This is a genomic window from Streptomyces sp. SID486 (genome assembly GCF_009865385.1).
Classification (GTDB): Bacteria; Actinomycetota; Actinomycetes; order Streptomycetales; family Streptomycetaceae; genus Streptomyces.
The window spans coordinates 1-51627 of the sequence record NZ_WWJT01000765.1 but is presented as its reverse complement, the minus strand read 5'-3'; the positions used below and the strand labels follow the sequence as shown (position 1 = coordinate 51627).

At 70.8% G+C, this 51627-nt stretch carries 37 protein-coding genes, 1 rRNA gene and 1 pseudogene; 15 read left to right on the top strand and 24 right to left on the bottom strand.

Annotated features, from left to right (window positions below):
* The 4 genes from GT045_RS35815 to thyX form a co-directional block, all read right to left on the bottom strand.
* Nucleotides 1–165: ribosomal RNA gene (locus GT045_RS35815) — 16S ribosomal RNA — on the bottom strand; the annotation flags it as partial.
* A 488-nt stretch (nucleotides 166–653) separates the two neighbouring features.
* Nucleotides 654–2339, bottom strand: a complete 1686-nt coding sequence (locus GT045_RS35810) for a ribonuclease J (protein ID WP_161296817.1) — start codon at nucleotides 2337–2339, stop codon at nucleotides 654–656.
* Nucleotides 2340–2495: 156 nt separating this feature from the next.
* The gene (dapA, locus tag GT045_RS35805; protein ID WP_161336759.1) at nucleotides 2496–3395 is read right to left on the bottom strand and encodes a 4-hydroxy-tetrahydrodipicolinate synthase; all 900 of its coding nucleotides are present in this window, start codon (nucleotides 3393–3395) and stop codon (nucleotides 2496–2498) included.
* Between the two features lie 211 nt (nucleotides 3396–3606).
* Nucleotides 3607–4335 carry an FAD-dependent thymidylate synthase gene (gene thyX / locus GT045_RS35800; protein ID WP_161296813.1) on the bottom strand — a complete coding sequence of 243 codons (729 nt, stop codon included), beginning with the start codon at nucleotides 4333–4335 and terminating at the stop codon, nucleotides 3607–3609.
* 206 nt (nucleotides 4336–4541) lie between these two features.
* Here thyX and GT045_RS35795 point away from each other — a divergent pair, with 206 nt between their 5' ends.
* Both GT045_RS35795 and GT045_RS35790 read left to right on the top strand, forming a co-directional pair.
* Nucleotides 4542–4778, top strand: a complete 237-nt coding sequence (locus GT045_RS35795; RefSeq protein ID WP_161296811.1) for a hypothetical protein — start codon at nucleotides 4542–4544, stop codon at nucleotides 4776–4778.
* 104 nt (nucleotides 4779–4882) lie between these two features.
* The gene (locus tag GT045_RS35790) at nucleotides 4883–5437 is read left to right on the top strand and encodes a hypothetical protein (protein WP_161296809.1); all 555 of its coding nucleotides are present in this window, start codon (nucleotides 4883–4885) and stop codon (nucleotides 5435–5437) included.
* Between the two features lie 77 nt (nucleotides 5438–5514).
* Here GT045_RS35790 and GT045_RS35785 read toward each other — a convergent pair whose 3' ends face one another.
* The 5 genes from GT045_RS35785 to rpsO all read right to left on the bottom strand — a co-directional run bounded on the left by GT045_RS35785 (nucleotide 5515) and on the right by rpsO (nucleotide 10996).
* Nucleotides 5515–5967 (bottom strand): hypothetical protein, encoded by a 453-nt coding sequence (locus tag GT045_RS35785; RefSeq protein ID WP_161296807.1) that lies wholly within the window; start codon nucleotides 5965–5967, stop codon nucleotides 5515–5517.
* Between the two features lie 14 nt (nucleotides 5968–5981).
* Nucleotides 5982–6734 (bottom strand): 4-hydroxy-tetrahydrodipicolinate reductase, encoded by a 753-nt coding sequence (gene dapB / locus GT045_RS35780; RefSeq protein WP_161336758.1) that lies wholly within the window; start codon nucleotides 6732–6734, stop codon nucleotides 5982–5984.
* A 27-nt stretch (nucleotides 6735–6761) separates the two neighbouring features.
* Nucleotides 6762–8141 (bottom strand): pitrilysin family protein, encoded by a 1380-nt coding sequence (locus tag GT045_RS35775; RefSeq protein ID WP_161336757.1) that lies wholly within the window; start codon nucleotides 8139–8141, stop codon nucleotides 6762–6764.
* Nucleotides 8138–10357, bottom strand: a complete 2220-nt coding sequence (locus GT045_RS35770) for a polyribonucleotide nucleotidyltransferase (protein ID WP_161296801.1) — start codon at nucleotides 10355–10357, stop codon at nucleotides 8138–8140. The genes GT045_RS35775 and GT045_RS35770 overlap by 4 nt, the downstream gene beginning before the upstream one ends.
* Nucleotides 10358–10708: 351 nt before the next feature.
* Nucleotides 10709–10996 (bottom strand): 30S ribosomal protein S15, encoded by a 288-nt coding sequence (rpsO, locus tag GT045_RS35765; protein WP_004982702.1) that lies wholly within the window; start codon nucleotides 10994–10996, stop codon nucleotides 10709–10711.
* A 278-nt stretch (nucleotides 10997–11274) separates the two neighbouring features.
* On the opposite strand from rpsO, the gene GT045_RS35760 reads away from it, so the two are divergent.
* The gene (locus GT045_RS35760) at nucleotides 11275–11568 is read left to right on the top strand and encodes a DUF397 domain-containing protein (protein ID WP_161296799.1); all 294 of its coding nucleotides are present in this window, start codon (nucleotides 11275–11277) and stop codon (nucleotides 11566–11568) included.
* Between the two features lie 133 nt (nucleotides 11569–11701).
* On the opposite strand, the gene eccD is transcribed toward GT045_RS35760, so the two are convergent.
* On the bottom strand, nucleotides 11702–13201 hold the full coding sequence (gene eccD, locus GT045_RS35755; protein ID WP_161336763.1) for a type VII secretion integral membrane protein EccD: 1500 nt from the start codon (nucleotides 13199–13201) through the stop codon (nucleotides 11702–11704).
* A gap of 300 nt (nucleotides 13202–13501) precedes the next feature.
* On the opposite strand from eccD, the gene eccCa reads away from it, so the two are divergent.
* The 5 genes from eccCa to GT045_RS35725 all read left to right on the top strand — a co-directional run bounded on the left by eccCa (nucleotide 13502) and on the right by GT045_RS35725 (nucleotide 21992).
* Nucleotides 13502–17467 (top strand): type VII secretion protein EccCa, encoded by a 3966-nt coding sequence (gene eccCa, locus GT045_RS35745; protein ID WP_161296797.1) that lies wholly within the window; start codon nucleotides 13502–13504, stop codon nucleotides 17465–17467.
* A 203-nt stretch (nucleotides 17468–17670) separates the two neighbouring features.
* The gene (locus GT045_RS35740; protein ID WP_161296795.1) at nucleotides 17671–18147 is read left to right on the top strand and encodes a hypothetical protein; all 477 of its coding nucleotides are present in this window, start codon (nucleotides 17671–17673) and stop codon (nucleotides 18145–18147) included.
* An 8-nt stretch (nucleotides 18148–18155) separates the two neighbouring features.
* Nucleotides 18156–20453 carry a DUF6571 family protein gene (locus GT045_RS35735; protein ID WP_161336756.1) on the top strand — a complete coding sequence of 766 codons (2298 nt, stop codon included), beginning with the start codon at nucleotides 18156–18158 and terminating at the stop codon, nucleotides 20451–20453.
* Nucleotides 20454–20469: 16 nt separating this feature from the next.
* Entirely contained in the window at nucleotides 20470–21105 is a 636-nt protein-coding gene (locus GT045_RS35730) for a hypothetical protein (RefSeq protein WP_161336755.1), read from the top strand.
* Between the two features lie 458 nt (nucleotides 21106–21563).
* Entirely contained in the window at nucleotides 21564–21992 is a 429-nt protein-coding gene (locus GT045_RS35725) for a hypothetical protein (RefSeq protein WP_161336754.1), read from the top strand.
* 452 nt (nucleotides 21993–22444) lie between these two features.
* Here GT045_RS35725 and GT045_RS35720 read toward each other — a convergent pair whose 3' ends face one another.
* The 5 genes from GT045_RS35720 to GT045_RS35700 all read right to left on the bottom strand — a co-directional run bounded on the left by GT045_RS35720 (nucleotide 22445) and on the right by GT045_RS35700 (nucleotide 26830).
* Nucleotides 22445–22747 carry a WXG100 family type VII secretion target gene (locus GT045_RS35720; protein ID WP_161296786.1) on the bottom strand — a complete coding sequence of 101 codons (303 nt, stop codon included), beginning with the start codon at nucleotides 22745–22747 and terminating at the stop codon, nucleotides 22445–22447.
* Nucleotides 22748–22785: 38 nt separating this feature from the next.
* Nucleotides 22786–23184 (bottom strand): WXG100 family type VII secretion target, encoded by a 399-nt coding sequence (locus tag GT045_RS35715; RefSeq protein ID WP_345942859.1) that lies wholly within the window; start codon nucleotides 23182–23184, stop codon nucleotides 22786–22788.
* A gap of 56 nt (nucleotides 23185–23240) precedes the next feature.
* On the bottom strand, nucleotides 23241–24338 hold the full coding sequence (locus GT045_RS35710) for a S8 family serine peptidase (RefSeq protein WP_237539143.1): 1098 nt from the start codon (nucleotides 24336–24338) through the stop codon (nucleotides 23241–23243).
* 198 nt (nucleotides 24339–24536) lie between these two features.
* Nucleotides 24537–26357, bottom strand: a complete 1821-nt coding sequence (locus GT045_RS35705) for a hypothetical protein (RefSeq protein WP_161336752.1) — start codon at nucleotides 26355–26357, stop codon at nucleotides 24537–24539.
* Complete coding sequence (locus GT045_RS35700; protein ID WP_345942858.1) at nucleotides 26354–26830, bottom strand: hypothetical protein; 477 nt, start codon at nucleotides 26828–26830, stop codon at nucleotides 26354–26356. Before GT045_RS35700 ends, GT045_RS35705 begins: the two co-directional genes overlap by 4 nt.
* Before the next feature lie 504 nt (nucleotides 26831–27334).
* Between GT045_RS35700 and GT045_RS35695 the strand changes: the two genes are divergently transcribed.
* The 3 genes from GT045_RS35695 to GT045_RS35685 all read left to right on the top strand — a co-directional run bounded on the left by GT045_RS35695 (nucleotide 27335) and on the right by GT045_RS35685 (nucleotide 30883).
* On the top strand, nucleotides 27335–27853 hold the full coding sequence (locus GT045_RS35695) for a hypothetical protein (protein WP_161336751.1): 519 nt from the start codon (nucleotides 27335–27337) through the stop codon (nucleotides 27851–27853).
* A 74-nt stretch (nucleotides 27854–27927) separates the two neighbouring features.
* Nucleotides 27928–30255: a hypothetical protein gene (locus GT045_RS35690; RefSeq protein WP_161336750.1), complete on the top strand. Its 2328-nt coding sequence runs from the start codon at nucleotides 27928–27930 to the stop codon at nucleotides 30253–30255.
* Nucleotides 30256–30259: 4 nt separating this feature from the next.
* On the top strand, nucleotides 30260–30883 hold the full coding sequence (locus GT045_RS35685; protein ID WP_237539140.1) for a hypothetical protein: 624 nt from the start codon (nucleotides 30260–30262) through the stop codon (nucleotides 30881–30883).
* Nucleotides 30884–31277: 394 nt separating this feature from the next.
* Here GT045_RS35685 and GT045_RS35680 read toward each other — a convergent pair whose 3' ends face one another.
* The 3 genes from GT045_RS35680 to eccB are packed head-to-tail and all read right to left on the bottom strand — an operon-like array spanning nucleotide 31278 to nucleotide 34674.
* The gene (locus tag GT045_RS35680) at nucleotides 31278–31880 is read right to left on the bottom strand and encodes a hypothetical protein (RefSeq protein WP_161336749.1); all 603 of its coding nucleotides are present in this window, start codon (nucleotides 31878–31880) and stop codon (nucleotides 31278–31280) included.
* Nucleotides 31877–33112: a type VII secretion-associated serine protease mycosin gene (mycP, locus tag GT045_RS35675; protein ID WP_161336760.1), complete on the bottom strand. Its 1236-nt coding sequence runs from the start codon at nucleotides 33110–33112 to the stop codon at nucleotides 31877–31879. Before mycP ends, GT045_RS35680 begins: the two co-directional genes overlap by 4 nt.
* A gap of 32 nt (nucleotides 33113–33144) precedes the next feature.
* A complete protein-coding gene (gene eccB / locus GT045_RS35670; RefSeq protein ID WP_161336748.1) occupies nucleotides 33145–34674 on the bottom strand; it encodes a type VII secretion protein EccB in 1530 nt (509 codons plus the stop codon).
* 197 nt (nucleotides 34675–34871) lie between these two features.
* Here eccB and eccE point away from each other — a divergent pair, with 197 nt between their 5' ends.
* The 4 genes and pseudogenes from eccE (at nucleotide 34872) to GT045_RS35655 (ending at nucleotide 41385) form a co-directional block, all read left to right on the top strand.
* Nucleotides 34872–36209, top strand: coding sequence for a type VII secretion protein EccE (eccE, locus tag GT045_RS35665; protein WP_202529337.1), 1338 nt, complete (start codon nucleotides 34872–34874; stop codon nucleotides 36207–36209).
* Nucleotides 36210–36304: 95 nt separating this feature from the next.
* Nucleotides 36305–37024 carry a hypothetical protein gene (locus GT045_RS35660; RefSeq protein WP_161297870.1) on the top strand — a complete coding sequence of 240 codons (720 nt, stop codon included), beginning with the start codon at nucleotides 36305–36307 and terminating at the stop codon, nucleotides 37022–37024.
* 302 nt (nucleotides 37025–37326) lie between these two features.
* Nucleotides 37327–37404, top strand: a pseudogene (locus GT045_RS40835) (hypothetical protein); the annotation flags it as partial.
* A gap of 456 nt (nucleotides 37405–37860) precedes the next feature.
* Complete coding sequence (locus tag GT045_RS35655; RefSeq protein ID WP_345942860.1) at nucleotides 37861–41385, top strand: AAA family ATPase; 3525 nt, start codon at nucleotides 37861–37863, stop codon at nucleotides 41383–41385.
* A gap of 328 nt (nucleotides 41386–41713) precedes the next feature.
* Here the strand turns inward: GT045_RS35655 and GT045_RS35650 are convergent, their stop codons facing one another.
* The 6 genes from GT045_RS35650 to infB form a co-directional block, all read right to left on the bottom strand.
* Complete coding sequence (locus GT045_RS35650) at nucleotides 41714–42661, bottom strand: bifunctional riboflavin kinase/FAD synthetase (protein ID WP_161298105.1); 948 nt, start codon at nucleotides 42659–42661, stop codon at nucleotides 41714–41716.
* Between the two features lie 131 nt (nucleotides 42662–42792).
* Nucleotides 42793–46803: a hypothetical protein gene (locus tag GT045_RS40315; protein WP_237539141.1), complete on the bottom strand. Its 4011-nt coding sequence runs from the start codon at nucleotides 46801–46803 to the stop codon at nucleotides 42793–42795.
* A 562-nt stretch (nucleotides 46804–47365) separates the two neighbouring features.
* The gene (gene truB, locus GT045_RS35640) at nucleotides 47366–48271 is read right to left on the bottom strand and encodes a tRNA pseudouridine(55) synthase TruB (protein ID WP_161294263.1); all 906 of its coding nucleotides are present in this window, start codon (nucleotides 48269–48271) and stop codon (nucleotides 47366–47368) included.
* Entirely contained in the window at nucleotides 48268–48723 is a 456-nt protein-coding gene (rbfA, locus tag GT045_RS35635) for a 30S ribosome-binding factor RbfA (protein WP_161294265.1), read from the bottom strand. The genes truB and rbfA overlap by 4 nt, the downstream gene beginning before the upstream one ends.
* A gap of 40 nt (nucleotides 48724–48763) precedes the next feature.
* On the bottom strand, nucleotides 48764–49057 hold the full coding sequence (locus tag GT045_RS35630) for a DUF503 domain-containing protein (RefSeq protein WP_161294267.1): 294 nt from the start codon (nucleotides 49055–49057) through the stop codon (nucleotides 48764–48766).
* 194 nt (nucleotides 49058–49251) lie between these two features.
* A partial coding sequence (infB, locus tag GT045_RS35625) for a translation initiation factor IF-2 (protein ID WP_202529336.1) occupies nucleotides 49252–51627 on the bottom strand: 2376 nt, incomplete at its 5' end.

Here is a 51627-nt window from a genome sequence, read left to right as displayed (position 1 = left end):
TATTAGACCCCGTTTCCAGGGCTTGTCCCAGAGTGAAGGGCAGATTGCCCACGTGTTACTCACCCGTTCGCCACTAATCCCCACCGAAGTGGTTCATCGTTCGACTTGCATGTGTTAAGCACGCCGCCAGCGTTCGTCCTGAGCCAGGATCAAACTCTCCGTGAATGTTTTCCCGTAATCGGGACGACACCACGATGAGCGGAACAGTCAGGCGGAATAGGCCCGACCGTTCTCAGCGTCCTCGCTGTGTTTTTTCAAAGGAACCTCGTCCCGATCGTGATGACCGGAGACGGGGTATCAACATATCTGGCGTTGATTTTTGGCACGCTGTTGAGTTCTCAAGGAACGGTCGCTTCCTTTGTACTCACCCTCTCGGGCTTTCCTCCGGGCTTCCCTTCGGTGTTTCCGACTCTATCAGATCTTTTCTCGATCCGATTTCCTCGGCGCTTTCCAGGTTCCCGCTTCCGCGTTTCCCTTTCCGGCGGTTCCGACTTTATCAGAAGTTCTGAGCCGGATTTCCCACCCGCTCCAGGCATCCATGTCCAGCGCGTGAAGCGCTGGGGTTCCCGGTTGGGCGGAGCCGTAAACGTACTGGAGCGGGGCGCCCCGATGCAAATCGAGACGCCCCGCTCCTGGCCGGCACCGACGGTGCGTCAGACCTCCACGACCACAGGCAGGATCATCGGCCTGCGGCGATACGTGTCGGAGACCCACTTGCCGAGGGTCCGGCGGATGAGCTGCTGGAGCTGGTGGGGCTCCACCACGCCGTCCTGGGCGGACCGCTCCAGGACCTCCGTGATCTTCGGAAGGACGGCGGTGAAGGCCGAGTCCTCGATGCCGGAGCCGCGGGCCTGGACATGCGGACCACCGGTGATCTTGCCGGTGGAGGCGTCCACGACCACGAAGACCGAGATGATGCCCTCGTCGCCGAGGATCTTGCGGTCCTTCAGCGCCGGCTCGCCCACGTCACCGACCGAGAGGCCGTCGACGTAGACGTATCCGGCCTGGACCTTGCCGGAGATCTTGGCCTTCCCCTCGATCAGGTCGACCACGACGCCGTCCTCGGCGATGACGATCCGGTCGTGCGGCACGCCCGTGAGCGCGCCCAGCTCGGCGTTGGCGCGCAGGTGGCGCCACTCGCCGTGGACCGGCATCAGGTTCCTCGGGCGGCAGATGTTGTAGAAGTACAGCAGCTCGCCCGCGGACGCGTGGCCGGAGACGTGGACCTTGGCGTTGCCCTTGTGGACCACGTCGGCGCCCCAGCGGGTCAGGCCGTTGATCACGCGGTAGACCGCGTTCTCGTTCCCGGGGATCAGCGAGGACGCCAGGATGACCGTGTCGCCGTCGACGATGCGGATCTGGTGGTCGCGGTTGGCCATGCGGGACAGGGCCGCCATCGGCTCGCCCTGGGAGCCCGTGCAGACCAGGACCACCTCGTGGTCGGGCAGGTCGTCGAGCGTGCGGACGTCGACCACGAGGCCCGGCGGGACCTTCAGGTAGCCGAGGTCCCGGGCGATGCCCATGTTGCGGACCATGGAGCGGCCGACGAAGGCGACCCGGCGGCCGTACTCGTGGGCCGCGTCCAGGATCTGCTGGATGCGGTGGACGTGGCTGGCGAAGCTGGCCACGATGATCCGCTTGCGGGCGTTGGCGAAGACCGTGCGCAGGACGCCCGAGATGTCCCGCTCGGGCGGGACGAAGCCCGGGACCTCGGCGTTCGTGGAGTCGGCGAGGAGCAGGTCGATGCCCTCCTCGCTCAGCCGCGCGAAGGCGTGCAGGTCGGTGAGGCGGTTGTCCAGCGGCAGCTGGTCCATCTTGAAGTCGCCGGTGTGGACGACCATGCCGGCCGGGGTGCGGATCGCGACCGCGAGGGCGTCCGGGATGGAGTGGTTGACCGCGACGAACTCGCAGTCGAAGGGGCCGACGCGCTCGCGGTTCCCCTCCGCCACCTCCAGGGTGTACGGGCGGATCCGGTGCTCCTGGAGCTTTGCCTCGATCAGGGCCAGCGTGAGCTTGGAGCCGATCAGCGGGATGTCCGGCTTCTCGCGGAGCAGGTAGGGGACACCGCCGATGTGGTCCTCGTGGCCGTGCGTGAGGACGATGCCCTCGATGTCGTCGAGGCGGTCCCGGATGGACGAGAAGTCCGGCAGGATCAGGTCGATTCCGGGCTGCTCCTCCTCGGGGAAGAGCACTCCGCAGTCGACGATCAGCAGACGGCCGCCGTACTCGAAGACCGTCATGTTCCGGCCGATCTCGCCGAGACCGCCGAGCGGGGTCACCCGCAGGCCGCCCTCGGGGAGTGGCGGCGGCGGGCCGAGTTCAGGGTGCGGATGACTCAAAAGACTCTCCTCAACCACACGCGCCACGTACCGGTAGGGCACGTGGCGCGCATGACGTTCGTGCGGAAGCAGTTGTCGTTGTGGAAACAGGCACCGGGGGCCTGCGTATGCGGTTGTCGATTCAGTTGTGAGGCTCAGGTGGTGCGAAGTCTGTTGTCAGATCTGTACCCCGCCGGCAGCAAGATCGATCTTGAGCTGGGCGATCTCCTCGGGCGAGCACTCGACCATGGGCGAGCGCAGCGGTCCCGCGGGCAGGCCGAGGAGGGCGAGGGCGGCCTTGGTGGTCATGACGCCCTGGGTGCGGAACATGCCGGTGTAGACCGGGAGCAGCTTCTGGTGGATCTCCGTGGCCTTGACGACGTCACCGGAGGTGTACGCGTCGACCAGGGCCCGCAGGTCGGGGGTGACGAGGTGGCCGACGACCGAGACGAAGCCGATCGCGCCCACCGAGAGCAGGGGCAGGTTCAGCATGTCGTCGCCGGAGTACCAGGCGAGACCGGACTGGGCGATGGCCCAGCCGGCTCGGCCGAGGTCGCCCTTGGCGTCCTTGTTGGCGACGATCCGGGGGTGCTCGGCGAGCCGGACCAGCGTCTCCGTGCTGATCGGGACGCCGCTGCGGCCGGGGATGTCGTAGAGCATGACCGGCAGGCCGGTGGCGTCGGCGACGGTGGTGAAGTGCCGGTACAGGCCCTCCTGCGGGGGCTTGTTGTAGTACGGCGTGACGACCAGGAGGCCGTGGGCGCCGATGCGCTCGGCCTCGCGGGCCAGCTCGACGCTGTGGTGGGTGTCGTTGGTTCCGACGCCGGCGACGACGTGGGCGCGGTCGCCGACGGCCTCCAGGACGGCTCGTACGAGGTCCGCTTTCTCCGCGTCACTGGTGGTGGGGGACTCGCCGGTGGTGCCGTTGATGATCAGGCCGTCGTTGCCTGCGTCCACCAGGTGGGCGGCGAGCCGCTGCGCGCCGTCGAGGTCGAGTGCGCCGTCCGCCGTGAAGGGCGTGACCATGGCGGTGAGGACCCGCCCGAAGGGGGTCTGCGGAGTCGAGGTCGGAGCCATGGGTAACACGCTACTCGGTGCTCGAAGGGGGGTGTGCCCGTGGGGTGCCGGGAAAGTCACGACAAAGAAGGAGCCCGGCACTGCCTGCTCGGGGGTTCAAGCAGTGCCGGGTCCGTTTGATCAGGCTAGATGAACTTCTACAAATGCCGCAAACCGGACACTGCGCGAGGTTGACCCACACATCCGTTCCCCGAAGGGGAACAGATCTTCGTCACGGTGCCACACGTCCGTTCGCATTGAAGGCCGCGTAGGTGAGCGGCATGAGCTCCGCCCACTCCGCCTCCATCTTCTCGGCGACCATCTCGATCTCCCGCTGCGGGAAGCTCGGCACCTTGGCCAGCTCGTGCTGGGTACGCAGGCCGAGGAAGTGCATCAGGGAGCGCGCGTTGCAGGTGGCGTACATCGAGGAGTAGAGGCCGACAGGGAGGGCCGCGCGGGCCACCTCCCGGGCCACGCCCTCGGCGAGGAGCTTCCGGTAGGCCGTGTACGCCTGCTCGTAGGACTCCCGCAGGGTGCTGCCGACCGTCTCGTGCTGGGCCGGGGTGCCCTCGGTGAAGACGTACTTGCCGGGCCGGCCCTCCTGCACGAGCCTGCGCGAGGCGTCGGGGACGTAGAAGACGGGTTCCAGCTCGCGGTAGCGCCCGGACTCCTCGTTGTAGGACCAGCCGACGCGGTGCCGCATGAACTCGCGGAAGACGAAGATCGGGGCACTGATGAAGAACGTCATCGAGTTGTGCTCGAACGGGCTCCCGTGCCGGTCCCGCATCAGGTAGTTGATCAGGCCCCTGGAGCGCCCGGGGTCCTTGTCCAGCTCGTCGAGGGACTGCTCGCCGGCGGTGGAGACACGGGCGGCGAAGAGCACGTCGGCGTCCGAAGCGCTGGACTTCACCAGCTCGACGGTGACGTCGCTGCGGAACGTGAGCGACTCGGCGGAGGTCACGGGGGTGGGGGTCCTTCCATCACTTCTGGGGTTGGCGACCACCTTACGGGGCACCCGCCCAGGCCCCGGCCGGTACCTCGGCACGGCGGCCCGGAAAACGCGGCAGCGAATCTTTCGGACATGGGCACCATTTGTGTCCGCCGACCGTCTGTACCGGTGAGGCGTACACATTCGAACCACAACCCCCGAAAGGAGCGGCAGCCGCGATGTTCCGTCGGCGCGAGCCCGTCCCCTTCGCCTTCCTGGCCGAGGCACAGAGGTTCCGCAGCAATGTCACTCCCCCGCCCCGCCAGCGGGCGTCCTTCGGCGAGATGGCCGGACGCTGGCTGCTGGGTCTCACCCTCGTCGCGGGGCTCGTCGGAGCCCTGGTCGTCGGCACCCCGGCGCTCTCCCCGCCGTCCGGTACGCCGGCTCAGCAGTCCCAGGCGTCCCAGGGGCACTGAGCCGGGGGGCCTGACCCTCTTGGACGCTCCAGGCTGGTGAGCGGCATCACGGCCGGATAGCCTCACCGGGCACAGCCCACGCGAGGACCGAGTGAGGACCAGCCGTGCCCCTGCCCTTCCTTACGGCCGACCGCAGCTTCGAGACGGCAGCCGAGAGTGCGCTGCCCTACGACGACCCGGACCACTGGCGTCGCCCCTACCGGCCCGGCCCCTGGCGGGTGGCCATGGCCGCGCTGGGGCTGCTGCTGGCCTCGTTCGTCCTGTTCGCCGCGGTGCTCATCACCCTGACCGGTTCCGTGCCCTCCGGCGGGGCGGTCCTCGTCGCGGGCCTGGCGATCGTCGCGGGCTCGTTGCGGCTGCTGCGCATGGGTGTGTGGGTGAGCAGGCGTGGGCTGCGCCGGACCGGCCTGCTGCTGACGCGGACGCTGCCGTGGGCGCGGGTCGCCTCGGTGCGGACGGTGCAGCAGCCGGTGCGCTGGCTGGGGCTGCCGCGCACGGTGCAGGGCCAGGCGCTGGCCCTGGTGCGCGAGGACCGGCCCGCCGAGGACACCCCGACGCTGCTGACCACGCACAACCTGGACTTCCTCGGCCGGCCGGTGGCTTTCGACCGGGCGGCGGACGCGGTGGAGGCGTGGGCCGCGGAGCACCGGCGGGGCTGATCCGGTACGCCGCCGTAGCACGAACCGAGGAGGGGCCGGCCCACGTCACCGTGGGCCGGCCCCTCCTCGGTTCGCGGTCACGCCGCGGCGGTGCGCCCCTCGTGCAGGGCGATGGCACGCTGCATCGCCTTGCGGGCGCGCGGGGTGTCGCGGGCGTCGTGGTAGGCGACGGCGAGCCGGAACCAGCAGCGCCAGTCGTCGGGGGACGCCTCGGTCTCGGCCTTGCGCTTGGCGAAGACCTCGTCGGCCGAGTCCCGGTCGATCCGGCCGCCGGGCAGGCGCCTCAGCTCGTCGACCGGCAGGCCGCCCTCGGCCTCGAGTTCGGCGGACAGCTGGTTGGCCTTGCGGACGAACTGGGTGTTCTTCCACAGGAACCACAGCCCGATGACCGGCAGGATCAGTACCGCCACGCCGAAGCTGACGGTGATCAGGGTGCCGGACTGGATGAGCATGACGCCGCGGCTGCCGACCAGGACGAAGTAGAAGACGAGGACGGCGGCCGTGACGAGGTACGTGATCTTCGCGCGCATGGCAGACGTCTGTCTCAGCTCAGGTCCAGGAAGTGCTCCAGGCCGAACGTGAGGCCCGGAGTCGTCACCACGCGGCGGGCGCCGAGCAGGACGCCCGGCATGAAGCTGCTGTGGTGCAGGGAGTCGTGGCGGACGGTGAGGGTCTCGCCCTCGCCGCCGAGCAGGACCTCCTGGTGGGCCAGGAGGCCGCGCAGGCGGACGGCGTGCACGGGGACGCCGTCCACACTGGCGCCGCGGGCGCCGTCCAGGGCGGTGACCGTGGCGTCCGGCGCGGGGGCCGTGCCGGCCGCCCGGCGCGCCTGGGCGATGAGCTGGGCCGTGCGGGTGGCGGTGCCGGAGGGGGCGTCCACCTTGTTCGGGTGGTGCAGCTCGACCACCTCGACCGACTCGAAGTACGGCGCCGCGATCTGCGCGAACTTCATCGTCAGCACGGCGCCGATGGAGAAGTTGGGCGCGATGAGCACGCCGGTCTCCGGGGACTGGGCGAGCCAGCCCTCCAGCTGTGCGAGGCGTTCGTCGGTCCAGCCGGTGGTGCCGACGACGGCGTGGATGCCGTGGCGCACGCAGAAGTCGAGGTTGCCCATGACCGAGGCGGGGGTGGTCAGCTCGACGGCGACCTGGGCGCCGGTGTCCGCCAGGGTCTCCAGCTTGTCGCCCCGGCCGAGGGCGGCGACCAGTTCCATGTCCTCGGCGGCCTCGACCGCCTTGACCGCCTCGGCCCCGATCCGGCCTCTGGCACCGAGGACCGCCACGCGCAGCTTGCTCATGTTCCTGCTTTCCTAACCGGTGGTGTTTCAGGCGACCGCGTCGTGCAGCCGGGCCGCCTGCTTGTCCTTGAGCGGGCCGATGACCGACAGCGACGGGCGCTGTCCCAGGATGTCGCGGGCGACCGAACGGACCTCGTCCGGCGTGACCGCGGCTATCTGGGCCAGCATGTCGTCCACCGACATCTGCTCGCCCCAGCACAGCTCGCTCTTGCCGATACGGTTCATCAGCGCGCCGGTGTCCTCCAGTCCCAGGACCGTGGAGCCGCGGAGCTGGCCGACGGCCCGGGCGATCTCGTCGTCGGTGAGACCGTGCTGTGCGACGTGGTCGAGTTCGTCGCGGCAGATCCGCAGGACGTCGTGGACCTGGCTGGGCCGGCAGCCGGCGTAGACGCCGAACAGGCCGCAGTCGGCGAAGCCGGAGGTGTAGGAGTACACGCTGTAGGCGAGGCCGCGCTTCTCCCGGACCTCCTGGAAGAGGCGGGAGGACATGCCGCCACCGAGGGCGGTGTTGAGCACGCCCATGGCCCAGCGGCGTTCGTCGGTGCGGGCGAGGCCGGGCATGCCGAGGACGACGTGCGCCTGCTCGGTCCTGCGGCCGAGCAGCTCGACCTTGCCGGAGCCGCGGACCCTGCGGCGGCCGTCGCGCGGGGCGATGGGCTGCGCGTCCGTGTTCCGCAGGGCGCCCGCCTTCTCGAAGGCCGCGCGGACCTGGCGTACGACCTTGGCGTGGTCGATGTTGCCGGCGCAGGCGACCACGAGGTGGGTCGGGTCGTAGTGCTTCTTGTAGAAGCGGCGGATGCGGTCGGCGGTGAGGGCGTTGACGGTGTCGACCGTGCCGAGGACCGGGCGGCCGAGGGCGTTGTCGCCGAACATGGTGTGCGCGAACAGGTCGTGCACGCAGTCGCCCGGGTCGTCCTCGGTCATCGCGATCTCTTCGAGGATCGCGCCGCGCTCGACGTCGACGTCCTCCTCGAGGATCAGCGAGCCGGTCAGCATGTCGCAGACCACGTCGATGGCGAGCGGCAGGTCGGTGTCGAGCACGCGCGCGTAGTAGCACGTGTACTCCTTGGCCGTGAACGCGTTCATCTCGCCGCCGACCGCGTCGAGGGCGGAGGAGATGTCCAGTGCGCTGCGTTTCGCCGTGCCCTTGAAGAGCAGGTGCTCCAGGTAGTGCGTGGCGCCGTTCAGGGCCGGGGTCTCGTCGCGGGAGCCGACGTGCGCCCAGATGCCGAAGGTGGCGGAGCGGACCGAGGGCAGGGTCTCGGTGACGATGCGCAGGCCGCCCGGGAGGGTGGTCTTGCGGACCGTGCCGATGCCGTTCCGGCCCTTGATGAGGGTTTGGGTACGGGCGACGGCCCGCGCCTCGGAAGAGGGGCGGGCCGTCACCTTCGGGCTACGGGACGTCACTGCTCGGCGTCGTCCTTGGCCTCGTCAGAGCCTTCCTCGCCCTCGATCACCGGGATGAGGGAGAGCTTGCCGCGGGAGTCGATCTCGGCGATCTCGACCTGGACCTTCTGGCCCACGCCGAGGACGTCCTCGACGTTCTCCACGCGCTTGCCGCCGGCGAGCTTGCGGATCTGCGAGATGTGCAGCAGACCGTCCTTGCCGGGCAGCAGGGAGACGAACGCGCCGAAGGTGGTCGTCTTGACGACCGTACCCAGGTAGCGCTCGCCGACCTCGGGCATCGTCGGGTTGGCGATGCCGTTGATCGTGGCGCGGGCGGCCTCGGCGGCCGGGCCGTCGGAGGCACCGATGTAGATGGTGCCGTCGTCCTCGATCGTGATCTCGGCGCCCGTGTCCTCCTGGATCTGGTTGATCATCTTGCCCTTCGGGCCGATGACCTCACCGATCTTGTCGACCGGGATCTTGACGGTGATGATCCGCGGGGCGTTGGGGGACATCTCGTCCGGACGGTCGATGGCCTCCATCATCACGTCGAGGATGTGCAGGCGGGCGTCGCGGGCCTGCTTGAGGGCCGCGGCCAGGACGGAGGCCGGGATGCCGTCCAGCTTGGTGTCGAGCTGGAGGGCGGTCACGAAGTCCTTCGTGCCGGCGACCTTGAAGTCCATGTCGCCGAAGGCGTCCTCGGCACCGAGGATGTCGGTGAGCGTGACGTAGTGCGTCTCGCCCTCGATGTCCTGGGAGATCAGGCCCATGGCGATACCGGCGACCGGGGCCTTCAGGGGCACACCGGCGTTCAGCAGCGACATGGTGGAGGCGCAGACCGAGCCCATGGACGTCGAGCCGTTGGAGCTCAGCGCCTCGGAGACCTGGCGGATCGCGTAGGGGAACTCCTCGCGCGTGGGCAGCACCGGCACGAGGGCGCGCTCGGCGAGGGCGCCGTGGCCGATCTCGCGGCGCTTCGGGGAGCCGACGCGGCCGGTCTCACCGGTGGAGTACGGCGGGAAGTTGTAGTTGTGCATGTAGCGCTTGCGGGTCACCGGGGAGAGGGTGTCCAGCTGCTGCTCCATGCGGAGCATGTTGAGGGTGGTGACACCCAGGATCTGGGTCTCGCCACGCTCGAACACCGCGGAGCCGTGCACGCGCGGGATGGCCTCGACCTCGGCGGCGAGGGTGCGGATGTCGGTGACACCGCGGCCGTCGATGCGCTTCTTCTCCTTGATCACGCGCTCGCGGACCAGCTGCTTGGTGAGCGAGCGGTACGCGGCGGAGATCTCCTTCTCGCGGCCTTCGAACTCCGGCAGGAGCTTCTCGGCGGCGAGCGCCTTGACCCGGTCCAGCTCGCTCTCGCGCTCCTGCTTGCCGGCGATGGTGAGCGCCTGGGCCAGCTCGGGGCGGACGGCCGCGGTCAGGGCCTCCAGCACGTCGTCCTGGTAGTCCAGGAAGATCGGGAACTCGCCGGTCGGCTTGGCGGCCTTGGCGGCGAGGTCGGCCTGGGCGCGGCACAGGACCTTGATGAAGGGCTTCGCGGCCTCGAGACCGGCGGCGACGACCTCCTCGGTCGGCGCCTCGGAGCCGCCCTCGACCAGCTTGATGGTCTTCTCGGTGGCCTCGGCCTCGACCATCATGATCGCGACGTCGCCGTCCTCCAGGACGCGGCCGGCGACCACCATGTCGAAGACGGCGTCCTCGAGCTCGGTGTGCGTCGGGAACGCGACCCACTGGCCGCGGATCAGCGCGACGCGGACGCCGCCGATCGGGCCGGAGAAGGGCAGGCCGGCCAGCTGCGTGGACGCGGACGCGGCGTTGATCGCGACGACGTCGTACAGGTGGTCGGGGTTGAGCGCCATGATCGTGGCGACGACCTGGATCTCGTTGCGCAGGCCCTTCTTGAAGGACGGGCGCAGCGGGCGGTCGATCAGGCGGCAGGTGAGGATCGCGTCCTCGGAGGGCCGGCCCTCACGGCGGAAGAAGCTGCCGGGGATCTTGCCGGCGGCGTACATCCGCTCCTCGACGTCCACCGTGAGGGGGAAGAAGTCGAGCTGGTCCTTGGGGTTCTTGGAGGCGGTGGTGGCCGACAGCACCATGGTGTCGTCGTCCAGGTACGCCACGGCGGAGCCGGCGGCCTGCTTGGCCAGGCGGCCCGTCTCGAAGCGGATGGTGCGGGTACCGAAGGCGCCATTGTCGATGACGGCCTCGGCGTAGTGGGTCTCGTTCTCCACTAGCGTTTTCTCCGTTACTTGTCGTCTTTCGTCCCGCGGCTGCCCGTGTGGCAGGGGGACGGTGGCGGAGAGGCGCTCCGTACGGTGCGGGCCGGTCTTCGATCGAAGCACCCGGGGATCTCTTTCCCCCGGGGGCCACTACCGAGGACCGGCGGCGGCGTGGCGCGCGTCTCCTCTTCTTGTCGTGCTGTGTCGTCCGTATTGCGTTGTGCTACCACACTACAAAGCGTGAGGGACACTCCGCACGTTTCCCCACGTACGACGAGGGGTGCCGTATGCGTGGCGGAGCCCCGCATACGGCAAAGGGAGCGGTCCCCGAACTCGTCCGGGAACCGCTCCCCTCACGGCGTCTTACTTCGCGCCCGCCGCACCACGGCGGATGCCGAGGCGGTCGACCAGCGCACGGAAGCGCTGGATGTCCTTCTTCGCCAGGTACTGCAGCAGGCGACGGCGCTGACCGACGAGGATCAGCAGGCCACGGCGGGAGTGGTGGTCGTGCTTGTGGGTCTTGAGGTGCTCCGTCAGGTCGGAGATCCGACGGGAGAGCAGAGCGACCTGGACCTCGGGGGAGCCGGTGTCACCCTCCTTGGTACCGAACTCGGAGATGATCTGCTTCTTCGTAGCGGCGTCGAGCGACACGCGTACTCCTCATGGTCTGTGTGTGGCCACCGAGTGCCCCCGGTCTTCATCGCGGGAGAGCTTCCGTTACTCGGGAGGCGGGGATCCGCTGGGCGCGGCCTCCAGGACCAGCTGGTTCCGGGGGCGCGTACACGAACGGCCGTCACTCAGGGTACCAGGCGCCGGCGGGGTCCTTACGCACGGTCGGCGCACGGTCGGCGAACCGCCCTGACGGGGCGGTGGCCGCCACTAGGGTGAGCGCCGGGATCGTACCTACCTCGGGAAGGGGTCGCTGCACCATGGCGGAGACGGAAGCGGAGATCAAGGCGCGCAAGGAGCGGGAGCGGGACGAGCTGTACGCCCTCGACATCTCCGGTGTCACGTGGCACTGCGCGCCCGGCACGGAGGAGCAGGAGGAGCGGGTGGAGATCGCCCACCTGCCCGGCGGGGCGGTGGCGATGCGCTCCTCGCTCGACCCCGACACCGTGCTGCGGTACACCGAGGCGGAGTGGCGGGCGTTCGTGCTGGGCGCCCGGGACGGGGAGTTCGATCTGCGGCCGATGGCCCACAACGGCGGGCTCGACGTGCAGTGAGCCGTTCCGCGGCCGCCGGATCGCACCGGCGGGCTCGATGCGCGGTGAGCGGTACGTGAAGAAGGGGGCGGCACGCGCGCGTGCCGCCCCCCTCCGTCTGCCTTTCGGTGTCCCGTCCCGCCGGTTCCGCCGCCTAGCTGGTCATGGCGCGGGCCTTGGCGTACACGTCGAAGACGGCCAGGGTGAGCGGGATCAGCGTGAGGAGCACGAAGCCCTCGCAGATCTCCAGGAAGCGTCCCCAGAAGGGGGTCAGCCCGCCGCGCGGCAGGATCAGCCCGAGGGCCGTCACCAGGGCAGCGGCCACCGCGATGACCGCGATCAGCCAGACGGTACGGATGTCGAGGTCGGTACGGTCGCCGGCCAGCGCGGCGCGCACGATGTGCTCCGGCGGGTTGAGGGCCAGGCCGAGGCCGAGCAGGACCAGGCAGGCGAGGCCGGCGGCCAGCAGGGAGGCGACCTGGGCGGTGTAGCGGAACATGCCGGAGCGCATCAGCATGGCGACGCCGGTGACCAGCGCGAGCAGCTGGGCCCAGACGTCGTCGGAGAAGCCCAGTACGGCCGAGGCGCCGACGGCGAGCAGCGCGCAGCCGCCCACCAGGCCGACGAGGAGTTCGTGGCCGCGCCGCGCCTGCGCCTCGATGCGCTCGGTGTCCACCGGCTCCTGCGGGGCGGTCTCGGCTCCGTAGGCGGAGCGGGGGGCGCCGCCGCTGGGGTTCTCGAAACCGATCGGCAGCCGGGCGAACCGCATGGACATGCCGGGCAGGAAGGCGAGCGCGCCGACGGCGACCGGCGCGCACAGGCCGGCCATCTCCCTGGGGGCCCAGCCGGTGAGGGTCGCGACGAAGACGACGATCAGGGCGACCGTCGAGGCGAACACGAAGGCGACGAAGGGCCCGTCGCCGTGCGGTGAGCACAGGGCGAGGATCAGGGCGGCGACGAGGACCGCCGCGCACGCCAGCAGGAACTGGAGTCTGCCGATGCCCTCGCCGTCGCTCAGCGGCAGCAGTCCGCTGCCCGCGACACCGATGTCGGGCAGTGCGCCGAGTCCCAGTGCGACGGCCGAGCCGCGGTCGTCGTAGACGCGGGCGCGGACGGCGGAGAGCAGGACCAGCAGGACGCCGGTGACGGCGGCCAGGATGCCGGCGAGGCCGTGCATGTCGTGGCGCGGCTCGGCCGTCCAGGCGACGAACGCGAGCAGCGCCGGCAGCACGCCGCCGCCGACGAGTCCCGCGGCCCGGGTGAGGTCGCCGCTCCACAGCTTGTGCTGCTTGGTTACGGAGGAGGCCACGGCGTCCGCGACGTCGTCGAAGACGGCCGGCGGCAGGGACTCCGCGAACGGGCGCAGGGTGAGGAGTTCGCCGTCGAGAATGCGCTGGGCGGCGAAGGAGCGGGCGCTGTCCAGCACGGTGCCGTCGGTGCGGACGAGGTGGTAACCGACCGGGGCGCCCGCCGCGGGGCTCTGCTGGGACAGCCGGAGGATCTCCGGATAGAGGTCGGCGACCGGAACGTCGTCGGGCAGTGCGACGTCGATACGGCTGTCCGGCGCGACGATGGTGACCCGGCAGAAGCCGAGTCCGGTGCCGGATGCGGAAGGGGCTCCCGTCCCGGGTCCGCCGGTGGCGGCGGCCGTCATGCTCACCTGCTGCTCCCCCTCAGTGGTGGTGGTGCGTCTATGTCGTGAAGGTCCCGTGCCGGTTCGCCCGGTGCGCGGCGGCACGGGTGCCGCGGGGCGGGATTCCGGGGTCGTACCGCCTCCCCATTGAGGAGTTCGCCCGGGTATGTCCGGCCTGCGCGGCGTGTGCTCACGCGAACATCCGGCACCCTACCGCTCACCCGTGCCGGATGAACTCAGTAGGATCACGCGGCGGCCTGCGCTCGCCGGACACGGGGCGGCGGGCGGAACGCCTGGGTCGGGCAAGGGAATTGGTGAGCGGTGAGCCAGATTGTCGTCAAGCGCCCCCCTAGGGCGCTTCCGTCCGAAGTGCCCACGGAAGAGGTCGTTGTCCAGGCACCGCCCGAATTGCCGCGGGGGCCTCAGGAAAGCGTGCTGATGCAGCTCCTGCCCACCCTGGGCATGGGCGGCTCCGTGGTCTTCTTCTTCACGAACGGTCAGCCGTTCATGAAGATCATGGGCATGATCATGATCGCCTCGACGGTGGCGATGTCCATCGCGATGGTGGTGCGCTTCCGCCGCGGCTCCCAGGGCCAGCTGGCCGACATGCGCCGCGACTACCTCAGTTACCTGTCGCAGACCCGCAAGTCCGCCGTCACCACGGCGCGGACGCAGCGGGACGCGCAGTACTACCTGCACCCCTCCCCCGAGCAGCTCTGGGCGCTCGTCGCCGAGGGCAGCCGGGTGTGGGAGCGGCGGCCCGGCGACGAGGACTTCGCGCACGTACGCGTCGGCCTGGGCCCGCAGCCGCTGGCGACCCCGCTCGTCGCCCCGGAGACGGGACCCGTCGAGCAGCTGGAGCCGCTGACCGCCGGTGCGATGCAGCGCTTCCTCGCCGCCCACGGCACCGTCGGCGACCTGCCGATGGCGGTGTCGCTGCGCGCCTTCTACCACGTCACGGTCAGCGGTGACCCGCAGTCCGTACGGGCCTCGGCCCGCGCCCTGGTCGGCTCGCTGGCCTCGCTGCACTCACCGCAGGACCTGATCATCGCGGTGGCCGCGGGCCGGGAGGCGCTGCCCCAGTGGGACTGGGCGAAGTGGCTGCCGCACGTGCAGGCGCCCGGCGCGGTGGACGGCGCGGGCTCACGCCGGCTGATCGGCACCGACCCGCGCGAGCTGGAGGACCTGCTGACCGCCCGGCTGTCCGGCCGGCCGCGCTTCCACCCCGGCGCCGCGCCGCTGATGGACGAGCCGCACCTGGTGCTCGTCCTGGACGACGTCTCCCTGCTGCCGGACTCGGTGCTCGCCAACCCCGAGGGCCTGCAGGGCGTCACCGTGCTGGAGGTCGTCCCGGGCGAACTCACGACGGCGGCCGGCGACCTGTCCGTCGTCGTCCAGCCCGGGCTGCTGCGCCTGGAGTCCGGGCACGGCGAGGTGTACGAGGGCACCCCGGACGGCCTGTCCTACGAGTCCGCCGAGGCCCTGTCCCGGCAGCTGGCGCCGCTGCGCATGGCGTCGGGCGGCGACGACGACGAGCCGCTGCTCGCCAACCTGGAGTTCACCGACCTGCTCGGCCTCGGTGACGCGGCTTCCGTCGACACCAAGCGGACCTGGCGCCCGCGCGCGCTCGCCGAGCGCCTGCGGGTGCCGATCGGTCTCGGCGAGGACGGCCGGCCCGTGATGCTCGACCTGAAGGAGGCCGCGCAGGAGGGCATGGGCCCGCACGGCCTGTGCGTCGGCGCGACCGGTTCCGGCAAGTCGGAGCTGCTGCGCACCCTGGTGCTGGGCCTCGCGGTCACCCACTCCTCGGAGACCCTGAACTTCGTCCTCGCGGACTTCAAGGGCGGTGCGACCTTCGCCGGCATGGCGCAGATGCCGCACGTGGCAGCCGTCATCACCAACCTCGCCGACGACCTCACCCTGGTCGACCGCATGGGCGACTCGATCCGCGGTGAGCTGAACCGCCGCCAGGAGATGCTGCGCGACGCGGGCAACTACGCCAACATCCACGACTACGAGAAGGCCCGCGCGGCGGGCGCTCCGCTCCAGCCGATCCCCTCCCTCGTGCTGGTGATCGACGAGTTCAGCGAGCTGCTGACCGCCAAGCCGGACTTCATCGAGATGTTCGTGCAGATCGGCCGCATCGGCCGTTCGCTGGGCGTGCACCTGCTGCTCGCCTCGCAGCGCCTGGAGGAGGGGCGGCTGCGCGGTCTGGAGACGTACCTGTCGTACCGGATCGGTCTGCGCACCTTCTCCGCGGCCGAGTCCCGGGCCGCGCTCGGCGTCCCCGACGCCTACGAGCTGCCGAACGTCCCCGGTTCCGGCTTCCTGAAGTTCGGCACGGACGAGATGGTCCGCTTCAAGGCGGCGTACGTCTCCGGTGTCTACCGCGTCGGCTCGCAACGGGCGGCCCTGCCCGGCGGACAGCTGCCGGTGGACCGGCGGCCGGTGCTGTTCACGGCCACCGAGGTGCCGGTGCAGTACAGCGCGATCCCGCAGCAACGCGCAGCGTCCCGGCCCGAGGTGGACGAGGCGCTGGCCGACACGGTCCTCGACGTGATCGTGCGCCGGCTGGAGGCGCAGGGCCCGGCGGCGCACCAGGTGTGGCTGCCGCCGCTGGAGAGCCCGCCGTCGCTGGACGCGCTGCTGCCCGGCCTGGCGGCGGTGCAGGGCCGCGGTCTGACCCAGCCCAACTACGAGGGCGCCGGCCGCCTGGTCGTACCCGCCGGCCTGGTCGACAAGCCGTACGAGCAGCGCCGCGACCGCCTCATGCTCGACTTCTCGGGCGCGGCCGGCCACATGCAGGTCATCGGCGGCCCCCAGTCCGGCAAGTCCACCTTCCTGCGGACCCTGATCTGCTCCTTCGCCCTGACGCACACCCCGCACGAGGTGCAGGTCTACGGCCTGGACTTCGGTGGCGGCGGTATGGCCGCGGTCGAGGGACTGCCGCACGTCGGCGGCATCGCCTCGCGCCTGGACCCGGAGCGCGTGCGCCGTACGGTCTCCGAGGTGTACGGCGTCCTGACCCACCGCGAGGAGTACTTCCGGGCGGCCGGGATCGCCTCGATCGCCGACTTCCGGGCCCGGCGCGCCCGCGGCGACATCTCCGTCACGGACCAGCCCTGGGGTGACGTCTTCCTCCTCATCGACGGCTGGGGCAACTTCCGCACGGACTACGAGGCCCTGGAGCCGGCCGTCCTGGACATCGCCGCCCGGGGCCTGGGCTACGGCATCCACCTCGTCCTGACGGCGTCCCGCTCGATGGAGGTCCGGGCGAACCTCAAGGACCACCTGATGAACCGCCTGGAGCTGCGGCTGGGTGACGTGATGGACTCGGAGATCGACCGCAAGGTCGCGGTGAACGTCCCCGCGGGCGTCCCCGGCCGCGGCCTCTCCCCCCAGAAGCTGCACTTCATGGCGGCGGTGCCGCGCATCGACGGGCTCACGTCCGACACCGACCTGGCCGAGGCGACGGCCGCACTCACCACCGAGGTCGGGCGGCACTGGCAGGCGCCGGGTGCCCCCAAGGTACGGCTGCTGCCGCGCCAGCTGGAGGCGGTCGAGCTGCCGCCGGGTGACCGCTTCCGGGAGCGGGGCGTCGCCTTCGCGCTGGACGAGGAGAACCTGGAGCCGGTGTTCCTCGACTTCGAGCAGGACCCGTTCTTCCTGGTCTTCGGCGAGAGCGAGTCCGGCAAGTCCAACCTGCTGCGGCTGCTGATCAAGCAGCTGACCCTGCGGTACGGCGGCGACGAGGCGAAGTTCTTCGTGGTCGACAACCGCCGCTCGCTGCTGGACATGACACCGGCGTCCCACCTGGCGGAGTACATCCCGATGTCGAGCCAGATGGACCACCACATGGCCGCGCTGGCCGACCTCATGCAGCGCCGCACGCCGACGGCCGACGTCACGGCGCAGCAGCTGCGGGACCGGAGCTGGTGGCGGGGCCCGCAGGTCTTCGTCGTCATCGACGACTACGACCTGGTCTCCACGTCCAGCGGCAACCCGCTCAGCGGCCTGACGGAGATGCTGCCCTTCGCCCGCGACGTGGGCGTCCGCTTCATCATCGCCCGCTCCTCCGCGGGCGCGGGCCGCGCCTCCTACGAGCCCTTCATGCAGCGTATGAAGGAACTCGGCGCGCAGGGCCTGATCATGGCCGGCGACCCGGCCGAGGGCGACGTCCTCGGCGGAGTACGCCCGCGACCGATGCCGGCGGGCCGGGGCGTCTTCGTGTCCCGGAAGCGGGGGAAGCCGTTGGTGCAGACGGGGTTGGTGGATGTGGAGTACTGAGGGAACGCCAAAGCAACGACGTCGGTAAGACGCCTTTCCGAATCCGGCGGCCATTCGGCCGCCGGATTCGGCATGTCCAGGGATTCCGGCCAAGCGGCCGTTTACCGGTCGAGTTCACCGAAATCCCTTGCTGCGACTGCCTACCCACCGTTAACGTCACGTGCCGCGCGACCGGATTCGCAGTCGGTACACGGGGAGTGTCCATGACCTGGGACGAGTGGGAAAACCTCAAGCGTCAGGCAGCTGACGGGGGGTCTCCGCACACTCGGCTGAACCAGCTGACGGACAGCGGCGGTGGTGGCCGCGGCGACCAGGACCTGGTCGTCCATCAGGACGACCTCGGCGCCATCGGGCACGAGGCGTACGGACTGCACGACGCTCTCCGCAAGCAGGCGGACATCGACGGCATGGGGTCCGACAGGCACGGCAACGGCAGCACCATGCAGGCCGCTGCCGAACTCAAAGGGCAGGGGTTCACCATGGGGCCGGCTCTGTCGCGGGCCGTCACGACCTGGACGGACCAGGTGAACTCCCTCCTGCAGGCCTGCGCGACCATTTCGAACCACCTCAATTACTCGCAGAAGACCCATGCCCATGACGACGGTGTAATTGCCGCCAGCCTCAAGCAGGCAGACGGCTCCGCCGTGCCTGTCTCGGAGCTGAGCAAGTACTTCAAGTAACGGGGGACATGATGTCCGGCGTCACGATGACCGGCCTGCTGGAAGTCGACTTGAGCAAACTGGAGACCAGCGTCACCGACTGGAAGTCGGTCGTCGACAAACTCGAGGCTCTGGCCACCAGAGCCGAGAGAGGGTTACAGGCGAAGGCCGACGGTGCCCGGTGGGCGGGAGTCAACTCGGATGTCACCCGGGAATTCGTCCGCAAGACGGCCAAGGAGTTCAGGGACGCCCACGCCGAGGCCGACAGCATCTACAAGGTACTCAACGATGCGCACGCCGAACTCGTCGCCGTCCAAAGGAAGCTGAAGACAGCGCTCGAGAAGGAAGCTCCCGCGCTCGGCGTCAAGGTGGACGACTACGGAAGCCAGGGCGACGGCCCCGTGATCCATGTCTTCTTCCCGCACGATCGCACCACGGACGACACCCACACCGAAGAAGAACTCGGCAAGGCGCACAATTTGGCGGCGCGTATCGCCAATCTTGTGGCTCACGCCCAGGAGATCGACTCCTCGGTGGCTCGTGCCCTCGCCAAGAGCCATGGCGGCGACGCCCACGACTTCGGGCACGAGACCTACACCTCGTTGGACGACGCCGAGCAGCAGCGTGCCACAGAACTGGCGAAGCTCGGGACCAGGATGAGCGACCACCAGTTCGCCGAACTGAATGCGATCATGAAGTGGAACGCGACGGACCCCGCCTTCAGCACCGCGTTCTACAAGTCACTCGGCAGCCCCGAGAAAACGCTGGAGTTCTACGGCCGCATGGCACTCGACGGTACCGAGGGTGACAACAAGGAGCGCTTGGAGCTGACCAAGCAGCTCCAGCGCAACATGGGCACCGCGCTGGCAACGGCGACCGACGCGGACAACAGTTCCCATCTTCCGGCCAGCTGGGGAGAGCAGTTCAGGAGACTTGGCACGAAGTCCATCGAGCTTTACCGGGGCGGAATCAACCCACCCTACGGATACCAGATCCTCGGCGGACTGCTGCGGTACGGCAATTACGATCCGCGATTCATCGACCCCATCGCGGAACACATCGTCCAGTTGCATCATAAGAACCCCGATTTCTTCATGGGTACCAAGCCGATGGCAGGGGGAGCCGACACGAACTGGGGATTCAATCCGTCGGGCAAGGACGGTGCTGGATATGATCCGCTCACGAGCGTGCTGGAAGGGCTCGGCCACAGCCCCGAGGCGGCGAAGAAGTTCTTCTCCGACGACATGGTGCCCACGGTGTACAACGAGGACGGCACGGTGAAGAAGGGCGCCACCCTCGACTACACATACTTCGACGAGCTGACGAAGAGTGATTTCGAGTGGCCGCCGGACAGCCTGGCGGCGCCCGGCAGCGACGCTGTCGCACATGCCCGCGACGGCGGCCCGGATGCCCTGGGCCATGCTCTGGAAGCAGCCACGCTGGGTCACTCCTACGACGACCCGACGCCGACTCTCAAGCGGGACGACACCTCAGCCGCGATCATGGCAAAGGTCGTCGAGGCGTATGGCGACCCCGAGAGAATCCAGGACCCCATGGCGGACAGCCTCGGCCGTATGGGAGCCGGATACATCGACGACCTCAACTGGGCACTGAACGACAACCGCACGGACAGCCTGTACTACCCGACGGCCTCAAGCGGTCACGCGCAGTTCGGCGAGTCCAGCGCGATCAAGTTCCTGAGCGCCGTCGGGCAGCACCCGGACGGGTATTCCGAGATCTCGACGGCTCAGCAGGTCTACGGAACAACAGCTCTGGAAGCGCAGGTACATGATGGTCACATCGATCAACCGCACGCGCGGGAGATCGTCCGCACGGGCGCACAGGTTCAGGGAATCATCGACCAATCCCGCGCGGACCAGGTGAAGGCGGAAGGGCTCGCCAAGGACGAGGAATACAACAAGAGTCTGCAGAAGAATGCCGGTTGGATCCAATTCGGGGCGGGCGTGGGGATCGCCGCCGGCGCAGCCTTCCTTCCCCCTGTGGCCGCAGCCGGAGTAGCGGGCACCCTGATCCCCGTCTTCACCGATGCCGGCAAGGGTGCCATCGGGCAGCAGATCGCGAACGTGATCGGCGACGGCGCCGAGACGATGCAACATGACAGCGCGAGCTCGATCCACGAGCAGACCAGTGAGATCTACCGAGCAGGGCAGGGAGCGGCTGCATCACCGATGGAAAGCTTCATGCGTAACCACGGGATACACCATGACGACGACGGATTCGGGCAGAACCTCGAAGAGGCTCTGCGGACCGGGTACGGACTCGGGACCGACGGAGCGAGCCAGCGCGGTGTGCTGCCGGATGCCTAGTCGAACCGCTCGCCACGTGAAGATCCCGCTCATCACCGTCCTCCTGGTCCCGCTGGCGTTGGCGGTGACCGGCTGCCAGGGCGGGGAGACGAAGGGCGGCGGACCGTCTGCCGCGCGGACGACCTGTGCCGGGGTCCTGGACGCTCAGACCGAGTCAGCCGTTCGTCGGCTCGCGGACATTCACGGTCCGGCGAAGGTCGAGTACGAGGGTGATCCGGCCCTGACGGCCAGCCAGCTGGCCGCTCAGTACCTCACAGGTAAGGCCGATCAAAAAGACTACTTCTTCTGCGGCGCCTACCGGGGCTCGGCCGAGCACGAGTCCGTTCGGATCAACTTCTCATTGACCCAGGAGCTTCCGCGGGCGAGCACGACCGGCTCGGAGTTCAAGGGGTACCGCATGGGAAAGCTGGCCCGCGTGAGCAGCAGGGCCGGCTATCTCTATTTTGATTGCTCCAGCGTGAAATTCGACCGCACAACCCAACTGGTACGGGCGGAGATCGATCCCATTACCGGGGTCACCGAGCCATCCGACGCGGCGCGGGAGGACAACCTACGTGTCCTGCACGGCTCCAGCCGTGCACTCTCGCGCCTGCTGGAGTGTGAGCCGGGCACGGGCATCACCGGGTCGTTCACGGTGCCGCCCGCGACGTAGGCGGAGGGCCGACATGGGCTCCGCCGCCCCGGGAGCGGGGTGGAGGCCGTACAGCGTGAGTGGCACGGGGCATGCCCGGCCTTCTCACCGGGCGACCGGGACGAGGGTCCGCTCCTTCGTCAGATCGCGTGCCGTCCATTCCGTGCGCGCCGAGAACGACTACCGTGGCCGACCTCCGTACATGGACTGAGCGGAGACGTGAAGTGAAGCGAAGTCGAGAGCGTAGTACTCGCAGAGCGGTTCTTGCCCTCGCGGCAGCAGTTCTGCTTGTCGGGGGCTGCAGCGACGGATCCGGGCACGAGCAGGCGGCAACCGCTTCGGGTACGGCCGCGAACAGGATCTGCGACCGGGCCTTCGATGACGCCTCGGCGGGCCAGGCATTGCGACGCCTGGCCGGCACGGACCGATTCGACGAAGCCACAGGCGTCGGAGAGGCCGGCGAGCCACGGACGTTCTCCGTGCAGAAGGCCGTCCAGCACCTGCACGACGACTACCGCAAACGCGGCGCGTGCTGGGTGTACAAGGCCGGTGACGACAGCGGGCAGCCCCTTCTTGAGATCCGCTTCTCCGGATCCCAGAGCCATCCTTCGGCATCCGACAAAGCCGGAGGTGGCAAGGTCAGCTATGCGTTGGGGCTCTACGCGCAAGTGGGGAGTGCCGGGGCCGACCTGTTCTTCCTGTGCCCCACCAGAGCCACGTCCAGCGACACATACGTCGGCGACACGAAGTACGTGAAGGCGGAACTTTTCGCCGACGCCACCCGGTTGCGCGGCAACAGTGTCGACAAGGACCGCATGGTGATCCTCAACGCCATCTCCCGAAAAGTAGCCCAGGAGGCCGGCTGTGCTGCGGAAGCACGCCTGCCTGCGACGGTGCCTGACCCGTGAGCCGATCAGCGTTGCCACTCCAGAAGGGCGATGGCCGGGTGAGCACCTGGCACGGCGGCCACCCTTCTGGGTGAAGGCGGCTCCGCCGGGGACGGCGCAGGTCGTGGTCGGCGGCGCACGGGGCCGAGAGGTGTAGCGGAAGAGCGGGCTGCCGCGGCTGCAGCCGGTCAGGAAACAAGCACTGAGGTTCGCCGCCGAGTGCGGGAAGGCGGGCAGGGCGGCGGGCTGGGGTCGGCGACCTGTAGGCGGTGTACCGGCGCTCGGGGACGGGCACCCTGGCGCACGGACTTACGGGCTCACCACCGCCATATCGGGATCGCTCTGCCCGGTCTTCCTTGGAGCTCTCCGCACCACGCCTGTGGCCGTCCGGCGCGACAGAGGGTGGGCACCTCCCGTGCGTGCCCACCCTCTGTGCTGTTGCGTCGGCAGTTCGACTGACCGGTGATGCCGACTTACATGAAGTAGCTGGCAGCCTTGCGGTCGCCGCCCTGGTAGTCACCGCCGGCCGCGTGGACGACCCGGCCGATGGCCATGAGCGCCTCGTGGATGCCCTTGGCCTCGCGGTCCCAGGATGCCTGCTGCTCGGCGTACGCGTTGTGGGCCTCGCCCTCCCACATGCTGGCCACACCGGCGACCTTCTGCTTGATGGCCTCGAGGCTCTCTTCGAGCTTCTTGGCATGGTTGGCCAGCTGGGTGGCGGTCTCGTCGAGGCTGCCGTAAGTGACCTCGAGCTCGCCGCTGTTGTTGACGCCCATGATTGCTCCGTTCGCTGAGAAGTGGTGACCTGGCGGGATCAGTAGCCGGACAGCGCCGAGTGGGCGCCACCGAGGTCGACGTCGATGCTCTGGACCTGCGAGCGGATCTCGTCCTCCGTGCCGTCCTTGATCTTCCGGGTGCTGCTCATGGCCTCGATGAACTTGGCAAGGATGTTGCCGATCTTGACCATGCGCTCGTTGATCTCGGTCTGCTTGGTGTTGAAGGCGCCGGCGCCGATGCCCTTCCAGTTGCCTTCGAGGCTGTCGATGAGAGCCTGCAGCTGCGTGAGCTGACCCTTGATGCCCTCGAAACGGTGCAGAAGCTCCTTTTCGAGGACGATGATGTCCTTGTCGCTTACCTTCTGGCGCTGCGTCGCCATTTCCGTGCCTTTCTCTGTGAACTGGCCTTGCCGTGCGCTGCGTTCTGGCTTCAGCACGGACGGCAAGCGGGATTCTGCTCACTCGGTGAGTGAACAGGGGTGCGGGAGACCGTTCAGGCGTTACGGCGTGCGCGCAGCACGGCGAAACCGACGCCTCCGATGACCAGTACGGCTGCTGCGGCGCCGATGATCACCCACATCTGGTTGCTGCCGCCCGAGTCGCTGTCCTTCACGGCGGCGGAGGCGGGACCGTTCGCGGATCCGGCGTCCTCGGACGGCTTTCCGGAGGGAGTCTTGGCCGAGGGGCTGGGCTTCGCCGACGTACTGTCGCCGTTCTCCTTGGCGAGCGGGTCGACGTCGGCCGGCCCCGGGTCGATGTCCTTGTTGATGAGCACGCGCCGGGGGCGGACGCCACCGTAGCCGAGGTACTTGCTGGGCTTGTCTTTCGGCCAGTCTCGGGCAGCGGTGTCGATCATCGTCCGCAGGACCTGGTTGGCCGTCCAGTCAGGGTGCGCCGACCAGACGAGGGCGGCCGAGGCGGAGGCGATGGCGGAGGCGGGGCTGGTGCCGTCCGTGTCGCAGTACTCGGTGAACTGACCATCGCACCACGAGGGGACGTTCAGCCCTGGCGCCGCGAGGTCCACATAGCCTCCGTACGAGGAAAACTTACCCACCGTGCCGGATTTGTCCAGAGCGGCCACACCGACCGCGTGAGGGTAGATGGCCGGATATGCGGCGTAATTCCCCTTGTCCCCTTCATTGCCGATGGAAACGAACATCAACTTGCCCTTGTCTGCCGCGTACTTCATGGCGGACTTGACGCCAGCTTCAGCGATCGGGCCGCCAAAGGACATGTTGATGACCTTCGCATCACTGTCGGCCGCAGCTCGGATCGCTTCGGCCTGGCCCGGTGTTTTGCTGATTTCCTCCGTACCCCTCAAGCCCCCCAGGTCAATACGGAAGGGAATGATCTTGGCATCCGGAGCAAGGCCCTTGATGCCGCCGCCAGCACCCGTCCCTGCGATGAGTTCAGCCATGGAAGTGCCGTGCCCGGTGCGGTCTTGAGTGACGTGGTAGGCAAGGGACTTGGGTACCTCATCAACCAGCACCTGCCCCTTGAGGGAGGAGGTCGCCGAGTTGACCCCACTGTCGATCACAGCAACCTTCACCCCCTTGCCGGTGCTGATTCTCCAGATGTCGTCAGCACCCATGGCGTCCAGGTACCACTCCTTGGACTGCACATCGAGGGCGACGGCCTCCGGCGCAATCGTCGCCGACGTGATGACGAGCGCACCGAGTGCTGAACACACGGCGGACAGACGCCGCGCATTACGCCTCGTCGGGAGGGCCACCCTCGTGCCCCGTCGGCCGGTCCCTGGCTTCATGCCTGTGTACGTCCTCGCTCGTGATCAGTCGTTCGTCTGAGGCACATCGCGCCGCTGCCGCGCTGGGTGGCGCTCCTCCTTGTCCGCCGTCCCACCGGGGCGACCAGTCCCTCCACCCGGGGTCTGACGACTGCCGACGGCACCACGACCAAGGCCCGCGTCGCTCGGCCCGCCACTCTTGCCAAGGTTCCGGTTTGCACCGATGACACCTTCGGGACTGTTCGCCGACCGTAGCGCGGCTTGGCCGGCGCCTGGTTCGGCCTTCGTCACAGGAGCGCCCACGACTCCTCGCTGTGCGATAGGCCCCTTGGCTGGCGTGGAGGTAGCCGGTTCCTCGGCGCCGACGACCATACCGCGCGGGACACGAGGGTTGGTCGCGCCTCCAGACGTACGCCCGGTGACGGGCTTGCCCCCGACGACGCCATTGCGCGCCTGACCGATAGGGCCGGTTGCCCCCGTGCGCGCGGCAGGCGTGCCTGTGGTCCGGGGAGTACCGCCGGTGACAGGGCGTCCCATCGGCGAACGACCGGACTGAACGGGTCCTCGCGCACCCGGCTGGCCCGTTGGGTTCGTCCGCCCCATCGCGCGAGCGGCCTGTCCCGCAGGCCCCTGCGGCACACGACCGCCAGAGCCGGTCCGCCCTGCTTGACCCGTCGGCCCCTGCGGAACACGTCCACTGGAGACAGTTCGTCCTGTCTGACCTGCAGGTCCCTGCGGCACTCGACCACTTCCACCGGTACGCCCCTGGGCGGTCGCAGGCGGCCGGCCGGTCGGCCCGTAACCGGGGGTACGACCCGACGTAGGCGTGAGGGGAGGCGTCATAGGACCTGTGGGGAACGGCGGCATCGGCCCACCACCAGTAGTGGTCGGCAAATTGGGTGCCGGCGGGCTGGGCGGTGTAGTCGGCACCTGTGGAGGCAGGGTCGTCGTGGTGTTGATCTCCGTGCCGACATCGTGGCCGGAGGGCGCAATGGGGTCATGTACGTCATTGAGGGGCGGAACATGTCCCTTGGCCTCTGTCCCATGCGGCGTAGCCTCACCGGTGTGGCCTTCAGCCAGGCTGCCCCGGACCGCGGCCGCCGACCTCGAAGCCGAAGCCGAGTTCGAGGCACCTGATCCGTACCGCCGCTTCTCCTCGGCAAACCCATCGGCCTTCGGTACACCGACGTCCGTGATCGGCTTGAGCGGCGCCGGCTCCGCCTGCTTGCCCAGGTCCGTCGCCGCGACCTTGTAGTACGAGGCCAGCCGGTTCATCTGGTTGATGGCCTCTTGCCGGTGCTTCTCGGCCTTCACCGCGGCCGCGTAGTCCGGGTTGCCGTCCACCTGCTTGGCCTTGGGCAGCTCGGTGGGCAGCTTCTGCTCATGCGGCGGCCGCGTGTCCCTGGGCGGCATGGAGGCGCGCGCGGAGGCGAGGCCTGTGGCCGCCACGGAAATGTGGGTACCGGCTTGATCGGCGTACCCGGCGAGGCCGTGGGTGTAGCTGATGAGCTGCTTCGTCCATCCATGGAAGGACTCCGCGCCCTGGCCTTCCCAGTCGACCGTCAAGTGCTGCTCCAGGTCCTTCGCAGCCTTCCGGATAGCCTCGCCGGCGTCGAAGAGGGATTTGCTGGTCAGTTCGAGGTGCTCTGGGTTGGCATGCTCGACCAGGTCGATCATCTCGTTGAGGTCGTGCTCCTCGAAGTTCGTCGACCCGACGAGGTTGACCCGGATGCCACCGCCGAAGAACGGCATGTGTGCCAGCATGTTCTGCGCGGTCGTGAGAGGTGCGACCTGCTGGCCGACCTCCTTGTCAACCCCTTGGACGGCGGACTTGTATTCGGGCTTCTGCTTCCAGTCGTCACTCACGCGAGGTTCGTCTCCCCCGTCGACTTGTTTCCGCCCTTGTGTCCCGCATCCTGCTGGTCAGCGGGAGCAGCCTTCTTCATGTCGTCCTGGTATCGCTTCATGTCCTCGTCGTACTGCGCACCGATCTGCGTATGAAGCCGCCAGAAGCGCTGCCGGACCTCTTCCTCGGTCCCGTCGTACGTAGCGTCGGCCGCATGTGCTGCGAGCTTCAGGGACTCGATGTGCAGCCCTAGAGTCTTCGACAGATGAGTGAGCCGTTCATGCACCGACTCGTACGCGGAGTGCAGATCGCCCGCCTCGTCGAACGGGGCGTTCGTACCACCGAACGACGCCCTGCTGAGTTTCTGCTGCGCAACCTTGGACGGGCCTCCGTGCCCCTCCTCGAAGTTGGACAGCGCCTCGTCGAGTTTGCCCTTGAACGACTGCAGCGCATCGATGCCGCGCCTCATACCCGAGCCGCCACCGTCAGCCACCGCGACCCCTTCCCCGTGTCCCCGTTGGTACAGCGGACAGACCGAGCGGCGCCCAGCCGCATCCGATCCATCGCCGACCACTGTAGTCACTGTGTAAATCGCGGCCAACTGAACTCTGCGACGGTTCAGTTGCGATGCTGTCCCTAAGTGACCGCGTTGCGACTGGCAAAGATCAACAAGACGGTCAATACCGACAGAACGGGCCCGGCATCTGCGCAGAAGCTTCACATGTGCGCGGCGGGCGCGGCGCTGCGGGCGTCCAGGGGAGGGACTTTGCAACCACAAAACCTCACCCCTGGGCAGGCGGTCCGTGGTTGCCGAACAGTTCGGGCCGGCATCCGGCCCGTCCGCCGCGCCGGACCTGGTCGGGGAAGGCGACAAACCCGCCTCCCCCGAATTTTCACGCCCGACACATCACACATAGCAGACATGACGCAAATTTTCCGCAGCATTGGTTGCTAGTTTGGCCCGGCACCGGACTAACCACGGGGAAGGGGCCCTTCCATGGCATGGGACGAATGGGAGCAGCTCAAGGCGGACGCTGCCCAGGGGCAGTCGACGCAGATGCAGCTCAATCACGTCGACCCGGGCGGTGGAACGTACGGCCCCTATGTCCTGCCCGACAAGACCGGTGACCTCAAGGTGGGGCACAAGGATCTGGAGAAGATCGGCAGCGCGGCGCACCACCTCTACGACCAGCTGTGGGACAAGGCCCGCGTGGCGACGCCCAGCAGTGACTCGGCGGCCGGTGACCTCTCCAAGCAGGGCTTCGCCCTCGGTGCCGGCCTCCAGCATGTGTCGAACCGCTGGGAGGAGCAGTTGAAGTCCCTGATGGACGCCTGCGCCCAGATCTCGAACCACATGCAGACCACCAAGAAGGTGCACTCGGACGACGAGAACTACATCCAGCGGCAGATGAGCAGCATCGACGCCCTGGACGACGGGTTCGACGAACGGGTCGGAGCGCCGGGCAAGAAGAACTCCATCTACGGGGAGAAGGACAAGGGCAAGAAGAAGGAGTAGCGGCACCGGGAGGAGACGGCGACACCCTCCCTCGCGTCAGCTGACACCGCTACTTTGAAGGACGACGGACCCTCATGGACTTCAACGCTCTGTACCACGCCAACTTCAAGCTGCTCGACGACGCCGTCACCGACTGGTCGACACTCGTGAAGCACCTCGCGGACCTGAAGAAGGACGCCGAGGACGACCTGCACAAGGCTGCGCTGAAGGCCGACTGGGCCGGGGTGAACGCGCAGGTGTCCCGGGAGTTCGTCGGCAAGACCGCCGGCGAGTTCGGCGACGCCCACACGCAGGCCGACACCATCCACAAGATCCTGTCCGACACCCAGGGCGAGCTGAAGGCGTTCCACCAGCAGCTGAAGGACGCCGTCTCGCGCGGGCAGAAGAAGAACATCACGGTCGTCGACGCGGGCGACGGCAAGTTCTCGGTCATGGGCAATACGCGACCCGACTGGGCCTCGGACCCGAGCGGCAAGAAGGGCGCGACCGACCAGAAGGACGTCGACGACCTCCGCGACGAGATCCAGGGCATCCTGAGCAAGGCCACCGAGAGCGACAACTCGGCCAAGACGGTCCTCACCGCGCTCGTCGATCAGGCCAGGATGGGCTTCTCGGATGCCAGCTATGCGAACCGGGACGCGGCGGCGGACGCCCTCAAGGAGGCCGACGAGCTGGCCAAGCTCGCCGAGAAGGACCCGGCCGACCTGTCCGTGGCGGACTTCGACCGGCTGAACGCGGGGTTGAAGAAGTACGCGAACGACCCGTTGTTCTCCGAGCGCTTCGCCTCCACCCTCGGGCCGCAGAAGACCCTGGAGTTCTGGGCCGGGATCAGCGATCCCCACAGGGGCAACTACGAGCTGGGGCAGAAGCGTCTCGACCAGTTCGACGACCTGCAGCGGAACCTGGGGCTGACGCTGGCCCACGCCACCCAGAGTGATTCCGCGGCCATGGCCGACTGGAAGCGCAAGATGATCGACATCGGTGACAAGCCGGTCTACGGCGACCGGGGTGGCCCCATGGGCTTCCAGGTCATGAGCAACTTCATGCGGTCCGGTGACTACGACGACCAGTTCCTGAAGGACTACGGAACGAAACTCATGGCCACCGAGCGGAAGCTCACCGGCAACGGAGAGCACGAGAACCTGATCTGGCGGCTCACCCCGGCGACTTCATGGCTGAACCGGATCGGCGACGACGACGGCAACGACCCGCTCACCGGTTACCTCAAGGGCCTGTCCAACAGCCCTGACGCGGCCACCGACTTCTTCAACGAGCAGTACATCTCCAAGGACGACCCGGACGACCCCTTCGAGCGGGACACGGACGGCAACGGCAAGAAGGGCAAGGTGTCGTTGTCGAACTTCCAGTACCTGTTCGAGGAGCGGGACTGGCCCCAGGAGTCGGGAACCCACGGGGACAGCGTCGCCACGGGCCGGAACAATCTGGCGCTGGCACTGGAGGCGGCCACCACGGGGCATCCGGCCGGCGAGATGCCCACGGCGGACACCCCGCCGCACGACGCGGGCCAGGCGAAGCTGGTGGAGGACCTCTTCCATTCGGTGTCGGAGAAGCCGGACCGGCTCACCGGGCACGGCTACATGTCGGACAGCATGGGGCAGATCGCCGCGGAGTACATGCCCGACATCCACCGCGGCCTGCACGCGGGCGGCGCCAGCGAGAAGACCCTGTTCCCCGTGGCGGGCACGGCGGCCGACCTCGGCGAGCGGGACATCACCAGGTTCCTGTACTCCGTCGGCCAGAACCCCGAAGGCTACGCCGCGGTCAACCTCGGCCAGCACAGCTACACGACCCAGCTCATGCAGCATCACTTCGCGCATCCGACCGCATACGTCGAAGACTCCTCGTTCTCCCAAGCAGACAACCTGAAGCAGGGCGCCGACCACATCGCGCGCACAGCGGGCGAGATCGAGGGGCTCATCGGGGCCGGCCGTGCCTACCAGGGCGAGCTGGACGGTGGGGCGAAGGACGCCGAGTACAACGCCGCGATCGAGAGCGCGGGAAGCTGGGGCGGCACGGCCATCGGCATCGGCATCGGCATGGCCACGGAGCCGATGACCGGCCCCGGCGGTGCCATCATCGGTGACGTGGCAGGCACTGCGGCCGAAGAGATCATCGGCAAGATCACCGAAGGGGCTATGCGCGACAGCTCCGGGGAGATCATCTACCGCAACGGCGAGAGCTTCCAGGACACCTCCGACTCGACCTACAAGATGGTGGAGCTCGCCGCCCAGAAGGCGGGGCAGAACACCGGTCACCGCTATCCGATGATCGAGGCTTCGGTGGCCACCTCTGCGCAGGACGGGTTCGACACCTCTGGTCGCCTGGTCCACCAGTACCTCGACGGTGAGGGAATCCCCCGGCAACTCGACACGGAAGACTGAGACGTTGGCATCCACTCGTACCAAGTCCCTGCTCGCGGGCGGAGTGGCGCTGCTGCTCTGCCTTGCCGCAGGCGTTCTCTACGCGCTGGGACTTCCGCCCTTCAAGGACAAGAAGGGCGAGATCGAGGCAGCCGAGGTGTGCAGAACGCTCGGTTCCTCGTCCAGCAGTGCCGTCGCCCTGAAGCGTGTGCTGCCCGACAGGTCCTCCTACGCCTTCCAGGACGCCGTGACGGACCCTCGTCGTGACGACATGGACTCGAGCTACTCCGCTTCCTGTTTCGTCAACGGCGACGGGAAGCTTCTCGTCTCGGTCACGGCCGAGATGGCGCAGTACGACGAGACCGGCGCCTGGGTGAAGGACGTCGTCGCGAACCACACGCCGGCCTCCTCGGTGCGGCCGTTCTCCGCCGGTGACAAGGCGATCGCCTCGGACAGGGTCGCCGCCATCTACCTGCCCTGCGTCGCTCGTGCGTCCGGCCCGCACCTGAGCGTCGTCGTGCAACTCCAGCGGCCCGGCGACGCCGACGCCGAACAGCTGCGGCAGGGTCTGATCTCACTCGTCCGCAACACCGCGCTCCACGCCCACCAGAACGCGAAGTGCGACGCCCCCTCCAAGGTGACGCAGTGACCACTGCCCGGCGCATCGTGGCAGCCGTCATGGCTGTCGCGGTGCCGGGCACAATCCGATGAGCGTGTGAAGGGGCGGCTGCCGACGCCCAGGGCGGTTCGTCGTGATCGTCGCCCCGGCGTCGCCCTCGCCGCCCTCGGATATGAGCCGACCGCATACGACTGCGGACAGGGGGCGGGGTGACCACAGCTGGCTGGTGTCGCCGTGGGAATCGTCGAGTCCGGCGGTTCCTCCCCGGCGATCAGCTCCCTCCGGGGCACGCTGCGGGCTTCGCGCGGCCCCTGGCGCTTCGGCCGCGCGGCGCTCCGTCGAGGACAACGGCACCGCCGCTGTCGCCGTCGAACGGCGCCCGTAGGGCATCAGGACGTCCGGCCGCCCTGTCAGCCTCGTTCGCTCAGCACTCGCCCCTCCGGCTCGTCACGTCGTGGACGTAGGCGTACTGCGGGTACGAGCCCCCCGCGATCCCCGGGGCCTGGTAGTCGCCGGACTTGTCGCGCTTGATCTTGACGTGGAGGCAGAACGTGGTCGGGGTGCCGTCCGCCGTGATGGTGTAGTACGCCTCCTCGGGCGCCTTCGGGCCGGTCAAGGCGGCGTCCACGGTGCCTGGGCCGGGGGCGTCGCCGCCGCCGTGGGAGGTGACCTCGTCCGCGACCGTCATGGCGTAATCGCCGTCGAAGTCCGTGGGTACCCCTTCGTGGGGGCCGGCGTAGGCGACAGCGCCGTCCAGGGCATCCGTGGCACCGCTGACCGCGCTGGTCAGTTCATCGTCGCTCCACGCGACACCGTCGCTGAGGGCGATGCCCTGGAAACCGTTGTAGACACCGACCGCCGCCATGCCCAGAAAAAGGATCCGGGCCAGGACGAAGGCGGCGTCCGGGACCTCCGGGGCGGAGGGGTTGAGGGACTCCCGCCATGCGCGCACCCGATCCGCTTTGACGCAGGCCATGGCTATGAGGACCGCGGAGAGGACAAATCCGAGGATCGTCAGTGACTTCACGCCCGTCCCCCCAGCGCCCGGCGTCTGCGGCGGGCGTCTCGTAGGGCTATCGCTCCGCCGCCCAGGCCCGCCACCAGGACCGCCACGCCCACGGTGACGTACGTCGCGATGCGGGCCGTGCGTTCCTGGGGGGTTTCGCCGAGGGTGAGTTTCGCGGGGGTGGGGGCCTCCGCGTGGGTGAGGCCCGCGTCGGAGTGGGGGGACTCGATCGGGTGATCGTCCTCCGTGAGGGCGCGGACCGGGTCCACCACTCCCCAGCCGACCAGACGGTCCTTGCCGGGGATGGAGCGCTCGGCGGTCTGTTCGATCTGGGCCACGATCTCGCGCGGTGTCCAGTCCTTGTGCTTGGCCTTGATCAGGGCCGCGACGCCGGCCACGTAGGGGGCGGAGAAGCTCGTGCCGTTGTCCGAGCAGTGCCCGCCCTTCGGGACCGTGGAGATCATGTCGACGCCGGGGGCCGCGACGGCGATGAAGTCGCCGGGCTGGGAGAAGGGCGCGCGCTCGTTGTTGCGGTCGGACGCGGCCACGGCGAGGACGCCGGGGTAGGAGGCGGGGTAGGTCTTCTTGTTCTTGCCGTCCAGGCCGTTGTTGCCCGCCGAGGCGACCACGACGATGCCGGCGTCGAGTGCCTGGTCGACCGCCCGGTGCAGGTCCTCGTCCGGGGCGCCGATCGTGTCCTGGGAGATGTTGATGACGTCGGCCTTCTCCTTGATCGCGTGCAGGATGGCCGTGACGAGGGTCTCGGCCGTGCCGTGGCCCTCCGCGTCGTTCTGCTTGATCGGGATGATCATGGACTCGGGGGCGAGGCCGACGAAACCCGTGCCCTTCATGGGCCGGGCCGCGATGATGCCGGCCACGCGCGTGCCGTGGCCGACCGTGTCCGTCGTGCCCTTGGCGTTGCCGCGGTCCTCGATGGGCTGGCCCTTCTTGTCCTTCTTCGGCAGGAAGTTGGCTCCCAGGGACGCCGAGACGGCTTTGCCGAGCTGGGGGTTGGCGGTGTCGACGCCGGTGTCGATGACGGCCACCTTGACGCCCTCGCCCTTCGACTCGCTCCACAGTTCGTCGAGGTTGACGCGCTGCAGTGCCCAGGGCGTGCTCGTGTACTTGTGGTTGGTGCTGGAGAACGTGCACTGGTCGGAGCCCGCGTCCGCCGTGGCGGCCGGCGCCGCCAGCAGGGTGGTGGCCATGGCGGCCGCCGCCGTCAGGGCGGTGCGGTGGCGCAGCGGGGGCATCGGGGTGGGCCTCGGGAGCATCGTCGTACCCCTCAGGAGCCCTGCGGCTGGCGGGCCGCGGCGGTCGACAGGCGGGGGCCGGTCGGCAGGAACTCCGACCAGGGCGCGGGGATGGGAGCGGGGCTGACGTCGGCGTACCCGAGGCGGGTCTGCGCCAGCTTGGCCTCCTGCTGGAGCTGCTTGCGCTTCTGGTCGGATATGCCGATGCCCTTGTCGTCGCCGGCGCTGTCGTCGTTGGACTGCAGGGCGTAGCGCAGGCCGGTGTCGGTGACCAGGAAGACACCGCCGACGGTGGTCTTGGTGCCCTGGAACTGGCGGTAGAGCTGGCCGGAGCCGGCGGTGACGTACGCGCTGGAGGAGCCGGTGGGCAGGACGGCCGGGAAGTCGGTGCCGGCCCAGGTGCTCAGGGTCGTCTCGCCGTTGTCGGGGTCGACGTGGTTCAGGACGTTGCAGACGGTGTTGCGGCTGCCTGCGGCCGTGGCGGGGTTGTTGACCGCTGTGGGCTTCTCGGTGGGCCACTTGTGCTCGGCGGCGAACGGCTCGCCCCGGGTGATGGCGCCCGCGCTGACCTCGAGGGCGTGCCCGGCCTGGTTCAGCTTCACGAGGGGCTCGCTGGTCAGCAGGAGCTGGGCGACGAAGTCGGAGACGGGGGCGACCCGGCCGGGCAGCACGACGAAGTACTGTTCCTGGCCGTTGACCGGTGCGCGCAGGACCATGCCGACGCGGTTGGCGTGTGCGTCCAGCTGGCCGGGGGCGCCGGCGGCGGCGGTGGGGTCGCCGTTGATCGCCGGGAAGGTGATCTCGTCGCCCTCGTGCAGGGTCTCGATCCACTCCTTGGTCACCTGCTGCGGGGTGCGGTCGGCGCCCACGAGGGTCTGGAGGAGCAGGCTGTTGTCCGCGTCCACCGGGTAGGCGTAGCCGTGCGCGTCGATCACGTACCGCTTCTTCTCGGGGGTGGCGACGTAGAGGAGTTCGCCGCCGTGCAGCTTCTCCCTGGGGCCGGCGAGCTTGTCCTGGTCCCGCTGGGCGAGGACGAACGCGGCCTTCTGGATGGAGCTGCCGCTGCCGCTCGGGCGTTCGCAGACGGCCCACTCCTTGGCCGCGCCGGCCTCCTTGCCGGAGGGCAGCCGGTCGGGTGCGTAGGGGATGCCGATGGTGATGCCGTGCGGGATCTTGCCGTTGTCGAGGATCGACTCGTCGACGGTGACGACGTCGACGTCGCTCTGGGTGTCGAGGACGAGCTTGGCCGAGGCCATGTTGAGGACGGGGTGGAGCTGGACCTTGTGCTTCGTCTCCAGCACCACGTACCGGGTGGTGGACTTGCTGGCGATGATCACCTTCTGGCCCGGCTGGTCCCAGCCCTGCGGAGCGGTCGGCTTGAACATGCCCCAGGCTCCGAAGGCCGCCAGTACGACCACGCCGACGATCGCGCTGGGCAGGATCGCCCGCAGCGGCCTGGGTGCCCCCTCGTCGGAGCCATCCGGTGACGACTGCACGAACGACGCGAGCATGCGGCGCTTCGCGAAGGTGTAGGCGTTGAGTTGGTCCCGCCGAGATGCCATCTGTGCCTGTTTCTCCCCGTGTCTCACGCGGAGCGCGCCCGGGGACCACGCTCCCCCGCCCTCCGTTGTCGGACCCGGCCCCTACTATGCCTGGTACGGAGCGGGTCTCGTGGAGCGGGTAGGGTACCTGGGCCCTCAAGGGCCTTGTTCAGTGGCCTGGTTCCAGCGAGTTGTGAGCAAATCGGGGGGATGGAGTGATGGCTTCCGGGACGCGGACGCGAACGCGCGGCCGGTCGGCGGCACGAGGTGGCGCGGCCGGGTCCGGGACGCCGCCGCGCGGGAGGTCCGCCCGGCGGGGCGGCGAGCGCCCGCAGGTCGCCCTCGGTCTCAGGCAGCGGCCGGGCCAGGCCGGTTCGTTCCGTTTGCAACGGCTCCTGCTGCTGGAGCTGGCGGCGGCGGTGCTGCTCGTCGGCTGGGCCGCCGGCATGACGGCCCTGGTGCCGGCCGCGGTGGTCGCGCTGGTGCTGGTCCTGCTGGCCTTCGTACGACGCCGGGGCCGCTCCCTGCCGGAGTGGCTGGCCACCGCGCGGGAGCTGCGGGCACGGCAGAAGCGGGCCGAGAACACCCCGGTACCGCCGGGCACGGAGCCCGGACTGGTCCCCGCGGTGGAGTGCGAACCGGCCCTGCGCACGTACTCGTACAACGCGCGTGACCGGCGCCCGGTCGGGATCGTCGGGGACGGCACCTTCGTCACGGCCGTGCTCCAGGTGGAGGCCGACGCGACCGCGCTGCGGGCCGAGCGCAGCCGCCAGCCGCTGCCGTTGGGCCTGGTGCGGGACGCGCTGGAGGTGGACGGCATACGTCTGGAGTCGGCCCAGATCGTGCTGCACACCCAGCCGGCGCCCGCGCTGCACCTGCCCCAGCAGTCCGTGGCCGTCGCCAACTACATCCCCCTCCAGGAGCAGACCGGCGCTCCGGCGGTGCGCATCACCTGGATCGCCCTGAAGCTCGACCCCGAGCTGTGCGCGGAGGCCGTGGCCGCGCGCGGCGGGGGGCTGACGGGGGCGCAGAAGTGCGTCGTGCGGGCCGCGGACCATCTGGCGAGCCGGCTGACCGGTGCCGGGTTCCGGGCGCGGGTGCTGGACGAGGAGGAGCTGGTCGCCGCGCTCGCCACCTCGGCCTGCGCCAATCCGCTGGTCACCGCCGAGGCGGGGCGCAGCGAGACCCGGGAGCGGCGCACGGAGGAGTCGGGGCGCAGCTGGCGCTGCGACAACCGGCGGCACACGACGTACTGGGTGCGGCGCTGGCCCGCGCTGGGCGGCGGCGGGTCCGAGTCCCTGCCGCAGTTCGTCGCCCGGGTCACGGCGATACCCGCCCTGGCGACCACCTTCAGTCTGGCTCTCGCGCGCGGGGAGCGGCAGGAGGTGTCGCTGTGCGGACACCTGCGGGTGACCGGACGCAGCGACGACGAACTCGTGGCCGCCCGGCGGGCGTTGGAGGGTGCCGCCCGGCAGTCCGGGGCCGGTCTGTCCCGGCTGGACCGCGAGCAGCTGCCCGGCATGCTGGCCACTCTGCCCCTCGGAGGTGTGCGGTGACGACGATTCCGACGACCGCCCCGGCGCCCGGCGCGCCCGCGCAGGGGTCTCCCGCGCAGCGGCCCCCTGCGCAGGGGGTACAGGACCCGTCCGGGCTGCGCAGGACGGTGGACCGGCTGCGTCACGGGCTCGGACTGGTCGGACCCCGGCACGGCCGGCACGGTCTGTCCGTGCAGCACCTGGACGCGCTGGCCCTGCCCATCGGGGACGACGGCGTGGTGGCCGGTGTCGACGCCGAGGGCCAGCCGGCGGTGCTGGGCATCAACCGGCCGACGCCGTACGACGTCATCCTGATCGGTGGTCTGTGGACCGCCCAGGTGCTGGCGCTGCGCTCGGCGGCCACCGGCGCCCGGGTCGCGGTGGAGACCGGCCGGCCGCAGGCGTGGATGCAGATGGTGCATGCCATGGGCGGCGGGCAGAACGGCCTGTCCGTGTACGACGTGGGGCGCGTCCCGCCGCAGGGTGCCTCCGCCGGTACGCCGGTGCTGGTGGTGCGGGACTGCGGTATGCGGCCCCCGCGCGGCCGGGTGGTGTCCGGCCCCTGGCAGTCGGTGCTGACCCTGCTGCCGTATCTCAGTCCTGTCGCGCCCCGGCTGCTCCGGCAGGCGCGGCTGGCCGGCATCCAGCGGGTCTCGCCGGACGAGGCGGCCGAACTGGGGCGCACGATGGGGCTGTCGCGGACCGAGGTGGAATCCCTGCCGGCGCTGCCCGACGGTGTCACCCTGTGGTGCAGCGACCGTGACCGGCAGTACGTACTGACGCAACCCACCGACGCCGAGATCGGATTGTTGGGCACGCCTCGCCGAATGGACTGAACTGCCCTTGTCCGCCCCTTTTGTTCGGGGTGTCGTGTGCGGTTGTACGGGGGTGGTGGAGTTCGCCGGCCGTTCGGTGACCAGGTGGGCGGGGGCGGAGAGGTGGCCGGGCCTGCCGAGGTGTGCCTCGTGGTGATTAGGCTGGGAGCGGGCGCGATGGCAGGAACCGTGGACCGGGCGTCGGTGTCCCGGGGGAAGGTCCGGTGAACCGGACCGCCCCGAACGACTACGGACGACTCGGTACGACACGACATGGTCGCCCCGGCACGGCATGAGGGTGCTCGACCACACCAGGAGGAACTGTGAGCAGCGATCGGGACGGGACGCGCGGGGGCTGGGACACACCCGGCGATGACCAGCCCGACGCGGAGGCCGTCGAGACCACCGGCGAGTTCACCATCGACTACGCTCCCCCCGCCTGGTACACGCAGAACGCGTCCGGCGCGTCCGGGAGCCCCGGCACCGGCGCCGGTACGCCCGCGGGTTCCGCGGGTGTGAGCGGCTTCGGTGGGCCGGGCGGCACGGGCGGCTCAGGTGCTCCCGGCGACTCGGGCGCTCCGGCCGCCCCCGGAGTGCCGTCGTTCCCCACGGCTTCGCCCGTTCCCGGGGCGACGCCGCCGGCAGCGGAAGGCCGGCCGATGGGCACCCCGCCGCAGGGCACGCCGTTCGGACCGCCGCCGGGCGCTCCGTTCCATCCGCCGCAGGGTGCTCCGTACGCGCCGCCGCCCCCTCCCGGGCAGGGGCCCTCCTTCACCCCGCCGCAGGGGACGCCTTACGCTCCGCCCGCTCCCCCGGTGACTTCGGAGGGCGCTCCGTACGCACCGGCCGCTCCCCCGGTGACTTCGGAGGGCACGTCGTACGCACCGGGCGCTTCCGCCGCAGGTGCGCCGTACGCGCCGGCCGCGAAGTCCGCGCCGCCGGCCGGTGAACCCGCCCCGGCCCCGCGACTGCCTGAGGGCTTCGAACCGCAGCAGCCCCGGCCCGACGGGCCGGGGGCACCGGCCGCCCCCGCCGCGGTCGAGCCGGAGACGGACAACGGCGACCTGGAGAGCGGGGCGACCATGCGGTTCTCCGCCGTCGCCCTGAAGCGCCAGATGGCCGAGATCGCCGAGCGCGCGGCAGCCCTCGGGACGCCGGACGCGTCCGCGGGCCAGGCTTCCCCGGAGGGCTCCGGGGAGGGAGCGGCGGACGACTCGGTGAAGGGCTCGGCAGAGGTCTCGGAGGGCTCGGGAATCTCGGACCGCGCAGACGCCTCGGCTGCTGCCGGTGCCGCCGGTGCCGCGGACGCGTCCGGCGGCGAGGGCCCCGGCGAGGGTGCCGGTGCCGGGGAGCCCGGTGGCGAGGCCGCCGCGCGGGAGGACGCGGCCACGGGGATCGCGGGCTCTGCCGGTTCCGCGTCCGACGTGGACGGGGAGCGGGGCGAGGACGCCCGCGCCGAGGCGGCCGAGGGCTCGGCCGTACCGGCTGCCGTGGAGCCGGCCGCCGACGACGAGTCCGGCGCCGGAGAAGAGGCTTCCGGCTCCGGGCGCCCGGACGCGCCGGAGGGTTCCGCGGACTCCGGGGTGTCAGGCACGTCCGAGCCCTCGGACGCCGTGGCGGCGGGCGAGGGTCCCGCGGACGCGGTGGCCCCGGGCGGCACGCCCCGGCAGGGCGCGCCGGAGGACAGCACTCCGGGCGAGGGCACTCAGGCCGACGGCGATCCGAGCGTGGGCGCTCAGCCCCACGGCACCGCGGGTCAGGGGGCTCAGGCCGACGGCACTCCGGGTCAGGGCGCTCTGGCCGGCGGCACTCCGGAGGGCGACGCCCCGACCGACCGCGTTCCCGGCGACAGCACGCCCGCTCACGGCACGCCCGGTCACGGCACGCCCGCTGACGGCACCTCGGGCGGCGCCGCCCCGCAGGCCACCGCCCCGCAGACCGCCGTACCGCAGGCCGCCGTGCCGCACGCGGACGCGCAGCAAGCGGACGCGCAGCAAGCGGGTGCCCAGCCGACAGGTGCCCAGCAGGCGGGCCAGCGGCAGGCCGGCGTCCCCCAGGCGGGCGGCTACGGCTTCCCCCAGCCCCCCATGGCCCAGCCCGGAACCGCGGAGCACGGCGGTACACAGGCCGGCGCCCCCCAGTACTCCCCCGGTGCGCCCCAGGCCGCCGTACCGTCCGCTCCCCCGGCGCCCCACAGCGCCCAGGGTGGCCAGCCCGGTTGGACTCCGCCGCCCGCGCCGCAGCACGGGCTGCCCCCGCTGCCGCCCTCGTACCAGCCCGCCGCCCCGGCACCGGCGGCCCAGTGGCCCGCGCAGGCCGCGCAGCCCGCACCGCCTCAGGGGGTTCCGCAGCAGCCGGGGCCGATGCCCGGTGAGCAGCCGCAGCCGGCCGGACCGGGCCCGGCCGGCGGACCCGGTCAGCAGCAGCCGTTCCATCCGCAGGCCCCGCAGCCCGCGCCCGCCGGGTGGGACCAGCCCCACCGGCCCCGTCTGCCGGACCAGCCCGCCCAGCCGAACCAGGCCGCCGCGCCGGTGGCCGGTCCGCAGCCGGCGCCCAACGGCCCGACGCCGGCAAGCGGTTACGGCTTCCCGCAGCCCGGTGTCCCCCAGCAGGCGGCTCAGGCCGGCGGACCCGGTGTCCCCCAGCCCCCGTTCCCGGGTCCCAACGGCCCCACCCCGCCGAGCGGTTACGGCTTCCCGCAGCCCGGCGTTCCCCACCCGGCGGCGTCGCAGGGCGGTTACGGCTTCCCTCAGCCGGTGACCCCCGACCCGCAGCCGGGCGGTTACGGTTTCCCCCAGCCTCCGCAGAACCCGGACGGCGTCCCCGGCGCGGCTCCCGACGCCGTGTCGCAGACGGGCGGGCAGGCTCCGCTCGACCCCCGCTCCGGTGCCGCGTGGCCGCAGCCCGTCCAGCACGACCAGCGGCAGCCGGCCAATCCCGGTGCCGCGCCGCTCGGTTACACGGCCGCCGTCGAACTGTCCGCGGACCGGCTGCTCAACAACAAGAGGCAGAAGGCGAAGAGCGGGCGGCCCTCGGCCGCGGGCGGCCGGTTCAAGCTCGGTGGCAAGAAGGAGGAGGCGGAGCGGCAGCGCAAGCTGGAGCTGATCCGCACGCCGGTGCTGTCCTGCTACCGGATAGCGGTGATCAGCCTCAAGGGCGGCGTCGGCAAGACGACCACGACGACCGCGCTCGGCTCCACCCTCGCCACCGAGCGGCAGGACAAGATCCTCGCCATCGACGCCAACCCGGACGCCGGCACGCTCGGGCGCCGGGTGCGCCGCGAGACGGGGGCGACCATCCGCGACCTCGTCCAGGCGATCCCGTACCTCAACTCGTACATGGACATCCGCCGGTTCACCTCCCAGGCGCCCTCCGGGCTGGAGATCATCGCCAACGACGTGGACCCGGCCGTCTCGACCACGTTCAACGACGAGGACTACCGGCGGGCGATCGACGTGCTCGGCCGGCAGTACCCGGTGATCCTGACCGACTCCGGCACCGGTCTGCTGTACAGCGCCATGCGGGGGGTGCTCGACCTCGCCGACCAGCTGATCATCATCTCGACCCCGTCGGTGGACGGAGCGACCAGTGCCAGTACGACGCTGGACTGGCTGTCCGCGCACGGGTACGCCGACCTGGTCTCCCGGTCCCTCACCGTGATCTCCGGGGTCCGCGAGACCGGAAAGATGATCAAGGTCGAGGACATCGTGCAGCACTTCGAGAGCCGGACCCGCGGTGTCGTGGTCGTGCCCTTCGACGAGCATCTGGCCGCCGGTGCCGAGGTCGACCTCGACATGATGCGGCCGCGGACCCGCGAGGCGTACTTCAACCTCGCCGCGCTGATCGCCGAGGACTTCGTACGCCACCAGCAGTCGCACGGGCTGTGGACCAGCGACGGCAACCCGCCGCCGGTGGCCGCCCCGCCCATGCCCGGCCAGCAGACGCCGGGCCAGCAGCCCTACCCGCAGGGGCAGCAGCCATATCCGCAGGGCCAGCAGCCCTACCCGGCCCAGCAGCCGTACCCGCAGGGGCAGCAGCCGTATCCCCAGGGCCAGCCCCACCCGCAGGGGCAGCCACAACCGCAGGGGCAACAGCCGTACCCGCAGGGCGAGCAGCTCTACGGGGGCGGGCATGGCCAGCCCTACCCGCAGGCTCCGGGTCAGCAGCCGCACGCGCAGGCCGCTCCCGGCCAGCAGCCCTATCCGCAGCCCGCTCCCGGTCAGCAGCCCTACCCGCAGCCGGCTCAGCAGCCTCACCCGCAGCCGGGTCAGCAGGCTCACCCGCAGCAGTCGGGTCAGCCGCAACAGCCCGGTGAGCCGTACGGCCACCCCCAGCCGCCGCAGGGGCAGCAGCCGCCGCAGGCTCCGCCCCCGCAGCAGTAGGACCGCATGACGAAGGGCGGCCGGTGCTCACCGCACCGGCCGCCCTTCGTCGTACTTCCGCTCCCGCGTACTGCCGCTCCCGCGAGGGACCTGCTCGTCGTACCGCCGCACCCGCGAGGGGACTGGTCGTCGTACCGCCGCTCCCGCCAGGGACCTCGTGCTTCCGCACCCTAGGGGCACCGGCTCGTCGTGCTTCCGCACCCTAGGGGCACCGGCTCGTCGTGCTTCCGCACCCTCGGGGCACCTGCTCGTCGTGCTTCCGTACCCGCGAGGGAATTCGTGCTTCCGTACCCGCGAGGAAACTCGTGCTTCCGCTGCCGCAGGAGACCTACGCCTCGGCGGCGACGATCTCCCGGCAGCGCTTCACGTCCACGGCCATCTGCTCCAGCAGGGCCTCCAGCGTGTCGAACCTCGCCTGGCCGCGCACGTACGCGAGGAAGTCGACGGCGACGTGCAGGCCGTACAGATCGAGGCCGACGCGGTCGATGGCGTACGCCTCCACCGTGCGCTCGGTGCCGTCGAACTGCGGGTTCGTGCCGACGGAGATCGCGGCCGGCATGGCCTCTCCCTGGGCGTGCAGATAGCCGGCGTACACGCCGTCGGCGGGGATCGCGGTGTGCGGGAGCGTCTCGACATTGGCCGTCGGGAAGCCCAGTTCCCGGCCGCGCTGGGCGCCCCGGACGACGACGCCCTCCACCCGGTGCGGGCGGCCCAGGATCTCGCGGGCCCCCTGCACCTCGCCCTCCGCGACCAGGCGGCGGGTCAGCGTCGAGGAGAACGGCTCGCCGCCGCCCGCCTCGCCCGTGACGTACAGGTCGACGACGTCGACCTCGAAGTCGTAGATCTTTCCCTGCTCGACGAGGAACGCGACGTCGCCGGACGCCTTGTGGCCGAAGCGGAAGTTGGGGCCTTCGACGACCGCCTTGGCGTGCAGCTTGTCGACCAGGACCTTCACCACGAACTCGGCGGGCGACAGCTTCGAGAACTCGGTGGTGAACGGCAGGATGAGCAGTGCGTCGACACCCAGCTCGGCCATCAGTTCGGCACGGCGGTGGTGCGGGGCCAGCAGCGGCGGGTGGCTGCCGGGGCGGACCACCTCGCTGGGGTGCGGGTCGAAGGTGACCACGACGGCCGGGACGCCCAGGTCACGGGCCCTGTCGACGGCGTGCTTGATGATCAGCTGGTGGCCGCGGTGGACGCCGTCGTAGGAACCGATGGTGACGACGCTGCGCCCCCAGTCCTGGGGGATGTCCTCCAAGCCACGCCAGCGCTGCACTGTGACCGCTCCTCGAACCCTTGTCCGTATATGCCTTGACCTTGTCGTGCAGGTCTAAGGGTGCCATGCCGGGTGGCCCCTGCCAGCATCGGCATGGGGGCTGTGACCGGGCGCACGTCCGGCGGTGCCGATCAGGCCGGTACGCGTACGCCGGCCAGGTTCTCGATCGTGCGGCGGGCACCGGGACCCACCATCCCGGCCCAGTCGTCCGGGGCCTCGGTCAGCCAGCGGGCCATGCGCGCGGCGAAGCCCGGCACGTGCCGGCCGAGGTCGGCCAGACCGCGGTCGAGGAGCGTGGCGCCCTCGGGCGTGCGGACGAGGAGCAGCCCGGTGCGGTGGACCAGACCGCGGATCTCGTCCTCCCGCCGGTACGGGGCCTCGACGGGGTCCCCCGCACCGCTCCGGTCCATGTCCCCGCCACCGCTCCGGCCCGTGTCCCCGCCACCGCTCCGGCCCATGTCCCCGCCACCGCTCCGGTCCATGTCCGCGTCCCCCTGGGCTGCGGCCGCGTGCAGGACGGCGTCCAGGACGGCCGGGTCCCGCTCCCGGTCGAGGAGGGACTCCAGCAGTTCGCGGCGGAGCGGGCGGGAGGCCGGTGTGCCGGCGGCGGCCAGGACGGTGGCGAGGGCCGCCCGGACCTGCTCGGGTCCGCCGTCGAGCAGGCCGGTGACCAGGGGCAGCAGGACCGGGCGGGCCGTGGGGCCCTGTTCGAGCCGGCGGTCGACACAGCCGGCGACCTGCCCGGCCGTCTCCGGGCGCAGCCGCACCGCCTCCTGGACCAGGGCGGCGACCCGGCGGGCGAGGGCCGGGGTGGTGGCCTCGGTGAGGGTGCGCAGGGCCGCGCCCGCCTCCGGGCCGCCGGCGTCCGGGGCGCGCAGCCGGGCGCGGAACGCCTCCAGGACCGGGTCGGGGTGCGTGCTCAGGGCCGGGACCAGGGCGCTCGGCGGGAACTGCGGGTCGCCGTCGGCGAAGTGCCGCAGCGCGGCGGGCAGATACCGGTCGCGGGTGTGCGGGTCGTGGACGAGCACCGCCAGGGCTCCGCCGTGCAGGGTGCGGTCGGCGGGGCGGGCGAGCAGGGCGAGGGCGGTGTGGCGCAGCAGCTCGCGGTCCGCCTCGGAACGGAGGTGCGGGGCTGCGCGGAGTCCGAAGGCGACCGCCGCCGCGCGGCGGGCGGGGCGTTCGTCGTGCGCCCAGCGGTCGGCCGCCCGGCAGACGGCCGACGGCTCGTCCTCGGCGAGGACGTCGAGCAGTTCGTCGGCGCGCCGGTGGGCGCAGGCCACCAGCACCTCGGTCAGCAGGTCCAGGGCGCGGTGGCGGTGGGTGTGCAGCAGTGCCTGCGCCGCGGTGGCGACGGTGGCGTGCGGTGTCGCGGGCAGCGGCCGCTCGTCGGTGAACCAGTGTGTGAGCAGGGGCTGTACGACGCCGGGGGCGGCGCTGAGGAGCCCGGCGACGGCGTCCAGGTAGCGGTCGCCCGTGGCGGGCGGTGCCGGGTCGGCCAGGACGAGCCGGCGCAGCAGGTCGAGGCGGTCGGTGTCGGGGACGGGCAGCTCGGTCCAGAAGGCGGGGCCGAACTCCGCCGGCACGGGCCGCCGGGCGCGGTGCCAGGCGACGACGCGGTCGGTGAGCAGGCGCAGCACCTCGGTGTACGGCGTCGCGTCGGGCACCTGGAGCAGGGTCCGGGCGAGCAGCCGGGCGGCCCACCAGGAGCCGGTGTCGTGGTCCAGGGCTTCCACCAGTTCCCGCAGCTGCCGGGCGAGTTGGCAGGTACCTTGCTGGCGGCCCAGGAGCAGCATGGCCTGTACGACGGGGCCGACACGGTGGTGGGGCACCGGGACGGGGCGGCGGGTCCCGGCCGGCCGGCCCGCGCGGTGGACCAGGGCGCGCAGGGCCTCGTCCAGGTCCAGGTGCATGCCCTGGAGCCAGTCCGCCAGATCCTCGTGGGCGAAGCGGTAGCCACCGCCGGCCGGCACGATGAGGCCCTCGGCGAGGACGGCGGAGGCCCAGCCGGTGCCGCCGCCGAGCCGGGCCGGGGCGGGTCCCCAGGGGAACACCGCCTCGAACGACTCCCGGTCCAGCTCCCCCTGCCCCGGGCCGAGAGTGCGCCGGGCCGCCTCGTGCACCTGGCCGGCCACACGCGCCGCGAGCCGTCGTACGGCCGTGCCGCGCAGGCCGCCGGCGGCCGCGAGGCGGACCGCGACGCACAGGCACGCCAGATCGAGGTAGGCGGCGAAGACGTCGTGCCGGTCGAGGGGCCCGGCGGCCGGCGCGTCGGGGAGGGCGGCCCGGACCTCGGACAGCAGCCGGAGGGTGAGAGGGTGCCGCGCGTCCCGGGCACCGAGCACGCCGTCCGGGATGCCGTACCGGGCCCGGACCCGCCGGCCCTCGTCGGCGGTGAGGTCGCCGACCCGCACACAGGGCGGCAGCGGGCCGACGGCTCCGTCCGGGGCCGCGCCCTCGGCGACACCGTCGTCCGCGTCCGTGCCGCGCACACCGGCACCGGGCGCGCACAACGGCCCACCGCCCTCCGCCGGACCGCCTCCGCACACCGACTCACCGCGCTCCGTAAGACCGCCCACGCCACCGCCCACGCACAGCGACTCACCGCGTCCCGCAGGACCGCCTCCACACAGCGGCCCACCCCCCTCTCCGGGACCGCCCACGCCACCGCCCCCGCACCGCGACTCACCGCCCTCCGCGCCACCGCCCACACACAGCGGCCCACCACCCTCTCCAGGACCGCCCACGCCACCGCCCACACACAGCGACTCACTGCCCCCGACAGGACCGCCCCCGCACAGCGACTCACCACCCCCCACGGGACCGCCCGCGCCGCCGAGCCCGCACGCCGGGGCGGCATCCGTCGGGGGGACGCCGGTGCCCTCCGCCACCGTCACCTGCCCGCCCCCTTCGCCCGGGACATGGAGCAAACCGCCGGGGAAAGCCCTTCCCGCGCGTTCCCAGTGCTCCTCCCGGCAGGCCACCACCAGGCGTGCGCCCGTCTCGCGCAGCCAGGCCGCCGTCCCCCTGGTCCAGTCGGACAGGCGGTGGGCGAGGAGCGGGGGCATCTCCTCGGGGCCGTCGAGCAGGAGCAGCAGGGGGCGGCCGGCCCGGGTGGCGAGGCGGGCCAGGTGTTCGGGGGTGATGTCGCCGAGGTCCCCCGCGGGGACGGACCGGGCGGCGGCGACGATCCGGGCGGCACGCTCGAGCGCGCGGCGGGCGGCGTCGGCCACCGATTCGTCGGTGTCCGTCAGATCGGCGCCGCGCAGCCACAGCGTGGGGGCGGGCCGTTCGCACCGGGCGCGGCGGGCGGCGAGGGCCGCGAGTTCCGTCGTACGGCCGCTGCCCGGGGCGCCGACCAGACCGAGCACGGGGCGGTCGCCTGCCGTGAAGGCGGCCAGCTCCCGGACGATGCCGGTGCGTTCGACCGGCTCGACGGCGCCGGGGTGGCCGGTGAGGGCGCCGGGGGGACCGTCCTGGCCCACCGAGGTGGCGGTCAGCTGGAGGATGCCGGCGAGGTTGAGGTCGGCGCCGGAGCCGGGCACGGTGGCCGCGTTGCGGGCGAGCAGGGCGGCCAGGGCGCCGTCGGCGGGCCGCAGCGGGACCGCGAAGCCCGCGTCGCGCCGGGCGGTGTGCAGGGCGGTGCCGAGGACGCCGACGACCGCGCCGGTGCGGGCGTCGAGCACCGGTCCGCCCGCCGCGCCGCCGCCGAGCCGGAGCGCGTCCTGGCCCGCTGTGCCGATGGCCAGTTCCAGGGCGCCGTCCAGGAGGTGGAAGCGGTCGGTGGCGGTGTACGTGACCTCGGTGGCGGCGAGCACCCGTGCCTCGCGCCAGCAGCCGGCGGTGATCCGGACGTAGGTGCCCACGTCGATCCGCTCCCGCGTGGTCAGCGGCAAAGGCTCCGTGCCGAGGCCCTCGGTGCGCACCAGGGCGAGGTTCAGGCCGGGCAGCGGGGTGACGGCCTCGGCGGCGACCACGCAGGTGCGGTCGCCGGCGGCGTGCAGCGCCAGCCTGGCCAGGCCGTCGACGGTCTCGTGGCTGGTGAGCAGGGTGCCCTCGTGGTCGGCGAGGAAGCCGAGGCCGCGCGGACGGCCGGCCAGGTCCCGGATGCGTACAAGGGCGGCGTCGGCGCGGGCCGTGTCCATGACGCAGGCACCGGCACCGGCTCCGGCACCCGTGCCCGCACCGGCCGCGTCCGCGCTCCCGGACCGGTCCGCGATCCGCCCGTCCCGGTCCGGTCCCGCGGTGCCGGTCGGCCCTGCGGACACACCCGGTCCGCCGTAGGTGCCCTCGCCGTGGACGCTCCGTCCGGACACGCTCCGCCCGAACGCGCGCCCGTCGTCCGCGCGTCCGTCGTCCGCGCGTCCGTCCTGGCGACCGTCCGCGCGGTGGGATCGCCCGGTGCGACCGCGCCGGCCGGAGTCGTCCCCGTGATCCCGGCGCCCGCCTCCGGTGCGCGGGCCCCGTCCCGCCATGGCCTTACCTCCCCGCCCGTCCCCGTGCCCTGTCGTCGACGGTAGGGGCGTGGTGATCGGCGGGACAGATCGCGCGGCGAACGCGCCCCCTTCCGCTCCCCCGGTTCACTCCGAGCGCCCGCCCGGTCGGGTGAATAGGCGGAGGCTGCTGGACAACCTAGGGGTGGGGGAACCGAGGGGGGAGTGTGGAGCGGCGGCGGGACCGGCCCCGTGGCCGGCCGCCGCTCCACGCTCAGCCGAAGACCGCCAGGCTCTTCGCCTTGCCGCGCTGCTCCTCCACGAGGGCGAGGAAACGGCCCTCGGGGTCGAAGGCGGCCACCGGGCCGGCGCCCGCGTACTCGTCCGGCATCTCCAGCCGGACGCCGTTGAGCAGCAGCCGGGACCGCTTGGCGTCCAGCTGCCAGCGCCGGAACGCGGCGGTGGCGGCCTCGGCGATCGGCATCACGGTCAGCTCCTGCTGGAGCTGGTCCAGTGTCCTGGCGGCGTCCAGCTTGTACGGTCCGACGCGCGTCCGGCGCAGCGCGGTCAGGTGGCCGCCCACGCCGAGATCGGCGCCCAGGTCACGGGCGATCGCGCGGATGTAGGTGCCGGAGGAGCAGACCACCGACACCACCAGGTCGAGTACGGGCGTGCCGTCCTCGGCGACCGCGTCCCGGACGTCGTACACCGTGAAGGAGGAGATGGTCACCGGGCGGGCGGGGATCTCGAAGTCCTCGCCCTCGCGGGCCCGCTTGTACGACCGGACGCCGTCGATCTTGATGGCGCTGACCTTGGACGGCACCTGCATGATCTCGCCGGTGAGCTTGGCGATACCGGCGTCGATGGCGTCCCGGGTCACCTTGGAGGCGTCGGTGGACGAGGTGATCTCGCCCTCGGCGTCGTCGGTGACGGTGTTCTGGCCCAGGCGGACGGTGCCCAGGTACTCCTTCTCGGTGAGCGCGAGGTGCCCGAGGAGCTTGGTGGCGCGCTCGACCCCGAGGACCAGGACGCCGGTCGCCATGGGGTCGAGGGTGCCGGCGTGGCCGACGCGGCGGGTCCTCGCGATCCCGCGCATCTTCGCGACCACGTCGTGCGAAGTGAAGCCCGACGGCTTGTCGACGATGACGAGGCCGTCGGGCGGGGTGGGCTTGCTGGTCATTCGGCGGCGTCGTCCGTCTCGTCGTCGTCCTCGCCCGGCTTGCGGTACGGGTCCGCCTCACCGGCGTACGCGGCGCCCGCGGACACCTCGCGCACCTTCTCGTCGGACTGGCGTGCCTTGTCGAGCAGGTCCTCGATGGTCCGGGCGGTGTCCGGGAGGGCGTCCGCCACGAAGGTCAGCGTCGGTGTGAACTTCACACCGGCCGCGGCCCCCACGGCGGAGCGGAGGACGCCCTTGGCGCTCTCCAGGCCGGCGGCCGCCGCCTTCCGCTCCTCGTCGTCGCCGTAGACCGTGTAGAAGACGGTCGCCTCCCGCAGGTCACCCGTGACCCGGGTGTCCGTGATGGTGACGTGCGAGCCGAGCCGCGGGTCCTTGATCCCGCGCTGCAGCTTCTGGGCCACCACCTCTCGGATGAGGTCCGCCAGCCTTTTCGCCCGCGCGTTGTCGGCCACTGGTCCGTCTCCCGTTCTTTCTCTTGCTTGCGTTTCGTGGTCAGTCGTCGTCGCCGTGGAACCGCCGCCGTACGGACAGCAGCTCCACCTCGGGGCGGGCGGCGACCAGCCGCTCACACCGGTCCAGTACGTCGGAGATGTGCGCCGCGTCGCCGGAGACCAGGGCCAGGCCGATGATCGCCCGCCGATGGAGGTCCATGTGGTCCACCTCGGCCGCGCTCACGGCGTACTTCCGCTGGAGTTCGGCGACGATCGGGCGGACGACGGAGCGCTTCTCCTTCAGCGAATGGACGTCGCCGAGGAGGAGGTCGAAGGACAGAGTCCCCACGTACATGTGTGTAACCGGTTCACCCGCCGGTACGGGATCGATGGCCCCGGGTCCGTGTGGCCGGGGACATCAAGAACCGTACAACGAAGCGGCCCGGGCGATCGACGGATATTACGCTCCGTGGACCTTGCGTACGGGCCGCAAACGGCGTGCCGGCCGACGGGACAGAGAGTCCCGTCGGCCGGCACGAACCGTAGGCGTTACGCCCGCGGCTTCTCGCGCATCTCGTACGTCGCGATGACGTCGTCGACCTTGATGTCGTTGAAGTTGCCGAGGTTGATACCGCCCTCGAACCCTTCGCGGATCTCGGTGACGTCGTCCTTGAAGCGACGCAGACCGGAGATGGTGAGGTTCTCCGCGACCACCTTGCCGTCGCGGATGAGGCGCGCCTTGGTGTTGCGCTTGACCTCGCCCGACCGGACCAGCACACCGGCGATGTTGCCCAGCTTGGACGACTTGAAGACCTCGCGGATCTCCGCCGTACCGAGCTCGACCTCTTCGTACTCCGGCTTGAGCATGCCCTTGAGGGCCGCCTCGATCTCCTCGATCGCCTGGTAGATGACCGAGTAGTACCGGACGTCCACACCCTCGCGCTCGGCCATCTGCGCCGCGCGGCCGGCCGCGCGGACGTTGAAGCCGATCACGATGGCGTCGGAGCCCATCGCCAGGTCGATGTCGGACTCCGTGACCGCACCGACACCGCGGTGCAGGACGCGGATGTCGACCTCTTCGCCGACGTCCAGCTGGAGCAGGGAGGACTCGAGGGCCTCGACGGAACCGGAAGCGTCACCCTTGATGATCAGGTTCAGCTGCTGGACCTCGCCGGCCTTGAGCACCTTGTCCAGGTCCTCCAGCGACACGCGGCGCGTGCGCTTGGCGAACGCGGCGTTGCGCTCACGGGCGGCACGCTTCTCGGCGATCTGACGGGCCGTACGGTCCTCGTCCACCACCAGGAAGTTGTCACCCGCACCCGGGACGTTGGTCAGGCCCAGGACCTGGACCGGCGTCGACGGGCCGGCTTCGGCGACGTTGTTGCCGTTGTCGTCGAGCATGGCGCGCACGCGGCCGTAGGCGTCGCCCACCACCATCGTGTCGCCGACCCGCAGGGTGCCTCGCTGGACGAGGACCGTCGCCACGGCACCGCGGCCGCGGTCGAGACGGGACTCGATCGAGATGCCCTGCGCGTCCTGGTTCGGGTTGGCCCGCAGGTCGAGCGAGGCGTCGGCGGTGAGGACGACGGCCTCCAGGAGGCTGTCGATGTGCAGACCCTGCTTGGCGGAGATGTCGACGAACATCGTGTCGCCGCCGTACTCCTCGGCCACCAGGCCGTACTCGGTCAGCTGACCGCGCACCTTGGTCGGGTCGGCACCCTCGACGTCGATCTTGTTGACCGCCACCACGATCGGCACGTCGGCCGCCTTGGCGTGGTTGAGCGCCTCGACCGTCTGCGGCATGACGCCGTCGTTGGCCGCGACGACCAGGATCGCGATGTCGGTCGACTTCGCACCACGGGCACGCATGGCGGTGAACGCCTCGTGACCCGGGGTGTCGATGAAGGTGATCTTGCGCTCTTCGTCGTTGACCTCGGTCGCGACCTGGTAGGCACCGATGTGCTGGGTGATGCCGCCGGCCTCGCCCGCGATGACGTTCGTCTTGCGGATGGCGTCGAGCAGTCGGGTCTTACCGTGGTCGACGTGACCCATGACGGTGACGACCGGCGGGCGGACCACCAGGTCCTCCTCGTCGCCCTCGTCCTCGCCGAACTCGATGTCGAAGGACTCGAGCAGCTCGCGGTCCTCCTCCTCGGGGCTGACGATCTGAACCGTGTAGTTCATCTCGCCCGCGAGGAGCTGCAGCGTCTCGTCGGAGACGGACTGCGTGGCCGTGACCATCTCGCCGAGGTTCATCATGACCGCGACGAGCGACGCCGGGTTGGCGTTGATCTTCTCCGCGAAGTCCGTGAGCGACGCGCCGCGGGAGAGGCGGATGGCCTCGCCGTTGCCGCGCGGCAGCATCACGCCGCCGACGCTCGGGGCCTGCATGGCCTCGTACTCCTGGCGCCTCTGCCGCTTCGACTTGCGGCCACGACGCGCGGGACCGCCGGGACGGCCGAAGGCGCCCTGCGTGCCACCGCGGCCACCGGGACCACCGGGACGGCCACCGAAGCCGGGACGGCCACCGCCGCCACCGCCGGGACCACCGGGACGGCCGGCGAAACCGCCGCCACCGCCACCGCCGGGACCACCGGGACGGCCGGCGAAGCCGCCGCCACCGCCACCCGGGCGACCGGCGAAGCCGCCGCCACCCGGACGACCGCCGCCGCCACCGGGACGACCGCCGCCACCGGGGCCACGGCCGCCGGGGCCACCGCCACCGGGACGCGGGCCGGCAGCGGGACGCTGCGGCATCATGCCGGGGTTCGGGCGCGGACCGGCCGGGCCGGGACGCGGGCCGCCGCCCTGCGGGCGGGGCATGCCGGACGGCGACGGACGGGGACCGCCCGGAGCCTGCGGACGAGGACCGCCGCCCTGGGCGCCGGGCGCCTGCGGACGGGGACCGCCGCCGGGGGCACCGGG

Bases quoted from the DNA above. Each gene is read 5' to 3' on its own strand.
- dapA (WP_161336759.1), bottom strand. From the start codon at position 3,395: ATGGCTCCGACCTCGACTCCGCAGACCCCCTTCGGGCGGGTCCTCACC.
- GT045_RS35795 (WP_161296811.1), top strand. From the start codon at position 4,542: ATGTTCCGTCGGCGCGAGCCCGTCCCCTTCGCCTTCCTGGCCGAGGCA.
- GT045_RS35785 (WP_161296807.1), bottom strand. From the start codon at position 5,967: ATGCGCGCGAAGATCACGTACCTCGTCACGGCCGCCGTCCTCGTCTTC.
- dapB (WP_161336758.1), bottom strand. From the start codon at position 6,734: ATGAGCAAGCTGCGCGTGGCGGTCCTCGGTGCCAGAGGCCGGATCGGG.
- GT045_RS35760 (WP_161296799.1), top strand. From the start codon at position 11,275: ATGGCGGAGACGGAAGCGGAGATCAAGGCGCGCAAGGAGCGGGAGCGG.
- eccD (WP_161336763.1), bottom strand. From the start codon at position 13,201: ATGACGGCCGCCGCCACCGGCGGACCCGGGACGGGAGCCCCTTCCGCA.
- GT045_RS35740 (WP_161296795.1), top strand. From the start codon at position 17,671: ATGACCTGGGACGAGTGGGAAAACCTCAAGCGTCAGGCAGCTGACGGG.
- GT045_RS35735 (WP_161336756.1), top strand. From the start codon at position 18,156: ATGATGTCCGGCGTCACGATGACCGGCCTGCTGGAAGTCGACTTGAGC.
- GT045_RS35720 (WP_161296786.1), bottom strand. From the start codon at position 22,747: ATGGGCGTCAACAACAGCGGCGAGCTCGAGGTCACTTACGGCAGCCTC.
- GT045_RS35710 (WP_237539143.1), bottom strand. From the start codon at position 24,338: ATGGGTGCTGACGACATCTGGAGAATCAGCACCGGCAAGGGGGTGAAG.
- GT045_RS35695 (WP_161336751.1), top strand. From the start codon at position 27,335: ATGGCATGGGACGAATGGGAGCAGCTCAAGGCGGACGCTGCCCAGGGG.
- GT045_RS35690 (WP_161336750.1), top strand. From the start codon at position 27,928: ATGGACTTCAACGCTCTGTACCACGCCAACTTCAAGCTGCTCGACGAC.
- mycP (WP_161336760.1), bottom strand. From the start codon at position 33,112: ATGCCCCCGCTGCGCCACCGCACCGCCCTGACGGCGGCGGCCGCCATG.
- eccB (WP_161336748.1), bottom strand. From the start codon at position 34,674: ATGGCATCTCGGCGGGACCAACTCAACGCCTACACCTTCGCGAAGCGC.
- eccE (WP_202529337.1), top strand. From the start codon at position 34,872: ATGGCTTCCGGGACGCGGACGCGAACGCGCGGCCGGTCGGCGGCACGA.
- GT045_RS40315 (WP_237539141.1), bottom strand. From the start codon at position 46,803: ATGGACACGGCCCGCGCCGACGCCGCCCTTGTACGCATCCGGGACCTG.
- truB (WP_161294263.1), bottom strand. From the start codon at position 48,271: ATGACCAGCAAGCCCACCCCGCCCGACGGCCTCGTCATCGTCGACAAG.
- GT045_RS35630 (WP_161294267.1), bottom strand. From the start codon at position 49,057: ATGTACGTGGGGACTCTGTCCTTCGACCTCCTCCTCGGCGACGTCCAT.